The following is a 53,705-nucleotide window of genomic DNA, read 5'->3' as shown; positions in this document are numbered from 1 at the left end:
TCGCCCTGGTCGACCTCACCGCCTTCTACCGCGATGTCCTCGCCCTCCAGATGGGTGCCCCCGTCCCGCTCGCCAACGACGAGGTCCGCGACAGCGTCCAGCGGATCGCCACCGGCTCCACCCCCGAGCGCACCCTGCGCCGGATAGAGGCGGTGATCGCCTGTCGGGAGGCCCTGGAGCGCAACGTCGCCCCGCTGCTCGCGGTCGAGGCCATGACGGCCGCGCTCCGGGCGGGCTGACCACCGGGCGGCTGACCACCGGGCGGTCCGCTCTCGGCGCCGCGATCCCTCCGGCTTCCCGATCGCCGCGCACGGACCGTGCCTTACTGGATACGCTCCGTTCGTAGCCCCGGGTCGGGACGCCGGCACCGGGAGCCTCGATCGCCGAGGAGCCGCCACCAGGAGCCACGCCGGCCACCACCGGGAAGACCGCCGCCCGGGACCGACACCGAGGGACCGCCATGCCGCCCAGCCGCCCGTTCCGCTCGACCACCGCCGCCGCGGCCGCTGCCGCCGCGGCCCTCGCCCTGCTGATCTCCGGCTGCTCGTCGGGGAGTTCGTCCCCCGACGGCGCCCCGTCCCCGGGCCGCTCTACGGAGGCCGGCGCCGAGCGTCCGGCGTCCGACGTCTCCCCCCTCAAGCCGCTGCCCGCCGCCGTCCCGGCCGACCTTCGCCCGTACTACGACCAGAAGCTGAGCTGGCACGACTGCGGTGTGGCCGGCTTCCAGTGCGCGACGATGAAGGCGCCCCTGGACTACGCCAAGCCCAGCCCGGCCACCGACCTGAAGCTGGCGGTGGCCCGCAGGAAGGCCACCGGCCCCGGCCAGCGGATCGGCTCCCTCCTGGTCAACCCGGGCGGCCCCGGCGGCTCGGCGATCGACTACCTCCAGCAGTACGCGCCCCAGCCGGCCGCGGTCCGCGCGCGGTACGACATGGTCGCGATGGACCCGCGCGGGGTCGCCCGCAGCGAACCGGTCGAGTGCCTCACCGACCGTCAGATGGACCGCTTCACCCAGACCGACACCACCCCCGACACCCCCGCCGAGGTCAACCACCTCGTCACCGCCGACCGCGACTTCGCCAAGGGCTGCGAGACCCACTCCGGCAAGCTGCTGTCGCACGTCTCCACCATCGAGGCGGCCCGCGACATGGACGTGCTGCGCGCCATCCTGGGCGACAGGAAGCTGAACTACGTCGGCGCCTCCTACGGCACCTTCCTCGGCGCGACCTACGCCGGCCTCTTCCCGTCCCGCTCGGGCCACCTGGTCCTCGACGGCGCGACCGACCCGACGCTGGACTCCCGCACCGTCAACCTCCAACAGACCGCCGGCTTCAACACCGCCTTCACCGCGTTCGCCAAGGACTGCGTGAAGAAGAAGGACTGCCCGCTGGGCACCAAGAACGCCACGGACGCCGGCCGGCAGCTCTCCGCCCTCTTCAAGAAGCTGGACGCCCACCCCCTCGACACCGGCCAGGACCGCAAGCTCACCGAGTCCCTGGCCACCACGGGCGTGATCGCCGCGATGTACGACCAGGGCGCCTGGCCGCTGCTGCGCCAGGCCATCGCCCAGGCCGAGACCGGCAACGGCAGCGGCCTGCTCGCACTCTCCGACAGCTACTACGAGCGCGACGCCTCGGGCCACTACGCCAACCAGATGTTCGCCAACCCGGCCGTCAACTGCCTCGACCTGCCGCCGGCCTTCACCAGCCCCGAGCAGGTCCGCGCCGCCCTCCCCGCCTTCCGCAAGGCGTCCCCGGTCTTCGGCGACAACTTCGCCTGGTCCGCCCTGAGCTGCGCGTACTGGCCGGTCAAGGCCACCGGCACGGTCCACCGCATCCCGGCCAAGGGCGCCGACCCGATCGTCGTCGTCGGCACCACCCGCGATCCGGCCACCCCGTACTCCTGGGCCAAGGGCCTGGCCGCCCAGCTCTCCAGCGGCACCCTGCTGACCTACGTCGGCGACGGCCACACCGCCTACGGCCGCGGCAGCGACTGCATCGACACCGCCATCAACACCTTCCTCCTCGAAGGCACCCCACCGGCAAAGAACAAGCGCTGCACCTGACCCCACCCCCTCCGCCCGCCCCTCCGGAACCGAGTACAGAGCACCCCCCGCTCCTGTGTAGACTGGGCCGCGCACCACGCCGCCTTAGCTCAGTTGGCCAGAGCAACGCACTCGTAATGCGTAGGTCTCGGGTTCGAATCCCGAAGGCGGCTCCAGGAAAGTCCAGGTCAGATAGCCCCTGACCTGGTCTTTTTCTTATGCCGGGACTCGGCGGGGGCGGAACTCGATGATCTTCGCTCCCTCGTGCGTGCCCGTTGCGTGCCCATCGGTGTTTGCGACTGGCTCGGCTGCTTGCCCGGCCACGTGGGCAAGAGCGAGTTGGACGACCTCTTCGACGGGGCGTTCGCCCTGCTCGGCTGCCGCGGTGATCTGTGCGATAAGTCGGTCGATCGCCGTCTGTTCGCCCCCTCCGGCGGTGGGGGCCGCAGGTACCGGCACGGGCTTGCTGGTTGCGGCGCGCGGCACGATGGCGGCCGTTGCCTCGGCAGCTTCGCGCGCAGCCTTCGGCATGACGGACTGATAGATGTCCCGTGTGATCCGGCTCTCGCTGTGGCCGAGGGTCTCGGAGACGATCTTGATGTCGACGCCGGCGGCGAGCATGAGGGAGGCGGCGACGTGTCGCAGGTCGTGCAGCCGGATCGGCGGCAGACCGGACCGCTCGACGAGCCGCTCGAAATGGTCGGTCAGCCACCCGGGGTGAATGTACGACCCGTCAGGCATGGTGAACATGCGGCCCGAGTCGACCCACGCTTCGCCGCATGAAAGGCGCTCAGCCTCTCGCCGCTGCTCCTGGTCGTCGAGGATCGTGTCGGTGTACTCGTCGAGGTCGATCACGCGCTCGCCGCTGTCGGTCTTCGGCGCGTTCTCGACGACGTCCCAACCGTCCTGCACGAGCTGCGTCGCGACGGTGAGCGTCCTCGCAGAGCGGTTCCGGTCTGTGAGACGAAGTCCGCACGCCTCACCTCGGCGCAGGCCCCGGAAGGTGATCACGTGGTAGAGCCCGTACAGCCGCTCTTGCTCGTCGACGAGGAAGTCGAGGAACTGCCCGGCCTGTTCCGGAGTCCACACCATGACGGGGGAAGGCTTGACGCCGGTCCGCAGCCACTCGGCGACCCGTTCGTCGGTCCACACAAGGGCTTTGGGGCGCCGGTGCTTTTCGAGTTCGACGTGTGCGGCGGCGTTGAAGATGATCAATCCACGCGCGATGGCAGCGTTCAGCGCGGCGCGCAGCGTCGCCTTGATGTGGTGCTGCGTCGCAACGCCTGTGACCCGCCGGAACGGTGGCATCGCGGCAATGGTCTCTTTGATCGCCTTCCGGCGGCGCCGGTTCTCAACTCCCTTCCACGGAATGAGCTTGAGCTCGTCGACTGCGGTGCGGCGCAGAATGTTCGCGTCGCCGATCTCCTCGTTCGTCGCCGCGATGCCCTCGAACATCTCGTCGAGGTGCGCCACGGTGAGGCGGTCGAGGCGTATGTGCCCAATCCGCGGTATGAGGTGTACGCGAATATCGGTGTCGTACCGGTTCTTCCCGCTCGTACGCAGCGACTTCTTACCGGCGAGCCATAGGTCGAGCCACTCGCCGACCGTCATGTGCTGGGTGAGTGACTGCCCTGTCGCGAACTTCCGCTTTGTCTCGTCATAGTTGGGAAGTGGGTCCTTACCCGCCCCGATGGTTTCGAGCATGTCGCCGAGGCGGCGCCGGCCTTCTGTGTCCTCCTTGCCCGCGATGTTGAGCAGGGCGCGGACGGCGTCGAGGTCTGCCTGCGCATCGGTCTTGGATTCGTAGCCGGAGCGGCGGAAGGTGCGCCGGTCGCCGTCCTTGTTCGGCGGCAGTTCCTGTCGCAGGGACCAAACGCCGTGCTTGCGTTGGTTGAACTTCGGGCAGGCGGTGCCCAGCGGCTTGCCTGTCTCCTTGTTGCGGCAGTAGCAGCGTTTTGTCGTGGAGCCGTTCACTGGTTGCCTCTCGGGTTGATGGTGTTGGGGGCGTCGAGGGTGTCGAGCCCCTTCATGTCCTCGATCAAGTCGGCCCGTAGGGCGGGGATCGGGACGCCGGCGCGGCCCATGTCGTTGATGTGTCGGGCGAGTTCTTCAAGGCGGTGCAGGTACTCGGTCTGTGCAGCGGTGCTGCCTCCCTTCGATTTCTCGGCTTCGGCCCGTAGGTGGGCCCTGTGGGTCGCTTCGCGGCGTCGCTCGAACTCGGGGTAGAGGCTGGCGGGATAGGCCGCCTCAGCCCACGCTGCGGACCATTTCGGCCCACCCTCGGTGATGGGGTGGGGGTCGGGGTAGTGGCGTCCGTCCAGGGGGCCGGCGAGCGTGGGGGTCTCCTCGCCGGTCCACCACTTCCACACCGTGTAGGGGTCGCGCGGGTCGGCGGCCGGGGCGGTGGGGACGGTGCCCTCGGTGCCCAGGGGGAGCGCCAGGAGCAGTGGGGGGACGGCGAGGGCGAGCCCCAGCACCGTCAGCTCGTCGACCGTGACGTGCCGACGCCGCTTGCCTTCCTTCGTCTTGCGCCCGTTCTCGATGTCGACCAGCGCCGCGTAGCTCAACTCCGGTGCGCCTAGGGCGGCGCAGCGTTCGGCGAGCTGTTCGCGGTTGAGTCCGAGTCGGGTGCGGTGGCGGCGTACTTGGGCGCCGATGACATCACTTGGCCTGTCACTGTGCATATCGCAAAGCTAGCAAAGCATGTTGCACAAGATCAATCGGGATCGGTACGTTGTCGGCAGAAAACGATCTGTACGCGCCGCTTCCGGCGCAGACCCGACAAGGGGGACGCCATGCCGAATGACGGGCAGACGATGACGCACGAGGAACTCATGGGCCTGCCCGTGGCGGTGCCGCTGGACGTCGCCAATCGCGCGCTGGGCATCGGCAGGACGAACGGCTACGCCTTGGCCAAGCGGGGCGCGTATCCCGTCCGGGTGCTGCGTCACGGAAGGCAGTACAAGGTCACGCGGTACGACCTGCACCGGCATCTCGGCCTCGCGCCGGACGCCGGCGGACAGGCTGTCGCCGACGCGGCGTGAACGGGGCCCGGCCGCTGCACTTCACCGAGTGCGGCGGCCGGGCCTGCGATGTGGCTAACTCACGCTCGGCGGCAGGTGAGTTCGCCAGGCGTCGGGCGCGGGATGAGCAGCGGAGCGTCGTCGGGGCAGGCGTAGACGAACACGGGTGGCCCGCTCACGCGCTCAACGGTGGATACGGGGACAGCGGCGCTCGTTTCCCGTCCGCACACGCAGCACCGCCGCGGGGCTCTGTCGTCGGGCATGGCGGGGCCTCTCATGCAGCCACCGCCCGGTGCGCCCCGGTGATGTTGAGGGTGGGGAAGTCGTAGTCGACTCCGATCTCGCAGAACGCGGCGGCCCACCACCGCTCGCGCTGCTCCGGAGTGAGCGACTGGACCTCGTCGGCGCGGAAAATCTCGCGCACCGCGTCGGCGCTCGGTCCGCGCCATGGTTCGAGCCAGGGGTTCACGGTTATGGCAGCCGGCGCCGGCTCGGGAGCGGGGTGGGAGGCGAAGAAGGCTGCGGAGTGCCGACCGGGCCCGGGTCGGCGGGTCAACGGGAGTAAGGCGAGCACCCAATCGAGGGCGCGGGCGATAGCATCGCGCATGAGTCAGTCAGCTCCCTTGTAGCTGTCTCGGCTAAGCCCCGGATGGACCGCTGGTACCGGCCTTCCGGGGCGCTTTCGTGTTCGACGGTAGAACAGCCTGTATAGGTCCGTCTAGGCATGTTCAACCCTGTCTAGGCTGCAAGCGCGGGATGGCGTGTTGTCTACGCTTCGCGTCATGGCAGCGCGCGAAATCGACCCTCGGGCACCGGAACCCCCATACCGGCAGATCGCCGCCGACCTGGCCGCGGAGATCAAGCGGGGTGAGTTCGTACCTGGGCGTCCGCTTCCGTCCGAGAAGGAACTCGTGGAGCGGTACGGGGTCGCGCGCAATACGGCGCGGTCCGCGCTGGCGGTGTTGCGGGAACAGGGGCTCGTCTACACCGTGCCAGGTCGTGGCACGTACGTTGCAGACCCGAGCGAGGCCGCCGGCGAGAGCGAGTCGGCCGAATAGACGCTCTGGGACGGCTGAGGGCGGCCTCGCGGCGTGTAGGCGACGGGTCGGTAGAGGTTAGTCGCCGATGGCGGCAGTCACGGCCGAGGGCCCCGGGAAGTCCTCGGGAAGCGCATCCATGAGGATTTCGTCGGCAGGCTCGCCGAGCCAGTACCCCGACTTTCGGAAACGCCCTGCCTCTCGGAACCCGGCTTTCTGGTACGCGGCAATCCCAGCATGGTTGGGTGCCAGCACCTTCAGCCACACCGTGCGCAGCGCGCCGAGGTGGAAGGCCCAATCCAGGGTCAGCCGTGTTGCCTCGGCGGCGTACCCCTTCCCCCGCGCCTCGGGGGCGAGCACGATGACGAACTCGGCTGAGCGCGTGAAGGTGTTGATCTGCAACACGGTGATGCCGATCGCGGCCTGTTCGTCGAGCTGCACGACTTCGAACTGTTGGTAGCGGTCGTTCGCGCGCTGGCGTTCGTACCCGGCCGCGCGCACTTCCCAAGCCTGGGGGAACTGGTTGCCGTACCCCAGGATCGTGCGCGCGTCGTTCTCCCACCGGTGGTACTCCGGCAGCAGGTCTTGCCGGGGCATTCCGAGTGCCAGCCTTTCGCCGGTCAACAAGATGTGCGGTTCACTCACGGTTAGCTCCCTGCCGGTCCCGTGCGGCGCCGGGCCCGTCTGGTGTGTGGGTGGAGGTGTAGAGCGCGGTGTCGTCCGGCTCCTCGACGGGGTTGTCGTATGGGTCGACAATCCAGGCGTGCAGGCGTACGGGATCCATAGCCACGCCATGTCGCCATTCCGCCCGGCGTCCTGCGAGAGCCAGCAGCAGCGCCGCTGACGTCGATTCCTCCATGCATGCCCACCGCATCGGCATGAGTTGTGTGACCCACCGTGCGGCGCACACAGCGTAGCGAGCCTGATAGGACGTCGCGGGGCGCAAGTTCCGGCCCAGACAGGCGAGTCGAACGAGTCGTCGAAAGCGGCGCCGGCGACGGCCGAGCGTCAATGCTGCTGCGGTGACCAGTACGGCGGGGACCGCTCCCACGCGCCACCGCACTGGCACGTGTGGCAGGCGTGACAGAGCGGCCCGTTGTTCGACAGTTCCCCACGAGGGGGCGATGTCCCGTAGTGGGACGACGCTTGCGCCCAACGCGGTAGCGCCCTCGGATGCCGGACGTAGTTCAGTGCGGCCGGTGTCGTAGTCGATGAGGACGCAGGCATGCGGCGATGTGGCGGCGACAGTGTTGTGACGACTCACAGCGCACCTGCCCGAGACAGCTTGGCCCACTCAGTTCGTGGGCCGCGGTCGACCGCCTCCAGCCATGCTTCCGCCGCGATTGCGGACAGCAGCGGGGGCCAAACCGTCCGGGCCCCGAGCGCCGCCGCATGCATCGTGGCGCGCAGTGGATCAGGGTTGACCAGGCCTATGGCGGCGAGGCGTCCGTCCGCGAGGGTGAGAAGGCGCCGCAGGTTGACCCGTAGCCCCTGGTGGAAGTCGCCGACGAACACCCCTTTGGAGGCTCGTTGGCGGTGCGCCCGGGGGAGTACGTCAGCGAACGAATCGGCGAGCAGGGGCTTGTAGCGGCGGGCGGAGAAGCGGGCTTCGGCGCCGGCGGACACCACCGCATCCATTACCGCTCCGTCGAAGTAGGGGTTGTGCAGAGCGACGCCCAACGCGTCGGCCAGTTGCACTTCCGATTTCGCGGCACGTGCGACGTTCCGTGTCGAGGCAACGAGCAGAGAGTCCGGGCACGTTGTGGGGTTGCTTGCCGGTTCCGGTATCTCCGACGAGAGCCACGTGGGGCGTGTCCGCTTTGTGCGCCCAATACGGCCGGCGTCTCCGCGGAGTGCTGCTGTGATCAAGGGCCGAGGGTCTTGCCGGCGAAGCCGTGCCCAATCCATCGAATCCCGTACTAACCGCAGCAGTTGGCCCCGGCGGGCAAGGTTCACGAGGTGCGTGGGCGGGACCGTAAACAGGTTGTCCCCGCCGTCCCCCGTCAAGTGGCAACCAGATCCCAAATCGGCCACCGCTCGCAGTTGTTCGGAGAACATCGCCCATACCGCAGTGGACGGCGCCGGCTCATCCGTGGCCGGTAAGGGAACGGATGCTTCCGCGAAAGGGAGATGGCGAGTCGTGAGCGGGAAACGCGTCAACAACACCTCCTCCCTGCCGAGAGATTGGGCGTACTCCAGGTCACCGCCGTCCGTAATACCGGCCGGGTGCAACGTCATGCCCGTCACCTGACCATGCCGAGCAGCAAGTAAGGCCACCGTCGTTGAGTCCATCCCTGCCAAGTCTGAGGTGGTGGGGACCCCTTCAACCCGAACACGGACACCCTCGCTTAGTGCCCACCGCAGCGCGGCCACCACCGCACCCTCCGGCTGCGCCGAGGGGGACCACCACTCTGTGAGCGAGGGGGTGCCGTCCGGGCCCCACGACAGGGCATGCCCCGGCGGAACCGGCCGAACTCCCGCCCACGCACTGCGTGCAGGGGGCGGCGCGTTTCGTTCTCGGAGATACGCCCCCACCCAATCCGTGTCCACCGCTCCCTCGGCCAACGAGGCGAGGGCGAAGGCGCTTGACCCCCACACGTGACCGTCGGGGGTGGCAACCGTGTAGACCGGGCTTGCGCCGGTGGCATCGGTCAACAGCTCGACGGCGCCCGTCGGGCCGACCCTTACGGCCGTGTAGGAACCAGCCCATTCACCTGCGGCCGAGGCGAACGTGGGGCTCGACAGAGCGAGGCTCAGGTCCCGCTCGGTAGCGGAGCACGGGCCGAACACCGCCAATTTCCCGTTCGGTCGTTCAAGCGTGCGCAGATGGCCCGGCACATCGTCGCCGACGGTCCACACAGGTGGATCTCGCCACACCAGGCGGGCCCCGACCGGGGCGACAGGGTGCTTGCCTGGCGCGCAGCCGCCAAACCACCGCATCCGAAGTCCCTTCACGTTGATACCTCACTCCACCGTTGCGCGAACGGCGGCCCCCACAACGGGGGCCGCCGCGCTCGCATCAGTCGTACGGGTTCTGCTTCGACTCCGTGCTGTCTTGGTCACTGCCTCGCGTCAGCACGGCGGCGTCGCCCAGCTCGATCACCATCGGCGGCGTGAACGGGGCCGCTTGCTGCTGAGCGTTGATCTCCTCGGGGTCGGTCATGTCCTCTCCCTCCCTTCTCAACTCGACGTATCCGGGAATCCCTTGACCAGGTCGCCCCAGTGCAAGGGGTAGAACCGCTTCCCTGCCGGGGTGGGTGTGGGAGAGCCCTAATGGGTCGTCCCGGCAGGGGGCGGAGTCTCAGAGGTAGAGCTGTCGGTCGCATTGGCGGCAGTAGGTCTTGCCGCCGCGCTTGACGGTCTTCTGGTGCTCGCACGGCTGCGACTTGGTGAGCACGCCGGGTTGAGTGCAGCGTGCGCTTCGGTGTGCGCCTGCTCCGCATCCATGCGCGGCCGCTACTGCTGTCCATGACCCGTGTGCTGCCACCATGTCAGCCCTTTCGAACGTTCGCGGTTAGCCGTTCGTCCGTGTGCCTTGCCTGGCTACCTGCTCACACCATGGCCGCGAAGTGCGTACGCTCGACAGGGGGTAAGCCTTAACTCCACGACAGTTAAGGCCCGCGATCGAGGGAGAGGTCGTAGACCTGTGGCAATGGAAGACGACAACGGTCAACCATCCGCACCCATAAGCCTGTTGGGGTTCTTCGGTTCGCGAGTGCTCAAGCTGCGAACCGAACGGGGTTGGTCCCAGGCTGAGTTGGCCCATGAGGCTCACACCACAGGGGCGATGATCAGCTACGTGGAAAACGCCAAGCGCGTACCGTCCGCTGACTTGGCCCGCGATCTCGACAAGGCACTCGGCGTGGACTTCTTCGCCGAGTTCTACCCCCTCGTAGTCCGGTACGCCTACCCGTCATGGTTCCTGCCGTTCATCGAGCTAGAGGCAGAGGCCAACCGACACCGTGTCTTCGAGTCTCAGATCATCCCCGGCCTGTTGCAGACTGAGGACTACGCCCGCGCCATGCTCACTTCTGTACGGCCGGACAACCTAGATGACCTCGTCGCAGCCCGCATGACGCGGCAGGCCCTGCTCGAACGGGACCAGCCGCCTTACACCTGGTTCGTTGTGGATGAGCAAGCGTTACGCCGCAACATCGGCGGCCCAGACGTCATGCGGGCTCAGCTTGAACGCCTGCTCACGGCCGGGGAGCACCCACGATGTGTGATTCAGGTGGTGCCGGAAGAGGTGACCGCGCATCCAGGGCTAGCCGGTCCCTTCACCCTCTTGTCTTTCGACGAGGAGGGGCAGGAACCGAAAGCGGGCGAACACCGCCCACCGCATGACGTGCTGTATGTGGACGGGTTTTCACAAGGTCGAACCGCCCTGGACGCCGCAGAAGTCACGGCAGCCACGCACGCCTATGATCTGCTCAAGAGCTACGCACTATCGCCCAACGCGTCAGCGGAACGCATCGGCGGATATCTGGAAGCGGTGAAGAAGTGACGACCAACGCCCATACGTTGCCCGTCCGCTGGCGCAAGTCCAGCTACAGCACCAACGGTGGCAACTGCCTTGAAATCGGGGAGGGAACCACTGGTGTCGTTCCCGTCCGAGACAGCAAGGACCCGCAGGGCCCTCCGCTCGCCTTTGAGCCGTCTGCGTGGTCGTCGTTCGTTGCGGCCGTCAGGCGTGGCGGGTTCGCTTCCTGACCCTCGACGGTTAGCCGAACTGCTCCAGAGAAGACAAAGAGACGCCCCGCCCCGGCGCATTGCCGGTGGCGGGGCGTCCAGGTGATTAATGGGCGGCAGTGGCCTGCCAGGCAGCCACGGCCAGGCCGACGATGCCGACGAGTGCGGCGATGCTGGGCAGGGGCCATCGGCGGCGTTCGACGGCGTCGAGGCGGGTGTCGAGGTCGGCGAGGCGCCGGTCGGTCTGATCGGATCGCTGGCCCACAAGGGCGAGTTGCCCATCGAGGCGAGCGAACCCCGCCTCGACCGCGCCGCGCAGTCGCTCCAGTTCGAGGGCGACGTCGCCGGGGTCGCGGTCGGTCACGCGCTACCGCCTCCAGCATCCTCGGCGCTGCCGGGCGGCTCGGTGCGCAGCCAGCCGGGGAGTAGGGCCTGCACGCCGGGCAGGGCCATGACGCGGGCGAGGCCGCCGGCGACGGCGAGGGAGCCGGCGACCCACGGCAGGGAGGCGGGAATGCCGGCGGCGTCGACGATGGCGGGCAGCAGCACTGCGAGGGCGACAGTGGTCTGCACGACGGTGCGGATGGTGCGCCGAGTGGCGTCGGTCATCGGTGGTTCCTCACTTCACGATCTTGAGGGTCTGGCCGGCGTAGATCCGGTCCGGGTTGGCGATGCGGTTCGCGGCGGCGAGCTTGGCGACGGTCGTCCCGTACCGCGCGGCGATGCCGGAGAGGGTGTCGCCGGAGCGCACGGTGTACGTGGCGGACGGCGGTGGTGTGGGGCGGTTCGGCGGGGCCGCGGTGCCGGTCGCCCATGCCCGCAGCGCGGCCCCGTCCGCGAACTGGCCGACGTTGGTGTCGATGGGCCGGTCGGTGTGCTGGTGGAACAGCCAATTCGCCTTGATCCGGGGGCGACCTGCGGTGACGTAGTCCGCGATCCACAGACCATCGCCGGCGTAGGAGGTGGTGTCGCGGTTGAGCCAGAAGTCGCGGTTCACGTACAAGATCACGCGGTGTGTGGGGCGGAGCCGCTTCACCGCGCGAAGGAACGCATCCTTCTCCGCGCACGACGCGCGGGTGCCGGACCCGGTGGTTTCCCAGTCCACGGCCAGGACGTCACCGGCGACGCTGGCGCACTTCTCGACGAAGTACCGGGCCTGCGCCTCGATGTTGCCTGGCCACAGGAAGTGGTAGAAGCCGACGATCATGCCGTTGCGGCGGGCGTGGGCGGCCTGGGCGGACTGGCGGGGGTTGATGTACGACGTGCCCTCGGTGGCCTTGATGAACGCGAAATCCAGCCCCTTGGTGCTGTACGTCGCGGACTGGTAGGAGGAGACGTCGACGCCTCTCACGGTCATGTGGTGTCTTCCTTGCATGAGAAAACGCCCGGCGCGGTGCGCTCGGGCGTGTGGTCGGTCGGATGATGGTCAGCCGAGGGCGGCCCAATAGCAGGTTGACCCCTCGGTCATGTCGGTCAGCTTCAGCGAGGCGGGCAACGTCGTGAGGGTGGTCGAGCTGGTCTGAAGCCAGCGGTGCACCCCGTTGATATCCGCGGCCCGCGCCCCTGAAATCGTCGTGCTGCCAGTCCAGTTGGTTGCAGCGAGGTAGGGCACGGCCGTGTCGGTGCCCTTGATCAGGATCGCTGCGTAGTAACTCCCGGCCGCCAGGCTGACCGGCGCCGACAAGTTGAACGTGGCGAGTTGCCCGCCCATGTTGTGTGTCTCGGGAAGCGACGACGTCACGTTCGCGGTGTGCGCGACGCGGTCGAGGTTCTTGTCGTAGATGCCGAAGTACGCGGCTGACACAGTGCTTTTGGGCTTGTCGTAGCCCATGACGTGCACGGCAACTGTGTTGATGGTCGCCGCGGCCCGGAGGGGGACGCCGACGAGATACAGGCGGCCGGCCTCGCTGGGCATGTCTCCGGGCGTTCGGGAGCAGGCCCCAAGGTCGTAGGCCCAGGCACGCAGGCCGTAGTCGTCGGGCATCCATGTGCCGGGCAGGGCCGGCGCGTTGGCGGTGGGGAGTTGCGCGGTGGGTACCTTGCCGGCCGCGTCGAGGGCGGCGACGCCGCCGGCGGCTCCCCGGGTGCTGGTGGCCAGCGCGCCGACGTCGCCGGCGTTGAGTTGCACGGTGCCGGTTTGGCCGTTGACTGACGCGACCGCGCCGGCGGTGGGTGGGAGTTGGGCGGTAGGGACTTTGCCGGTGTCGTCGAGCTGGGCGACGCCGCCCGGGGCGCCGGCCGTGGCCGAGGGGATCGCTCCGACGTCGGCCGCGGTGAGCGTGACCTCGGCGGCCGCATGGCCGTTGACCGATTGCACTCGGCCATCGGCCCCCGGAGCGCCCTGCATGCCGCGCTCCCCCTGGGGGCCCGGTTCGCCCTGGGGCCCGGTCGGTCCCCGCTTGCCCTCGGGGCCGCGGGGTCCGACCAGGGAGGCGAGCCAGTCGGCCGGGGTGCCCTCGAACCCTTCGGCGAGGGCTACCTCGTAGGCGCTCTTGCCGCGTACCGCAACGTAGTTAGGCTTGGTGGGGTCGGTCGGTGCGATGTCGGCGAGGTCGACGTGCGGCTGCTCGGTGGGCAGCAGGACTTGATACGAGCGGCCGGCGGGGATGCCCCCGAGCTGCTCGGTGACGGTGTAGGACCAGCCGGCCGGGTCCATGTCGGGTGCGTCGGTGGCGGGCAGGGTTGCGCTGATCTGCCCTTGGGCGTCGAGCTGGGCGACGACGGGCCCGCCGAGGATGACGTCGGCGGCCGGGAACGTGAGCTGCGCCGGGGCGCGGAACGTCACGCTGCCAGAAAGGGGCCTGCCATCGGGGGAAAGGTAGCGGCTGGTGACGGTGACGGTGGGAATGGAGGTAGGGAGCATATTTCTCCGACTTCCAGTTGAATAGGCGAAGTTGAAGGGCCATTCACAGGGCATCTGCGCGTGCCGTCGCGGCCTGTGAGGTCGTTCACGTGGTGCAGGTGTGTGAAAGAGGTCCGCTGCCACTGGCTTGGGCCGACGCAGTCGGCGGCAGCAGGTCTTGTACGGCCCGAGAAGGAGGCCCATGTCATCGCTAGTCCCGCCGGTGGTTCATCCCGGCAGTCTCAGTTCCTCAGCTCAACCGACTCTCGTAGCGGGTGACTTGGTCTTGCGCCCGTGGGAGCTGAAGGATGTTCCCGTCGTCCGTATGGCTTTTGCTGATACGGAAGTTCGGAGGTGGACCCTGCTTTCGGGGAGTTCGGACGATGACGCGCACGCATGGATCAACAGGTGGGCGAAGTCCTGGAAGGACGAAACCGCGATCGGTTGGGCCGTGGTACCACCCAGCGGAGTGCCGGTAGGCCACATTGCCTTGCAGCAGCTCAACCTTCCGCGTGGCATCGGACGTACTACCTGCTGGCTGCTGCGGAGTAGCCGGGGCTACGGCTGGGGTTATCGTGCTCGGCAAACGGCGGCCCGTTGGGCTTTTGATGACGTCGGCCTGCATCGTCTCGCCCTTGCACATTCGACTGCCAACGAGGCGTCTTGTCGGTCTGCGTTGAAGACTGGGTTTGCGGCAGAAGGCGTTCGTCGCAGCGCCGCGCTCCACCTTGATGGCTGGCACGACATGCACGAACACGGGTGTGTTCAGGGCGATCTGCCAAACGCAGACACGCCACCTCGCAGTGACGTACGCCCTGGTGATTAGGTGACTTCTGTGTGGTTTGCGGTATTGGCTCCCCATATGCCTTGGCACCAGGCGGCGGCGGTGCCGGTGCCGGCGGTGCGGCGGGCCTGGATGAGCAGGCCGGCGACGTCGCCGTGCGAGAGGCCGTGAGATCCGGGGGTGATGCGCTGTGCGGTGAAGACTTCTTTGCCGCCGGTGGCGGTGATGGTGTCGCCGATCTGGGAGACGTCGCCGTCGCGTTTGAGGACGAGGCGGGCCTCGGCGGTGGTGCCGGCCGGGGCGTAGAGGGACCACTGCGCGGCGATCACGGCGTGCTGAGTGCGGAGGGTGCCGGCGTGGGTGGTGGTCCAATCGGCGGCGGTCACGTGCGCGCTGGGCGCGAGGGGGATGGGTACCCAGGGGCGGCCGAGGTAGCCGTCGGCGTGCGCGTCGTCCATGACGATCGGCTCGGGGTACCCGGCGCGGGCGAACAACCTGATCATCTGGGACGCGTTGGTGTCGTTGCCGCCGACTTCCAGGGCGGCGCCGGTCCCGTCCTCGCGGGCCATGCTCACGCCGTAGCGGCCGGTGGGGAACTGCCCGACTCCGAGGATCTGCGCGCCGCCAGGCGATCGGACATCGAGGCTGCCGCCCTCACCGATGATCACGGCGCCGTGCGTGATCCGGTTCAGCGCCGGCCGAGTCTGTGTGCGGCCGGCGAGTTCACGCACCTGCCGTTCCAGGGCCCGGATGCGGTCGAGCAGGTCGAGGGGGACAGCAGCCATTAGGGCGCCTCCAGGAAGAGTTTCGCGGTTTCGGGCCGTCCGCGCTCGGGCGGGGTGATGGCCATGCCGACGACGCGGTACCGCTCGTCGAGGTCCTCGGGCCACCACAAATCGCGGATGCGCAGGCGGATGGTGGTGCCGAGCATGGCGGGGGAGAGGGGCGCGCGGCCCATGTGGACGGTGATTTCGGGGATGGTGCGCGGGGAGCGGGCGGTGTCCCAGTCGGCCCGCGCGTGCGCGTCGAGGGTGGGTTTCTCGATCACGGTGGAGTAGTCCGAGGTGTCGTCGAGGCGGGGCCAGCCGGCCGAGAGGGCGCCCTCGTCAACAAGTAGATCAGACAGCAACGGCACTGATTCCGCGGCCTGGTTGGCGTTGTCGCTGGCGCCGCGGGACTGCCAGGCGTTCGCCTGCCCGGTGGCGTCCACGGGCCAGGCGTAGGACATGACCGGGCCCGGATGGTCGAGGACGGTGTCGGCGGTGCCCGTCCGGATCACCGGTGACCCAAGCTGCAAGCGTTTGATGCGCCGGCCGCTTTCGGGGTCCCGGAAGGCGGCGATGCGCCACTCGAACCCCTTCTCGACTCGGGAGAGTTGGTCGATGAGATCGCGCAGCGATGGGACGTCGTACCGGCTGTAGGTGCGGTCACGTGGCATGCCGGAGGTTTCGGTGCCGTACTCGATGCCGATGTCGCCGCCGGCGGCCTGCTGCGCGTAGTCGATCAACTGGCGCACGATGTCGAACTGTTCAACCTGCCGGGCCTCGAAGGTGTCGAAGAGCCGGCGGTGATCGAGGTAACTGTCGAACGTGCCGGCCTGCACCTGCATGGACAGAAAGCCGCGGTCAGTGGACTGCACCGCGGCCGTCCACACGATCCCGCCCCACCAGATTTCCCGCCCCCGCTCGATCCACAGTGCGGTTCGGCCCGGGGTGACGGCGGAGCGCACGCGGGCAGCAACGGCAGCGTTGGGGATGGGGATGGTTCCTTGGGCGGTGCCGGTCTTGCCGAGGTAGTCGTCGAAGCTGACGCCCTGCAACGGCAGCACGTCGAGGAGTTGGTCGGTGCGCAGGTCGCAGATCAGGGCCCTGTAGGGGGCTGACATGGCACCCCCTTCCCGTGTTGGTCAGTCGGTCCACCAGGAGCAGCCGAACGCCAACCATGTGGAGACGGGCCGCTGAAAGGCGGCGGTGATCGTTCCGCGTCCGCTGATCTCGCCGCGGACGACGCCGGCCGGGTAGGTGCTGGAGACGTCGCAGCCGAACAGCACCTCGGCGTACGACGTGGGCGACTGGGACGGTCGATAGGCGGCTGGCAGGGTCAGGCCCGGTAGCGGCTGGCCGTCGGCGGGGATGGGGCCGGCGGTGCGCGTGATCCGCCCGCGCAGATGCACCTGTGCGCCCGCCCGACGGATTTGGAGAGGGTAGGCGTTAGCGGAGAACCGCGCGTATCCGGTGGGCAGGGGGAGATCAATCCAGCCGGTGTCGGCCGGGTAGGGCTGCCACGCACCGACCGAGGCACTCCAACGCTCCAGCCCGGTGCCGGTGTCGCGGTACTGCCCGTCGTAGGCGCCGGGGAAGTTCAGTCCCCAGCCGCGGGGGATGATCCCTCCGTACGCGGCGGTGTACCGGCGCCGGTCGGCCAGCGCAGAGGCCCAGTTGATCCCGCCGGTCCCGGCGGACGCGCCGGCGGGAACGGTCACCTCCCACAGCCGGAGCGCGGCCGGCGGCAGGGCGGGCGCGGCAGGGGTTGCTGAGGGGGTGCCTTGGATGACCTCGACGGCGACGGCGGTCTGCTCGCTGGTGTCGAACAGCGGGTCCAGGACGCGCAGCACGATGGAGTCGACCCGCGGGTACTGCGCATCTCCGTCGGCGACGGTGAGCGTTTCGGGGGCGGTTACGGCGACGGGGTAGGCGCCCTGGGCGTCGGTGCCTTGCACCAGCGCGCGGCCGGTGCCGATCTGCACCTGCATGGACGCGACCGGCGTCGCTGTGAGCGGATCACCCCCGGCGATCACCCCACTGCGGGAGGCGAGTTCAGAGGTGGGGGTCATGGCGCCGAGCGGCGCGAGGCGGGTGTCGGCGCGGGTCTGCCCGTCAGGCAGCAGCCACGCGGCGCGCACGGTCATGGGCGGGTCTCCTTACCAGTAGGCCGAGCGCCACCGCACGGAGCAGGCGGCGCGCGGGTCAGTGGTCCCAGGCGCGGCCCGGAACGCGAAGTGCCTCAAGCCAGGCGGGAGCGTGAACGTTCCCTCTGGGCTTGATCGGTTGGTGGCGGTGTAGAGGCGCGAGGCGGTGCCGTTGAGCGTGACCGTGCCGGCCGCGGTGTCGACGGTGAGTTCGTCGTCGGCGGCGAGGGCGAGGTCGTACTCGATCCGGTCGCCGGTGCCCAGGTTGGTCAACGACGGGAGGGCGACCGGGCCCCGGAAGGTGATCACCGGGTGCGCGGGGGCGTCCCCGTCGTTCACCACGACCAGGGCCCCCGTGGACCCGGGGGCCCCGAAGTCGAGGGGCCAGTCGAGGCGTTCGGGACCGGGGGCGAGGTGCCAGTCGAGGCCGGGCTCGGGCATCGGTAGCCGGGTGGCGACATGCTGCTCGACGACGGCGTACCGGCGCGGGTCGCTCGCCTCGAACTGCAACGCCCCGCCGGTGACAACGCCGATGGCGTACCCGCGGGTGACGGGGACCGCGCGGCGGATGCACCGCGCCCACGACAGCAGCGGCGGGGAGTCGTCCAGGCGCACGACGAGCGGCTGCTCGGCGTCGGTGAGCGTGGTTGCTGCGGCAAGGTGCCGCGCGATGGTGCCGACCGCGCCGGGTTCGGCGCGCAGCACCAGGCCGTCAACGGTGATCGTGCGCGGCTGGGCCAACAGCCGGCCGGGGATGGCGCCGTGCGCGTCGGAGCGTGCCACGCTGCCAGAGTCCAGCCCGGGGGAGTCTTCCCACCCGGTGAGGGACTGCCAGCGGTAGGGGGTGCCGGGGCCGAGCAGCAGCTCGCCGAACTGCACGTGCCCCGGCACGCTGACCATGTCGCCAGCCACAGCTACCCCCTTGCCTTGGCGTGCCAGGCCAGCGCCGCGGCGGTTTGGTCCGCGGTCGCCGCTCCGGCGTGCCAGTTCTCGATATGTACGGTCGCTCCCCAACTGCTGTTCTGTTGGGTGCTGGTGGTGGGAGCGCCGCCAGCCGTGGCGAATTGCGGGGAAGAAGGGACGGACACCAACGACCGCATGGTGCGGTCGACGGCAGGGGCACCCGACTTGATGCCCTCGACGATGCCCGACGGAATGTGCCGGCCGATCTGATCTCGCATGACGCGCGAGGGCGAATGGATCCCCAACGCGCGGGCGATCGGCCCGGGGATCAGATCCTTCGCCCACCCCATCAGGGTGCGGGCCAGCCAAGGACCCATGTTCTGAATCCCGTGCCACAGACCCATGATCAGGTCTTTTCCCTTGCCGTAGAGCATGGATCCGAAGTCGCCGAAATACGACACGATGCGCCCAGGCAGGCCGCGGACCCAGTCGAGCATCTCGCCGGCCTTACGTTTCGTACCGTCCTTGATCTCCGACCAATGCCGGATGATCAGGCCGACGAGCGTCCACTTCAGGAAGAAATCGGCGATGCGCTGCGGCAGCGCCTTGACCCAATCGACGATCGCGGTCCAGACCCGGACAGTGCCGGCCTTGATGTCGTCCCAGTGCTTGATGATCAGCCCGACGAGCGTGAAGTTCAGGAACAGGTCCAGCAGCCACTGCGCCACGCCCTCGATCTTGTTCCAGACCCATTCCCAGGCGGCGGCCGTGGCTGACTTGATCGCGTCCCACTTGGCCACGATGAGCGCGACCAGGCCCACCACGGCGGTGATGATCCAGCCGACGGGGCCCATGGCCATCACCCAGGCCGCAGCCATCCGCGCAGCCTGAATCAGGCTCTGCGCGCCCATGAGGACCCACGCGCCGACCACGCGCGTACCGGTAGCCACGGCGGCGCCGCCCTGCGCGACCCATCCGGCAAGGATCGTGGCGTTCGTGGCCACGAACCGGCCGGCGGCGGTGACACTGGCGGCGGTCTGCGTGGCCCAGCTCATCACCACCGCCGCACCGGTGGTGCCTGCCTGGGCGGCAAGCGTGATCAGGGTGGGGAGCATGAGCGTGGTGATCACGCCGGCCCCGACGCCAAGGGCGGTGGAGTGCTCGGAAATGAAGCTGCTGGCGGTCTTGAACGCGCGGCCGAGGCCACCGTCACCGAGCCAGTTCACGAGCTTCTCAATCGCCGGGACGACGTAGGTGCCGAGTACCTCGACAACTCCCTGCATGAGCTTGCGTTTGAACGCCTCGACTTTGGTTGCGGCGTTGTCACGCATAGCGTTGCCCGCGCCGTCGGCGGCGCCCTTGACGTCCCCCAACGCCTTGACGGCGCTGGAGGGATCCAGGGAGTACAGTGCCTTTCCGAGGTCTTCGGCCTTGGTGCCGAACAGCTCGGTTGCGATGGCGTTCTGCTCGGTGGGGTTTTTGACGGCCCGTAGGGCATCGAGGGTCTTGTCGAGGGCGCCGGTCGCGCTGCTGCCGCCCTTGCCGATGGCGGCGAACATCTTGTCGGCGTTGAGGTGGAGTTTCTCGAATCCGCCCCGGACCTTGTCTGATCCGGCGACGGCCTCGATGGAGAACTCTTTGATGGTGTCGGCGACGACGTCGGCATCGCGGGCGCCGCCCTTGAGGCCCTGCTGAATGAGCCCCATCGCCTGCTGCCCGGACAGGCCCATGTTCCGGAACTGCGTGCTGTACTCAGTGAACGTGTCGAGCAGATCCTCGGCCGCGTTCCCGCCGCGCTGCGTGCCGCGAACGAGTACGTCCATGGCCTCATCGGCGTTCTTGGCCAGGCCCGTTCGCATCATCTGCCCGACGGACCGGGTAACGGCGGATACGTCCTCGCCCATCACCGAGGCGGTGTCGGCAACCCGCTTGCCCATGGTGGTGATCTGCTGCTCGGTCGCCTCCGGCGGCAGCAGTCCAGCCCGCGCAATGCCCTTGATCGCCTCGGCACCGTCTTGGACGCTGTCGACGATCGCCCCGGAATACAGCGCACCCGCAGCCTTGCCGTACTTCGCAGCGGCCGGACCGCTGGCGCCGAGCTGCGCCTGCAACTGGCCTGGGATCTTGGCCTGTTCGAGGGCCTCGCCGATCCCACCCACCAGCGCGGTACCGATGGCCAGGCCGACCGCGGCGGCGGCGAGCTTCTTGAGCCCCTTCTGTATGGCCTCGGCGGCGCGGTTGCCGCCCCGGTCGGCGCCCTGTTCGACGCCGTCGCCGAGTTGGTTACCGGCCTGCCGCCCGGACCGGTCCGCACTTGCGGCCATCCGATCTCCGCCGGCGCGCAGCGCGGCCTCGGCCCGCTGTACGCCCGTGCGGGCGCCGGAGTCGTCGACGCTGATGGTTGCGGAGAGTTCGCCGACGCGCAGAGCCACGGCGCATCACCTCCGGACGGTCGTGCCTCCCGGGGATGCGGAGGCGGCGGGCGGGGGTGTGAGCGCGCGGGCGAGGCGCGACTCGGCGGAGAGAAGGGCGAGGATGCGCACACGCAGCCACCGCCAGGACCGGGCCCGCAGCAGCGCCCGGTCGCCGAGGTCGACGCCGTAGATCTCGTGCAGATCGGCCTCGATCAACGGCCAGTGACCGAGGATCCTGGGCCAGGTCAGCGCGGGCGGTTGCCCTTGCCCCGGGCGCGGGCGGGGGGTGCCTTCGGGCCACTCGTACCACTCGTAGAGCCCCGACTCGGGGTCGACTTCGCCGCGCCCGACCGGGCCCGGCGCGTCTCCCGATTCGGGGCCAGACGAGAAGGGTCGCCGCCCGCATTCCAGAAGCGTTCGGCCGCGGCCTTGTCCTGCGTGATCCACACCATGGCCGTCAGGGCGGCGTGTTTGAGGGCCGGCCAGGGCACAGCGTCGGCGACCATCTGCGCGTACGCGCTGCCGAGCACGTCGGCATACAGGTCCCGCTCGGCGGCGTCCCCGAGCACCTGGTCGTCGACGCGCCCGCCGTCAGCCGCCACCGCCGCGGCGTTGAGCAGCGCCTGCGTGCGCAGGCCCACCTCGGCGGACGGCGCCGGAACGGTGTAGACGGTTCCCCGGATGGGGAGCTGAATGGTTTCGTCGAGCAGCTCGTCGAGCGCTTCGAACCCCACTACGCATCACCCCTCTTGTTCACCGGCGGCGAGTCGGCGACCGGGTTGGGGATCTCCGTAAGCGGTCCACTCCCGGTAAGCGTGACCTTGATCGTGTCGACCTCGTCGGGGCCACCGCCCTCGGGCTCCCAAGTGACCAGGGCGGTACCTTCCTGCGCGTCCGGAGCCCCGTTGCGGTCGTAGTACCGAACCCGGACGTAGGAAGCGGCACCAAACGACATGGACGCCCGCCGCAGCGCCTCCTGAGCGGCGTTGAACACGCCGGTTGTCGGGTGGGCGCGGTGAGCGAGGGTGACCTCGACGGACCACGCGAGCATGGTCACGGCCTGCTCCGACCACCCCTCGGCGTCATACGTCGTGACGTCCTGCTGAGTCGGTTCGATCTTGGGCGTGAACTCGGTAATGCCGGGGACCAGCGTCCACGCGGGGGTGCCATCCTTGCCCATGTCCAGCTCCAGCCGGTAGCGGCGGGCGAGCGCGGTCACGGTCTCGGCCGGCGGCGTCGGGGTGCTCAAAGCAGCCTCCTATTCGAGGTGTTGGGCCGCGCGGTGGGCGCGGGCGTAGTAGTTGCTGCTGCGCTCCATACGGCCGGCGGAGTCGGCACCGATCGGCGCGGCCGAGACGCGGTAGAGAAGCTGCACGCGGACCGCGCCCCAGGCGTGGGGGCCGGAGCCGTGCAGCACGTCGAACACGGCGTCGTCGAGCACGTCGACCTCGCGCGGGTCCGGGCCGGCGCGGGTGCGGACCTGTATGCCGGTGGTGGTGTCGGTGAGCGAGGGGGAGTCGGTCACCGGGTAGGCAGATAGGCAGAGCACGCGATCCGGCGCCGGCGGCATCGCGGCGATAGTGATCGCGGTATCGCTCGGCCCATACACACCGTCGGGCCGGTAAGTGCCGACCCTGGCGGCGTCGAGGAGGCGGGCGAGGCCGTCGAGCAGGTCGGTGGTGTAGCTCATGAGCGCAGCGCCCGCCGAACCTGCGCGGCGATCAACGCCTGCACCGTCGCCGACTCCTGCGGTAGTACCGACTCCAGATACTTCGCCGACCGCCCCGGAGAGTGCCGGGCGTTGAGATCCTCATGCACCCGGCGGGCGTACGGGGTGTCGTAGGAGACAGCAGCGACGATCTGCTGCTCATCAACCGATGCGGCGCCGGAGCGTTCGAGGGTGCCCTCGGCGATCGGCACGCGTTGACGGCTGGCCTGTAGGACGCGCTCGGCTCCGAGCAACGCGCCGCGGGCGGCGGCTTGTTGAATGGCAGCGGTTGCGGCCTGACCGTTCCAGTGCAGGCGTGCGCGTTGTGCAGTCATTCGCAACTCACCTCCATACAGGCAGGAATGGGCAGCCCCGGGGCGGTGTGGTGGGCGACGGTGAGTGCCGTGGTGGTGCGCCCGTCGGGCAGGGTGATCAGACTCCCGGGTGGGCAGTCGAGCGTCGGCCCGGCAATAACGGTTGCGGTCGCGGTGACTTGGCGGCCGTCGGCGGTGCGCACCATGCGCGGGGTTTCGTCCACCAGGGCGCGGACGTTGGGGATGGCATGGCGGTATTGCGCTCCGTAGGCGCCCTCGCCGGCGTACGGCTCGACGGTGACGCGGTGGCGCAGTAGCACCGCCGGTACGCGTGTCACCACGGCCACACCATCCCCGGTTCCAGCCCGGCCCGGCGCAGCGCGCGGCCGGCGCGCGGCGCCAACTCGACTCCCGAGGCGGCCGGCTGTTGCCCGGACCGGCCGGACAGAGACACCGGCCCGATGGACACCGAATCCCAGATGCCGCCGCCGGTGCCGTCGTCGCCGGTGGCGAGCCAGTGCTCGACCTGCGCACACACGGCGTCCGCTAGGGCGGCGCGCACCCGGGCGTCGAGCGGGTCGCCGTCCTCGTCGACCGCGTACACCGCGGTCAGCAAGGCACTGTCGACGTCCTCGCTCGCGCGAGTGAGCAGCCGCTCGGCACCGTCCGGGGCAGGTTCGCCGAGGTAGGCGGCGAGCTGCTCGGGCGTGGCGTACAGGCGGCGCAACATCACTCCTCCGACGTGGTCGGGTTGACCTTGATCCCGCGCCATACAGCCGCGCCCTTGGTCGTCTTCAACGCGACGGCGACCGGGCCGAGTTCGACCTCGCCGCGCTTGACGGCGCCGGCGGTGGAGAAGTCCGGAAGCCACTGCCGGACCAGGCCGCCGCCGATGGTCGAGACACCGTGGAAGGCATCCAGGCCCAGGCGCACGGCGTACAGATCGGTGGTGCCGGTCTTGGCGTCGATACCGATCACCGGATCGGCGTTGCCGGCCTTGGCGCCCAGGTCGATGAACGGAATCCCGTCGTACGACTCGACGGTCTGCCCGAACGCGTTCTCGGTGCGGCTGTAGTAGCCGGCCCGACGCGCCAGCGACCGGATGCGGGCAATGGTCTTCTTGTTGCCGAGCAGCGCCGAGGGGGTGTCGTCGAGCAGGCCGAGGAACTCGTCGAGGGAGTCGAGGGCGTTGTGCGCGGCGGCCTGGTCGGCGGGGGTGGACCAGTCGGCCGCGGCCTTGTACTCCGTGCTGGAGTTGGCCAGCACCTTCGACAGTCCCTCGAACCCGGTCGCGGTGGATGTGTTGCGGGTGCCGTTGATGACCTGGTCGGAGAAGAACGCGCGGGCCGACTTGATCGTCTGGCCCATCTGGAAAGTGACTTCATTGGTGGCGGCCGGGCCCAAGTTGGACAGGACCCGGTCGATCTCGAACGCGCCGCCCAGCACGGAAAGGTCGACGGTCGCGCGCGTGCGCTTGGCCTGCTCAGTGCCGTACTCGGTGTTCAGCGGACGGAAAGCCGCGCCGCGCTCGGACACCAGGCGCGTGTAGCCGTACGTCAACGTCGCCCCGCCACCGGCAGGGTTCACGACATCGTCGAAGGTCATGTTGTCCAGCAGCCAACTCGACTTGCGGAACTCGTCGATCACGCGCAGGTCGATGTCGTCCTGCGTGTTCAACTTGGCGTCGGCGAGGGTGATTGCCATGGGTACTCCCTAGATTCAGGCGCCAAGCCGGGCGGCAATGGCGTCGCGGAGGGTGGCCGGCTTGGTGGGCGCAGCCGGGGCGCCGTTGAACTCCGCACCGCCGCGGCCGGGGACGGCCGGGGCTGCTCGGTACAGATCCGGATCGGCCTCGACCGCGGCCCGGATCGCGGCGACGATCTGCTCGTCGAACTTCCCGTCGGCGGGGTCGAGTTCGGCGACCGTGTCGAGGAACGACCGGCTGTTCAGTAGCCGGTCGGCGCGGGCGCCCTGGTCAGCAGCGGCCTTGTAGGCAGCCAGTTCCACGCGCGCCGTGCGAAGTTCGGCGCCGGTCTGGTCGAGCTGCTTGTCGCGCTCGGCGACCGTGGCAGCCAGAGCGGCCGGGTCCTGCTCGCCCTGGCCACCGTTGGGGTTGAGTGCCTTGGTCACCGCGTCGAGGGCGGTCCGTAGCTCGTCGCGCTCGGCGGCGGCCTGCTCGGCGCGCTCCGTGGCGTCGGCGAGCTGCTGCTCGGCGGCCGGGGGCGGCGTCGACGCCGCAGGGGCGGCCGGCGGCGTCTCTGGGGCCGCGGTGCCGGCGGCCGGCGCGGCCTCGGCGGTAGGTGTGGTGCTGTCGGACATGGGTGTCGGGTCCTCCGTGGTGGTGTGCACGCATGACAAAGGGCCCGCCATGGGCGGGCCCTTCAGGAAGGTTGGAGCAGCAGCGCCTACTCGGCGGCCTGCTCCCGATCGAGCTGCTCGTCGGGCAGCCGCATCGTCTTCGCGTAGCCGCGGACCCACGCGCTACGGCGCAGGTCTCCGGACGGGAAGGGGCAGGCTGTCACCGGGTCGCCGGAACGGCCGGCCGCCGCCCCCGCGTTGATCGCGCGGACCAGATCACCCCTGGTGCCCATACGCCCCTCCTTACAGCCGGTTCTGCCGGTCGTTGCGGGAGTGCCGCGCGGTCTGCGCCGCGGCGTCCCGGACGCCGGTGATCTGCTCGGTGTACTCAGCCAGGGTAGTGCGCGGGTGGGCCTCCCACCAGCGAATCAGGTCCTCCGACGCACGCGCATACGCCACGTGCGCCGGCCCTGTGAACAGCGATCGGGGGTCGATGCCGTCGGCCTCGGCCCGCCGGTTGAGCAGGTGTCCGCGCAGCGCGTCCTCGGCCTCCAACCACTGAGCTGCGATGTGCTCTCGGTACATCTCCCGGATCTGCTCCCGGGAGTAGGCCGAGCGCTGCGCCGCGGCGGCGTCCTCGCGCTCAGCGATCCACCGTTCGGTAGCGGACATGCCCGCGTACCGGTCGTCGTCGAGCGCAAGGTGCGCCCAGTCGTCCGGTTCGGCAGCCGGCGCGATGGCCTCGTCGACGGCGGCCCGGTCGGCGAGCTGCCCCTCGACGGTGTGCGCGCCGGCGGCCTCGGCCGGCGGGGCGGGTGGGTGCCGGCGATCAAGTTCGTCGGCGATCCTCTCGACGTCGCCCTCGCGGCCGTAGCGGATGGCCCAGCCGAGGACTTCGTCGCCCAGGCCGGACAGATCGGCCGCCAGATGCCCGCCGGGGAACACGGTCCGCAGCAGGTCGCGGCGGTCCGCCTCGGCAGCCAGCGCGCCCAGCTCGCCGGCGTCCGCGCCCCGGGCACGGAGGGCGAGCTGCGCATCGGAAAGGCCGATCAAGTCCGTCCGGGCGCCGGGGAGGCCGGCGGCCACGTCGCGGCGGTCCATCTCGGCAGCCACCCGCAGCACGTCGTCGTCGCCCAGGTGCGGCAGCACGCGGGCGAGTTCGGTGTCACCGAACGCGGTCAGATCCTCGGCGAGGCGCCCGTGCGGGCGGACACGGTCGAGCAGCTCGTGCTCGTCGCGCCGGTCAGCCTCGGCCTCAATCCGACGGCGGTCCCGCTCGTCCAGGTGCCCGGAGCCGTGCGCGACGGCGAGCTGCTCGTCGGCCATCTCCGGCAAAGTCCGCTCGTCGCCGGCGCGCACGCGGGCGGCCTCGACGGCGTCCTGCGACGGACGCGGCGCGGTGACGGGAAGGTTCCCGGCACCGGGCTGCTCGCGGTACCGCCTGCGGATCAACTCGGGGTGCGCGGCGAGGTGTTCGCGCTGCTTCTTTTGCCACGCGCGCACCTTGGCCTCGGCCGCCCGCTTGCCCTCGGGCGTAGTCGAGGCAGCGGCGCGGTTCTTCCACTTCCGAATGCCTCGCTCGATCGCGCGCTGCCGCTGGGTGGCCTCGTATCCGTCGGGGTCGGTGGAGTGCTCGACCGGTGGCCGGGTCACCCCAGGCAGGAAGGCACTGGTGGAGTGCCGGCAGTTGGGGTGTTGGAACCCATGGCGGCGCGCTTCGTCGAGGGAGCCGGCCACCTGCACGCAGACCGTGCGGCCGTCCTCGACGGCGTGCTCGACCTCCACAGTGCGGGAGCCGTCCGAGCCGTCCAAGGCCAGCACCTTGCCCTCGTAGGGGCGGCACAGCGGGCACTCGTGCGGCGCGTTGGAGACGATCACCAGGCCGACGCCGGCGGCGCGCAGACGGTCGCCGTGCGCCTCGACTGCGGCGCGCCCGACGCTGGTGCGCACGGCCATTTCGGCGTACGAGGTCATCGACCACGCGCGCCCGCCCTTGTCGACGAACGTCCGCAGGCCCCGGTCGGCAAACCGCTCCATGGCACGTTGCGTGGCCTGCCGGCGGGTGTCGATGCCGAGCAGGGGCGTAGCGGACACCTCGGCAACCACCTGGCGGTAGCCGTCCTCGACGCCGCGGAGAATGCCACGGTGCGTGGCGGTGACGCGGTCGATGGTCTCGTGCGCGAGGCGATCGACGGCGCGTCCGTTCGGAGTGCTTTCGGCGATCCGTCGGGCGTCCTGGTCGTGCAGCGCACCCAGCTCGATCAGACCGGCCCGTGCGCCCGCGTTGTACGCCTCGGCGATCACGTCGAACACGTCCAGGGCCATCGCTTTGCCGAGTTCATCGACGACGCTCTGCGCGGCGCGCCGCAGCGGCTGAATGTCGCGCAGCTTGGCCACCGCCCACCCCGGCGCGTCGTAGCCGTCGGCGAGCTGTCGGGCCACGATGCCCAACAGCCGGGCCTCGGCATCCGCGTACAGGTCGCGGACGCCGGCCGAGAGGTCCTCGACCATTCCGGGGTGGATCGACATCGCACCCCCTTTGACCGGCACGGAGCGTCGGTGACGGTCGGCGTGGGAGGAGACAAACTCCGATGTACCTGGATGAGGGGGTGGCGGCCTTCCGCCTCTCCATATCCTTTAACGAACGCACCTTCTGCCCGCTGACCTGCGCACTTCGGCGCCGGGCCTGGCCTCACTACAAGGGGTGATTGTGCGAATAAGGGACAGATGCCGCCCTGCTTGTGAGGTGAGTCACGCTCGGAGGTGTCCGTGAATCAAGGTGCGCAGGGGTGTTGACCTTGGATTGTGTGGCTCGACCTCCACGTTGCCCCGTGAATAATCGAGTCATTAAAGGAAAGTTCCGGCGATCCTTCGTCAACTTATAAGGGTCGGCCTGCGATTCAAAGGCTCTTGTGGCAGGCTGACGTCCAACGTGTTGCGCACACGCTTCCATCTCGGCAGTCAGCTTTCCAACTCTGCTACGGAGGCGATGACTTGAAGAACAACGGAACCGATGAAACGTTGCGCAGGCGCAGCGATCTCGTCCTGCGCCTCCCCCGCCCGTCGATCCGGTGGAGCGCGATCAGTGGGGGAGGCGTCACGGTGGCCATTGCGTCCGGGCACGTCCAACAGCCTGCAACTGTATGGGCGTTGGCGACCCTCGGCGTCGTCGGCCAGTGCTGCGACGCGGTCCTCGCATGGGCTGACGCGCACCGGACCGCAGGGACGCGAACTGGCGGCGAGTTTCCCTAGGCCAGTGCGCCAACCTGCATGGGGTCCGGCACGGCCTGCCCGGTCTCGGCGAGGATGCGCTCGACCTCGGCCTGCACCGCGTCGTCGTCCCAATCCGGGTGCAGCGCACGGACCTTGGTGTCGGTGCTCACGGCCTGCGCCTGCTGAAGCAGGGACAGGGTTTGCGCGACGCTCTGCGGGTCCTCGCTCACGCCGTCGCCGAAGGTGACGCGTGGTCGGTCGACGGCGAGGTTCGGGGTGAACATCGCCCGGTCGAGCCGGAGCATGACGAGAAGGACGTGCGCGAGGGCCGGCCGCCAGTAACGCGACTTCTTGTCGCGCGTGATCATCGAACGGCGCTCGCGGGCGGTGACCTCGGTTGCCGTGACGGCGGCGCCTTGGTCGCCAAGTCCGAAGCTCTGCGCGGAGTATCCGGCGGAGCGTACGGCCTGCTGCACGATCGCGTCGGCCGTCGTCTGATGTTCGGCGACTCTGATCGCGAACTGCGACAGGGTGATGCCTGCGGACTCGGTGGGCGGGATGGCCAGGGCCTGCCAGATTTCCCGGTCGTCGTCGAAGCTCGCGCCCCGGCCGGGCCCATGGTCACGCAGGTACCCGTCGGGCACGATCAGGCGGGCGCGAGCGAGGCGAATATCGCGCAGCCACGAGGACCAGGTTTCGTCCAATGAGTCCATGAGGTCATGGAGGGGCGCGGCGTAGTCCGAGCGTCCGAACGGGCTGCCGCGGTGTCTGCGGTTCGGCTTGATGTTGGGGACGTAGGCGGCGGTGAGCTCGGGTATGCCGGTCTCGATCGCGTCGCCCTCGGCGCCGAGAGACTCGGCGAGGCCGGCGACCTCCGGGTGCTCGGTGAGCGGCACACGTCGGCCGAGTTGGTCGACGGTCCCCTCGTACAGGCCGTGCAGGATGCGGCCGGGCTCGTGGTGTTCGAGGTGACGCCATACGGTCGAGCCGTCCGATGCCAACTCACGCCAGAACGTGACCTCGGTCAACTCCCCCCAACGGAAGGTGGGTACGGCCGCATCTGCGTGCACGGCGGTGAGTAGTGGACGCGGGGCGAGCGAGGTGTCCCAGGTGATCCGCAGGTACACCCCGCCCAACGCGGCGGCGACCTCGGCCGCTTCGAGCAGAGTGTTCTCGATGCCGCCGGCCTCGACGAGCTCGGCGAGGCGATCCTGCGCGCCGGTGTCCGGCACGGTGAACGTCGGCGGTTCGGAGAACAGCAGATCGGCGCTGGTGGTGGCGATGTCGCCGGCGAGCGGGACGTGCAGGCGGGTGTCGCGCTTCCCGGGCTGCGGGTGGCGGTGGCGGGCCCACAGGCGACGCCGGCCGTCCTCGCGGCGCTGCTGGTGCTGGTAGACGTCGGCGAGCTTCTTTCGATCGCCAGAGTACCAGGCGTCGTCGACGCGCAACTCGCGGTAAAGCGGGGCGAGTTGAGGCGGCGGCCAGGGAGCGTTGGCGTCAGGCAGTGCCATCGTCGCCCCCTTCGCCGGTGTGGGATTCGCATGCCTCGGCGACGTCGTGGAGCATGCGGGCGAGACTGGGGCCGACGGAGTCGCCGGGGCCGATAGTGAGCGTGCCCAGGCGGCCGGTGTGGTCGCCAACGGTCAGCGTGACGGGCATGTGCACCCACATGGCAGTCATGTGTCGGCTCCCTTCGGTGTCAGCAGGTGGCGCCACTCATGCGCGGTGGAGTGGAGCGCGTAGCGCAGCGCGTCGACGCTGTGATCGTCCTTCTTCAGCGGCTTGTCTTCACCCCGGGCGGCGGCCTCTTCGGACCACACGTAGTTGGGGAGTTCGGCGAGCAGCCCGGTGCATGATCGGTGGATGCGCAGTAGCCCGGAGTCGAGGGCGACGGAGACGGACCGGATGCCGTCGAGGACCTCGTTCACCGCGCGGGCGACGCCGGGGTGCCCGTCCGTCCACAACTGTGTGGAAAAGCTCGCGGCGCTCGGGTCGACGAACGTCCACTCGGGTACGACGTCGAGCGAGGTGAGCCAGTCACGGACGGCCCGGCTGTATTGGGCGTCGGTCATCTGCCGGTGCGCGGCGCGGGCATCGTGACGCCACTCGCTCACCACGTACAGGCGGCCGTCGGCGCCGTGGCCGAGCAGGATCGCGGAGAATGGGTTGCTCGTGCCGTAGTCGATACCGACCCAGTACCGGCGCATGGCGGGCAGTTCGTCGACGACGTGCTGCTGCTCGTCGTACGAGTCGTAGATCGCGCCCTCGGCGACAACCCACTCGCCCAGGATCATCCGACGGCGCCACAACCCGGTGAACTCCGCGGCCAGCGCGGCGACATACGCCTCGGAAAGGCTGGGGTTGTCGGCGAGCTGAAAGTGGAACTGCGCGAGGTCGAGCTCGTCGGCGCGGTCGAGGTAGTCGGTCCGCAACCAGTGTCGTGGCGAGTCGGGGTTTGTGGTCCCGATCAGCTTCGCCCCGGGCACGGACAGGCGGGCGAGCAACTGGCGGAAGAACGCGGCGGGCAGCAGCGTGACCTCGTCGGCGTAGGCCAGGGCGGCAGTCATGCCCCGCAGCCGACCCTCGGCCCGCGCATCCGCGGCACCGACCAGATGCACAACCCGCCCCAGGATCACGGCGGTTGTGGCGCCGCGGGTGTGGCGGACCTGGGCGGCCAAGTCGCCGAACAACGCGGGGTCTTGTAGGACGTCGAGACAGTTGCGCTCGATGGTTTGCAGGCTGCGCCCGACGATGACGATCAGGCCCGAGGCGGGCGCCCGGCGGACCATGAGCAGGAAGGCGACCAGGCTCGCGATGGTCTTGCCCGACCGGACGCTGCCATGCCAGACGTTGATCCGGGCCGTGGCGCCGCGGATCGAGGCGAGCTGCTTGCCAGACAGGGGGAGGGGAGCGGTCATCACACCCCCTGTGAGTTGCCTCCCGTGGGCCCGAGTAGGGCGTCGGCGAGGCGGTCGAGCATCGAGCCGGCGCTGCTCCCGGTGCCGGTGGCGCGTGCCAACTCGGCCACGCGGGCGTGTACTTCGGTCAGGGCGCGGGCGGCGGTGGCGTGGTCGCGGGCATCGCGGGCGTTCTCCGCGGTGGTGGTCTTGGTGACCTGTCCGAGGGCGCCGTCGAGGGCCTCGTCGGCGAGCAACTCGCGCCGTGCGGCAGCATCTGCTCGGCGGGCCTCGGTGGCTGCGGCGACGCGGGCGCCACCGGAGAACGTGAGCCCCTCGGCGCGGGCGATCTTGCTTACGGTGGCGGCGCTGCGCCCGATCGTGCGGGCGATCTCGTTGCGCGACTTGCCTTCGGTGTGCAGGCGACGCACGGCCTCACGGTCCCGGTCGGTGATCGGCTCAGCCATCGGCGGCGCTCACCTCCCGGCATGCCGACGGCCCGGCAGAGAGTGCTGCCGGGCCGTCGAGGCGGTGTCACTTCTTGGGGCAGAGGTTCGTCTGCACGGCGGTGAGAATCTGCTCGGCCTGCGTGGCTGTGAACTCCTGTGCTCCGCTGAAGCGTTGGCGGGTGATGTCCACCTGTTTAGCGTGGTCGTTGGGGAAGCTGTGAACGGTGCCGCAGGTGTCCCGACCGCGGCTTACCGCTCGGTCTTCCTTGCCGTTGACGATGGCCGGCGAGATGGCGTTCAGTGCGCGAATGTACTTCGCCTGCGTTGCCGCATCGGGCTTCGGCGGAATCCCACGGTCCCGCTCAGCATCTTGAATCGCCTTGTCCGGAGAGGCCGTTGTCGCAGGGGTGCTCAATACGGGGGGCTTCTCGTTCTCGGCCTTGACGCCGTCCGAGCTGCTGCACGCGGCGAGCGTAGTGGCGAGGGCGAGGGTGGTTAAGGCGATGGCGGTGCGCTTCACGGTCGGCTCCTGAGCAGATGACTACTGACACAGGTGTGACCGTCAAGAGTGCGTAAAGGTTGTGTGCTCACTGTGTGGAGCTGGCGTGCGCGCCGGCGCCCCAGGGGGGCGCGGTGTCACGTTTTCCGGGCACGCCGGAGGCGCCCCCAATATTAGGTCACGGAAAGGTAACGGTGCAAGTCTGTTCCGAGGCGCGGCCGAGATAGCCTGTGGCCAGCCGCGGGCGGGGGTTGCTCCCGCCTACGGGCAGGGCCCTTGTCGTGTGGAGCGGCAGGGGCCCGCTTACTCCCCCGCGGTGGCCCGGTGTTCGCGCAGCACGCGCGAGGCGTACGAGGGCGAGCAGCCGAGCGTGGTTGCGATCTCGGTCGCGCTCTTCCCCTCACGCTCGTGAGCCTCGACGATCAGGCGCGGCGTTGCTTCCTCGACGAGCTTGTACGCGCGGCGGATGCGGCCGGCCTCGGCGAGGGTGATCTCGTCGGCCGTGCGCTCCGGGCCGTACTCAGCAGCGACAGCGTGCAGTAGCGCGGCGCGCTCCTCGGCGGCCTTCTGTTGCACCTCGGACGTCTCGGCCGTGAACGTGTCCACGAGATCGGCGATGCCGGCCAGCAGGCGTCCGCGCGGGGAATCGATGTCGTCCTGATCGAGTGCTGCGCGCTGCTGTTCGTCGGTGCTCATCGTGTCGTGTCTCCGGTTGCGGCGTGGTCCGCCCCGGTTGCCCGGGGCGGACCGATCGTGTCAGACGAACAGCGCACCCTGCTCGACGTCCTCGCCAAGACTGAACAACGTCGGCTCCGGCGCTGCCTTGAGCCACCCATCACGCCACGTGCCGACGGCCTCGACGTCCTCGGCGACGGCCTGCTCGTCGCCGGCGGGCAGCTCGGCGGGCGCGGCGTCCTCGACCGGGCGGTGCGCGAACACACATTGAGAGGAACGCAGCATTCGCTCGACCTCCCACCCGGAGCGCTCCATCGTCCACGCGAGGCAGTCGAGTGCCGGGCCGTGCGGCAGCTCGTCGCGGCGGACGTTCTTCCCTTCCTCCAGCCAGTACAGGGCGACGAGCCCGTGCCCGCGGGGGTCGATGACGTACCCGCGCACGGTGCGCTCGTCGTCGGACGGTTCGCTGTAGTCGTGGTGGTCGGTGAGGGTGGCGGCGGCCAGGCCGACGAGGGCTTCACGGGCGGCTGCGACGTCCGGGTGCGTGGCATCGCTCGGCGCGCATCCCTCGGCCGTGTCTGCGTGTGCAACGACGAGCCCCTCGACGACATGCTGCTCGGTGATGGCGTCAACCTCGGCGCCCCATGCGGCGATCTCGTCGGCGAGCTGGTCAGCCTCGACGGCGGCCTCGCGGGTGTCGGCGAGCAGGGCGTCGGCTTCGGTGTGGAGCTGCGCCACCTCGGCAACGAGACGGTCGAGGGCGGCCTCGCGCTCGCGGTCGGCCTGCTCGACGGTTTCGGCGACCTCGACCGCGGCGGCGGCGAGGGGCGAGGCGTCGGCGAGGTGGCGGGCCTCGGCGCGCTTCTCGGCGGCGCGGTGGCAGGGTGCGCACAGCTCGTATCCCTTGTCGAACAGGGCGACGGCGTCCTCGACGTCCAGGTACGCGGTGATGGCGCGACCACAAAGGCCGTCATCGTTGCTCGGCGAGTAGTGCACGCGCTTGCCCTTGCCGATCACGGCGTACCTGACGCGGGCCTGCTCGGTGAACGTCGGGGCGTCGACGGCGTTCTCGGTAGGAGCGGGGGTGTGCTTGACGGTGGCCTCGGCGAGCAGGGCCTCGAACTTCGCGACGCATCGCTCGCATCGGGCGGTAAGCGGCGACTCTGCGCCCTCGCGGGTGCGGAAGTCATCGTTCATGCGGGCGAACGTGCGCGCGTAGATGCGGCTGTGGCACAGGGCCGGGCCTTCGCCGTCCTCGGTGAAGGCGTGCCACATGAAGCCGGTGTTGGTGGTGGCCCAGATCCGCTCGTTCATCGGGGGTTGCTCCCGTGGGTTGTTGGGTGCCGGGTGGAGGCCGGCGGAACGAGGTACACGCTAGATCAAATGAACTAAGTTCACAAGGTTCGAGCTGAACTTAGTTCATTCGGTCTATGTGGAACTTGCGCCCCGCCAATAGGGCCCGCGGTTAAGCAGCGACCGCTGGGGTGCCCTCATCCAGGGGAGCGGCGGCCAGGGCGGAGGCGAGGGCAAGCAGGTCTGCCCACCCCCACTCGCGCCGGCCGCGGTCGTTGAAGGGCACAGGAGCCGCGCAGCGTGCGCCGGTTGAGCAGGTCACGCTCGGTGGCCCGTCGGGAGCGGTGTGCAGGGTGAGCTCGCCGCCGCACCAGGGGCACGGCCGGTCGGGTATGGGCGTGTGCCGCTGGTCAAGGCCGAGGGCCCGCAGCACCCGGCCCTCGGCGATGCGCGCGGCCCGTCGTGCCTCGTGCAGCAGGTGCGGGGGCAGGGGAGCGAACGGCGGCGCGGCGAGGGTGCCGTCGAGCTGCTGCTCGGGTTCGGTGTCCTCGTCGAGCAGGCGCCCCTCGATCCACACGCACGCGAAGTGCAGCCCGTGCGCCCGCGACCCGGCCGCACCCCGACCATCCGCTGCGCCCGGATTCTGGAAGTCCCACCGGCGGGGATCGCCGGGGGCGGCGTGCTGGACGGCGGCGGCGAGGGTGTCGGCGAGGGCGAACACCTGCCGCTCGATGGCGAGTCCGGTGTCAAGCGCGTCGACGTTGAGCGGGGCGGGATGCTCGCGCAGCACGAGCGGCGCCCGGCCCTCGACGACGAGCGGCTCGTCGACGTCGGCGCGCAGGGTGTGCGCGAGTTGCCGCGGTGGCCAGACGTCCGCGGGCGGTGTCTCGATGGCGAGTAGCAGCTCGGCCCAGTGTTCGCGGATGGAGCGCAGGGCGGCGACGGCCTCGTGAACGGCGGCGGTGTAGGTCATGCGGTGGTGCTCCCGGTCGATGGTGGTCACGTTGAGGCCCGGCTATGCCGCGGGCGCTCGCTGCGCGTTGGTGAGGTGAGCGCGGAGCAGGGCGGCCTCGGCGGGGAGCAGTACGCCGCGCTCGGCCCGGTCGAGCAGCACGTCGAGCCGGAGCAGGACGGCCGCTTGATCGCCCTGTGCGGGTCTCTGAGGGGCGTTCACGTGACGGTGGTGGTGATCGTCGGGGGTGGAGCCTGGGAGGCGCTCAGCGTCCCGCGCGCGAGGCGCGACCGGTCGCGCGGCCTGCGTAATGGTCCATCCCTCGGTGGTCAGGTCGTTGACGATGTCGGCGGCGGTGAGGCGGGCGAGGAACGGGTTCACGTCGAGGTGGTCGGTCAGGCGGGCGGCGATGGTGGCGAGGGCTGCGGGCGGGGTCATCGGTTGTCTCCTCCGGTGGTGTGGTGAGCGCGGTGGTGGCGGGGTGCTGGGGGTTGGCGCATGAGGCGGCCGAGACGTTCGGTGTAGGCGCGTTGCCGTACGTCGTGGGTGTGCTCGCGAAGCTCCGTTCCGCTCGGGCGCCTACAGCGGCTGCGCTCGCGGGCCCGGCAGGTGTGCAGCGGGCACTCGACCTCCAACTCGGGGAAGTTGCGGCGCCGGGCACCGAACCCTTGGTCGGCGAGTTGCTCGGCGACGGCGACGGCGGCGGGGACGTAGGGGCGGGGCTGGTTGTCGTCGATGGCGCGGCCGATGCCGGCGGTGAGGGCGAGGACGTCGAGCGAGGGTGTGGCGCCGATGGCGTGGGTGATGGTGCGGGCGGGCAGGGTGCCGTCGGCCGCGGCGGTGATCTGTGCGCGGCGGCGCTCGGCGAACTCGGCTCCGGTCTCGTCGGGGTTGCCGTCGTAGACGGGGTGGGCGGCGCCGATGCGGTTGTTGCGGATGCGGGTGCGCATTTCCCGTATCTGGGCGGCGGTGATCCACTTGTCGGTGTGGCCGTAGTGCTCGGCGACGGCGGTGCGGGTGTCTTCGTCGAGGGGGACGTCGCGCAGTGCGCGGGCCCAGGCGTGGGCGTCGGCTTCGCCGATGGTGCGGCGGTCGAACGCGGCGCACAGGGAGAGCAGTTCGGCGGCGTCGGCCGGGGTCATGGGGTGGCCTCCTGTTGGCGGAGTCGGGCGGCCAGGTCGAGGCCGTCGCGTACGCGTTGGTCGGTGGTGGAGGGGCTGGCGGCGCGCAGCGGTACGACGTTGGGACCGTGGCCGGGCGCCGGCGCGGTGGCGGTGGGTGTGGTGGGAAGGGAGCGCCAGCCGGGCAGGAAGTAGCGGGCCGAGCGGGGGCGCGTGCGAGCGCCCTGCCAGGCACCACCGGCGTGATCGACGAGAGTCGGCACGCCACACCGTTCGATCAGGGCTTGCAGCAACAGCCATTCGGCCGGGGCGAGTTCCCAGGAGACGGACATGCCGGCGGCGGTCATGGCGTCGACGAGAGGGCGGACGGGTTCGGCGATCTGCGGGCCGTCGGGGCTAGCTTGCTGGTTACTTCCGTAGGAAGTAACGGACTGGCTTGGCTTGGGGCTGGCTTGGGGGGTTGTGACACCCCCGACAGGGTCACGGTGTGACACCCCCGCTTGACCTGCGGTTTCTTCCGAAAAATGGGGTGCGGTTCGTCCCCGATTCGGCGCGGAATTGCCCGCGTTTCGATCGCGATTCGCGGCCGAATCGTCGTCGATTCGCCCTCGATTCGCGCGCGTTCGGCTGCGCGCTTTGCGTTCGGCGGCGCCCTGGCGGGCGGCGTCAACCTGGGCGCGGGTGGCGTTGCGCCCGCCCTCGAAGTAGTCGTGCACGACGTAGTCGCCGGCCGCGGGCTGCGGGCAGCGTGCGCAGTCGTGGCCGTGCTCGTGCCACAGTCCGACCGCGATCAACTTCCGTGCCTGCGGGGCAGTTCCGTACATCTGCGCCACGACGCCGGGCACGGTGCCCTCGGTCAGGTGCTGGGCAGCGTAGGCGCCGCAGCGCAGCCACAGACCGAGCGCGGCATTACCGGCACGGACGAACTTGGGGTGCGAGTGGCTGCTGTCGTCGATCTTGAACCACGGCACGGGCCGGCGCTCCTCTCGGATGACTGAGGGACGGGGTGGACGGGGGTTCGGGGTGCCCTGCGAGGGCGGCCGGGGTGTGGCTGGGGCACCGGTTGCCGGTGACGTAGCGGCGGGCGCCCGGGGCGCCGCAGTACCGGCGCCCCGGCCCGTCCCAGTGCCGACACCGGTAGGCGATCGGCCGGCGGATCACTGCGCGGCAGGCTCGACGACCGGCTGCTCGGCGGCCTCGGGCCAGCCGGCGAACTCCGCCGGTACGTCCTCGACCGCCGCGCCCTCGACGGCGGCCGGGGTGTGGTCGACGACCTCACCCTCGACGTAGTCGGGGACGGCGTCGAGGCCGTCGGGGCTGGCATCGCGCCGCACCGCACCGTCGTGGGCGACCGCGCGGGCAAGTTCGGGGCTCTTGGGAAGCAGCTTGAACAGTCGCCGTACGCAGGTCTTGCGGGCCATGGCGTCGTAGTCCGTCGACCACGGGCCCGAGTCACGCGACCGGCTGCGCTTGCGGATCGCCTCGACGTCGTCGGTCGACAACACCACGAACGCGCTGCCGCCGTTGGTCATCTTCGCAACGGCGTAATAGTCGGTCGGCCGCCCGCGGTTGGACCGGGCCGGCCTGTGCCGCAGCACCGGAGTAAGGCCGTACTCGTAGTCGAACTCGTCGTTCTCGTACACGGTGTGCGTCGACAAACCGGCGGCGAGGGGATGCTGCCAGAACAGGCGCACCATGCCCTGATACCCGATGACGAGCTGCACCTCGTACGCCCGAACTCGCTTGTTCCAAAGGGGGAGCAGGTACGCCTCGCCGAGCGCGCCACCCGGTTCGAGGCCGAGCTGCGCGCACGTCATCAGCGCGCCGCCGAACGACTCTTGCGTGCACTCGGCGAGGTGGTCGACGCGCCGCAGTTCGGTAAGGGCGATCCGGGCTATGCGCTCGGGGGCGATGTGGGCGGGCAGGGCGCGGGTGATCTCCGGCAGCATCTGCTGCACGAACCGCGCGAGGCTGGGCTGCGTGCCAGCGGTGGGACGGTGGGTGGTGGTGCGGGCGGGGGAGTGGCGGCGGGCGGCGACGCGGTCGGCGAGGTTGGTGCTCACGCTGCGGTGTCCTTCGGGGTGTTCACGATCAGGCGACGGGCGCGGAACTGACGGTGTAGGTCGGGGAGTTCGGCGGCGAGACGGTCGGCATCGAGGGCGTCGGCCGGGCGCCGGTACTGGGCGGCGAGGCTCGGGTGCGTGGCGGCGAATCGTTTCGCCGCGAACGGGCCGTTCTGCCGCCAGGTGTAGGCGACTTGGCCCTGCACCTTGACGACCTCGGCCTCGCCGGCCGCAGCCTTCAGGCTGTTGTCGACCTCGCGCAGCTCGGCCTCGGTCCGGGCCGCGCGTTCTTTGAGCTCGCGGCGCCGTTCCAGCAGGGGCAGCACCTCGTCGGGGTCGGCCACGGTCACGGCCTTGGGTCGGACGTCGTAGAGGTGGCCGAGCAGACGCTCGGTTGCCTCGCTGCCGTCGACCGGCGGCGGGACGCGGTCGAGCACGCCCTGCCAGAACTCCCCGACCAGTGCGACCAGATGCTCGATGAGCCCCTCGTCGCGCTCGACGCGGTGAATGATCAGTCGGTTACCGCCGAGCAGCGCGGCGACGTGCGCGTGCGCGTACCCGGTGACGGCGAGGTACCAGTGTGTTTGCAGCGCCGGACCGTCCGGCACACCGGCGAGCCACTCGTCGAGCTGAAAGGCGGACCGGGTCTTGATCTCCAGCAGGCTCGACGGCGTCGACTCACCCTCGGCGAGCACGTACCGGTCGACGTTGGCCAGCATCCACCGACGCTCGACATGCGCGAGCGTCCCGGGGCCCTCGACGACAGCGAGGCCGGTGCGGTCGGCGAACACCGCGGCGACGGTCGGCTCATGGACGTGCCCCCAGAACGCAGCCTCTTCGAGCGCCGGGTCGCGAGGACGGTCGAGGGGAAGCTCACCGACCTTGTCGAGGTAGACCTCGCGCGGGGAAACGTACTGACTCATGCCCAGCACCGCGGCGACCTCCGAGCCACCAATGCCCGCACGGCGCACCCGCAGCCACTCTGCCCGCTCCAGGCCGGGCGGGGCGACGACGACACCGGTCGGGGTGACGGCGGACGTCATGCAGCGACCTCCCCGACGGCGTCCGGGGCGAGGTGACCGGCACGCATGAGGCGCTGCCGGATCAGCTCGACACCCCGCGGAGTGACGCGGAGCGTGTAATGCGCGCACGGCCCCGTCGAGTTGTGACTGATCACGGTCTCGGTGGGCCGGAAGTGGGCCCGGTACTGCGCGTACGCGTCGTAGAAGCGCGTTCCGCACGGCGCATAGCGCGGGAAGATCAGCCCCTCGTCGATCAGGAAGCCACGCAGCCACGACTCCCGAACACCAAGCAGCTTGGCCGTCTCCCGCACAAGGCGATCGGAATCGTGCGCGGACAGGTAGGCATCGTGCGCCGCGGCCTTCGGCTCCAACTCGGCTATGCGCTCGGTCTGCGCCACCAGGGCGCGAGCGGTGTCGACATACTGCTCGGCCAACGCCAATACCCCGGCCGGCGACGACAGATCAGCCACCACCGGCCCGTTCGGGCGCGTCTCAGCCTCCCGTGTCTTGACCGCGAAATACGTCTGCGCCGCCGCGATCTCCGGCTTCCGAGGGTCGCCGTTCATCGCGACGAGATAGGCGGCGTAGCGGGACAGGCGGTAGTCGCGTGCGGGGCGCCCTCCCAGGTCGGAGGGGTTTTTGACGGTGCCGGCAAAATGCTCCGCGGAGTCGTGGCCGCTGTTCGTGCATGCGGCGCGAGCGCGCTCGACCGCTTCCTCGAACCGGCGCCACGAGTCGTAGCCCATGAGCGGCTGCAACTCGCGTCCGTGCCAGAACTCGGCACCGTCGCCACTGATATGCCGGATGGTGTCGAACGGGCCTGCCTCGGTGTGTGCGGGGAGGTTCATGCGGCGGCCTCCACCTGCGCGGTGGCCGGCGTCGGTGCCGCACCGACGGCGGGAACCGCGCGACCGGTTGGTGCGAACAGGATCAGGACGTCGACGCCGATCACGCGGGCGATGGCGTGCGCGGTCGCGGCCGAGACACTGCGCTGCTGCTCGGCGAGCAGGTTTCCGACGGTGCCGCGGCTGCATCCGGCCATGTCGGCGAGACCCCGAACAGTGACAGGTGCGCCGCTCCCGGTGCGACGCATCAGCGTGCGGAGCAGGCCCGGGTCGACCAATTGGTACATGGGCAGGGAAGGAGACACGTTCACCCCTATGAGCAGTGCGTTTAAGTCGATGAACAGTCCGATCATGGCACAGGGTGAACGTTCCGTCTATTTAGATAAACAGTCGTGTATCGCTGGTGGCGATCAAGTGCGAGACGTTAAGGGGTCAATATGAAGTGGAAGATCGATGCCTGTGAATGAAGCTCGCACATCAACTTCGTCTATCATTGTGGACGTACTGTCCATCGTGTGAAACAGCCCACGTGACCGGCTGAGTAGAGGCGATGCGCAGCAATGGCTGCCTCAGCGCGGGCGACGCACCAACCATGGGGGGCGACGGGATGAGTCGTGTCTGAGCAGATACAGCGAACGGACCTATCAGACCTCGTACGAGATCGACGCGCCGAACTCAAAGTCGGACTCCGCACGCTTGCCGACCGATGCGCCGATCCGGAAACCGGTGAACAGCTCAAAGTCGGATGGCTGCACCGCTTGGAGACACGCGAGCCAGTCATCCCGCCCCAACTCCCCGGCCTCCGGGCACTTGCGGCCGGCCTGGAACTGCCACTGCCCATCGTCCAGGAGGCGGCAGGCGCACAGTTTATGGGGATCGTCTCCGAGGTCTGGAGCGAAGACGAGGATGCACGCGCCCTCGTTGCCTACCTGGGCGAGATGAGCGAAGCCGAGCGGCGACAGGTTAAAGCGATGGTCGAGGCGTTCGCGCGCAGCCGGTCGAACGGCTGACGGGTCGCTACCGACTTGGGGTCGTGTAGCGGGCGAGCCTAGCACCCAAACCCGAGTCAGTGTCAGATGCCTCCGATAAGGTGATCTTTGCGTTGTGTGACACCTGTCGCCGATATGCGTACCTGGATCGTTGAGGGGGCCTTTTGACCACTCCTGTCATGAACATCACGTTCGTTGACGAGCTGCCCGGCGGCAGGCAGGTCCTGCCCGTGGAGTGCGAGGGCGAGCTTGTCTGGTTCTTCGCCCGGGGCGCCATGACGGAGGAAGCGCGCGACGAGATGGCGTTGTACTTCCGCCACCTGACGGACGAGGGGCATTGGGTGCAGCAGTGGGACGGCAAGCGTGTGCCGCCCCAGAGGCGCCGCGGCGAATAGGCGGCCGAGCACACGCAACCAGAAGGGCCGCGCGGCATACGTCGCGCGGCCCTTCTGGCGTTCTATGGGCACGCATCACCGGAGAGGGTTCGTATCCTTACGTGCTCTTAAAGGCGCAGGTCATCGGGTTTCGGTGCGTGCCCATTGCGCGCCCGGACGGCCCTGGAGTGGCTGGCACGAGGTGATAGCCGTTGGGCCGCCACAAGGCTCTGACCTGCATAAACTGCCATACGGCGGCACCTGTCAGGACTGCCTGTCATGAACGATCTTGACTCGTAATGCGTAGGTCTCGGGTTCGAATCCCGAAGGCGGCTCTGGGAAAGCCCAGGTCAGACAGTTGATGTCTGGTCTGGGCTTTTTTGTGTTGGGGAGGGGGGTTGGGGGAGGGCGGATTCTATGAGGGTGGTGGCTTGGGGGGTGCCGGGTTCGGTGGAGAGGTGGTTGAGGATGCGGGTGGTGTGGTGGGGGAGGGCTGGGTCGTTGAGGAGGGAGAGGACGGCGTTGCGGAGGGTTTCGGGGGTGGCGGAGGTTTTGGGGACGTGGCGGGCTATGCCGAGGTCGGTGAGGAGGGCGGCGTTGCCGAACTGGTCGGCGGCCTGGGGGACGGTGACCATCGGGACGCCGCGGGCGAGGGCCTCGTGGGCGCTGCTGGCGCCGGCGTGGGTGATGAAGGCGTCGGCCTGGTCGAGGACGGCGCGTTGGGGGACCCAGGGGTGGGCCTCGATGTTGGCGGGGAGGGCGTCGGGGAGGGGTGAGGTGGGGTGGCGGCCGGTTTGGAGGATGACGTGCCAGTCGGGGAGGTTGCCGAAGGCGGCGATGCAGGCGCGGTAGAAGTCGGGGGCGTGGGTGTGGAGGGTGCCGAGGGAGATGAGGAGGAGGCGTTTGCGGTCGGTGCCCGGGGGGCGGGTCCAGGGGGGTTGGGGGTCGGGGGTGTGGGTGTTCCAGCAGGGGCCGGTGAAGGTGTAGATGGTGGGGTCGACGCGGTCGGGGTGGGGTTGGAGGAGGGTGGAGATCAGGGCGAGGCAGCGGTCGGGGCGGCGGGCGGCGCGGCCGGGGCCGAGGCCGGTCTGGGCGAGCCAGGCGTGGGCGGGGGGCGTGGTGTTGCCGGGGGGACGGGCGGCGCGTTCGGCGGCGAGGTCCTCCTCGTAGCCGTCCCAGGGGACGGCGTGCGGGGAGAGTTGGATGGCGGGGATGTGCCAGCGGTCGGCGAGGGCGCGGGCCGCGTAGGCCATCGGGTCGTAGAGGATCAGGTCGGGGCGGTCGTCCCGGTAGGTGGCGAGGAGTTGGGGGAGGGCGCGGCCGGCGTTGGCGAGGAACAGCCGTAGGTGGTCGAGGAGTTGGCCGTCCCAGGCGTCCGGGTCGTCGGGGGTCGGGAGCGTGGTGGTGTACGTCCGGGGTTCGGCGCCGGTGGCGGCGACGGTGTCGGCGAAGGACGGGGGGATGGCGTAGGTGACGCGGTGGCCGCGGGCGACGAGGGCGCGGATGACGGCGAGGCTCGGGTTGATGTGCCCGTGCGCCCCCACGCTGAACATGGCGATATGGGATGGCGACGGGGAGGGGGATTGCGATGGGGATTGGTTCATGGCGGGGTCTGATTCTGGGGTGGGGGTGCTTCAGTTGGTGGGGTAGGTGGGGAGTTGGCCGCGGTGGTGGAGGGTGGAGAGGGAGGGGGCGGCGGCGTCCTTGGGGGAGAGGACGGGGGTGATGTCCGGGGGCCAGGCGATGGCGAGTTCGGGGTCCAGCGGGTGGATGCCGTGTTCGCGTTCGGGGGCGTAGCCCTCGGAGCAGAGGTAGACGACGGTGGCGTCGTCGGTGAGGGCCAGGAAGGCGTGGCCCAGGCCCGCGGAGAGGTAGACGGCGCGGTGGTTGGTGTCGTCGAGGCGGGCCATCTCCCACTGGCGGAAGGTGGGGGAGCCGGTGCGGACGTCGACGATGACGTCCAGGACGGCGCCGCGGACGCAGGTGAGGTACTTGGCCTGGCCCGGGGGGACGTCCGCGAAGTGGATGCCGCGGCAGGCGCCGCGGCGGGATACCGAGAGATTGGCCTGGGCGAGCGGGAGTTGGTCGCCGGTGGCCGCGCGGAAGGCGTCGCTGCGGAACCACTCGTGGAAGCTGCCGCGCGCGTCGGTGAAGACCTCCGGCTCGTGGATCCAGGCGCCTTCTATGGACAGGGGTCGCATGCGGGCTTCTCGGCTTTCTGGCAGGGGAGGGTGGGGAACGCCTCGGTGAGGGCGGTGCGCCAGTGGGGGAGCGGGGACATGCCGGCGGCGTGCCAGCGGTCGTGCGCCAGGGCGCTGTAGGCGGGGCGGGGCGCGGGGCGGGGGAAGCGGTCGCCGGTGGTGGGGCGGACCCGCTCCGGGTCGGCGCCGAGCAGGCGGAAGACCTCCCGGCAGAGGGCGTACCAGGTGGTCGCGCCGGTGCTGGTGCCGTGGTAGACGCCGGCGGGGGCGGTGCCGGCCAGGGCGCCCTCGCCCAACTCGATCAGGTGGGCGGCGAGGTGGGACGACCAAGTGGGTTGGCCCCATTGGTCGTTGACGACGTCGAGGGTGGGGCGGGTGCGTTCGAGTTCGGTGACGGTGCGGACGAAGTTGCGGCCGCCCGCGCCGTAGAGCCAGGCGGTGCGGACGACGTAGCCGGTGTCCGGGAGGAGGGCGCGGACCGCGCGTTCGCCGGCCAGTTTGGTGCGGCCGTAGGCGCTGCGCGGGGCGGTGGGGGCGTCCTCGGGGTACGGGGTCCGGGCGCGGCCGTCGAAGACGTAGTCCGTCGAGACCTGGAGCAGGACGCTGCCCGTGCCGCGGCAGGCGTCGGCCAGCAGGCGGGGGCCGGTGGCGTTGACCGCGCGGGCCTGCGGCTCGTGGTCCTCGGCGGCGTCAACCGCCGTCCAGGCGGCGCAGTTGACCACGACGGCGGGGCGGTGGGCGGTCAGCGTCGCGCGCACCGCCTTGGGGTCGGTGACGTCCAGGTCGGCGCGGGTGGCGGCCACCGCGGGGCGGCCGGCGGCGGCGAGGTGGGAAAGGACGTCCCGGGCGAGCATGCCCGTGGCGCCGGTCACCAGCCAGGGGCGCTCCTGTGGGGCGGTCACAGCGCCGCTCGCGCCTTCAAGGGCTCCCACCAGGCCCGGTTCTCGCGGTACCAGCGCACGGTGTCGGCGAGCCCCTGGGCGAAGGGCACCCGCGGGGCGTAGCCCAACTCCTCGCGGATCTTGGTGCAGTCGACGGAGTAGCGGCGGTCGTGGCCCTTGCGGTCGGCGACCGGCAGCACGCTGGTGTCCCAGTCCGCGCCGAACTCCGCGAGCAGCAGCTCGGTCAGTTCGCGGTTGGACAGCTCGGTGCCGCCGCCGATGTTGTAGACCTCGCCGGCGCGGCCGCGGGTGCGGACCAGCTCGATGCCCTGGACGTGGTCGTCGATGTGGAGCCAGTCGCGGACGTTGCCGCCGTCCCCGTACAGCGGTATCTGCCGGCCGTCCATGAGGTGGGTGATGAACAGCGGGATGGCCTTCTCGGGGAAGTGGTGGTGGCCGTAGTTGTTCGAGCAGCGGGTGACGCGGACGTCCAGGCCGTGGGTGTGGTGGTAGGAGAGGGCCACCAGGTCGCCGGACGCCTTGGCCGACGAGTAGGGGGAGCTGGGGCGCAGCGGGTGGGTCTCGGGCCAGGAGCCCTCGTCGATCGAGCCGTAGACCTCGTCGGTGGAGATCTGCACGAAGGTGTCGATGCCGGCCTGGTGGGCGGCGGCGACGAGGGTGTGGGTGCCCAGGACGTTGGTGTAGACGAAGGTGTCGCCGCCGTCGATGGACCGGTCCACGTGCGACTCCGCGGCGAAGTGCACCACCTGGTCGTGCTCGGCCATGAGGGCGCGCACGGTCGCGGGGTCGCAGATGTCGCCCTGGACGAAGCGGAAGCCCGGGTGGGCGCGGACCGCGTCGAGGTTGGCGGGGTTGCCGGCGTAGGTGAGCTTGTCGAGCACGGTGAGTGCCACGTCGCCGGGGCCGTCCGGGCCGAGCAGCGTGCGGACGTAGTGGGAGCCGATGAAGCCGGCTCCGCCGGTCACGAGAATCCGGGTCGTCATGAGGAGTTGCGCACCTTGTCGTGAGCACCGGAACGGGCCGGTGGGCTTGGGTGGTTGGCGGCGGGGGACGGCGGGCTACGGCGCGGCGGGTGGCACGACGATCGCCGCGAGCAGCAGGCGGGGGGCGGCCAGCCAGGCGCCGTCGAGGACGGCGGGGACCCCGGGCGCGGTGTCGTCCGGCGGGGTGCGGAGCAGTCGCGCGCGGAAGGTGCCGGCCGGGTGGAGGGCGATGGTGGCCTCGTGGAAGCCTAGCCAGGCCCGGGTCAGGGGCGACCACACCTTGTAGACCGCCTCCTTGGCGCAGAACAGCAGCCGGTCCCAGCACACGGCGGCGCCGGTCTCCCGTAGGGCGCGCTGTTCCGCGCGTTCCTCCGGGAGCGCGATGCGGGCCAACATGCCGGGCGGTAGCGGCCGGTGGGGTTCGGCGTCGATGCCGACGGCGCGGGCGTTCGCGCGGAGGGCCAGCGCGGCGGCGCGGTAGCCGCGGCAGTGGGTGAGGCTGCCGACGACCCCGGCCGGCCAGTGCGGCGCGCCGTCGGGGCCGGGGAGCAGGGGGCCGGGGGGAAGGCCGAGGCGCAGGCCCGCGCGGCGGGCGCAGTGCCGGGCGGTGGCGAACTCCCGGCGGCGCTCCGGCCGCATGGCGGCGGCCAGTTGCTGCTCCTCGGGGAAGAGCGCGGCGGCCGGGTCGTCGCCGTAGGACTCCGCCGCCGCGACGTGGTCCGGCAGGAGGGTGGCGAGCACGTCGTCAGTCCCGGTCCGGGGCGAGCGCCTCGACCTGGGCGAGGGGGTCGCCGTCGTCGGTGGGCAGCAGCGCGAGCACGGGGGTGTCCAGGCCGGCGGCGGTGTACTGCCGGATGCGGGCGCGGCAGGCGTCCGGGCTGCCGTGCACGATCAGTGCGTCGACCACCTCGTCCGGGACGGCCAGCAGCGCGCGCCAGCGGTCGCCGGCGTCCCAGGCCCGGTGCATCGCGGCGAGCGGTTCGGTGCGGCCGAGCCAGTCCTGGAAGGCCCGGTAGGCGGGCGCGGTCAGATAGCTGCCGATCATCATCCGGCCCAGTCGGCGGGCCGCCCGGGCGTCTTCGGTGACGCACACGAAGACCGGGGCGATGAGCTCGGGGCCGGGGCCGAGCGCGGCCCGGACCGTCGGCACGTCGGTGGGGGCCAGCCAGTTGGTGATCGCGCCGTCCGCCTCCTCGGCGGCCAGTTGCAGCATCCGGGGGCGCAGCGCGGCCAGCAGGATCGGCGGGGGCTCGGCCGGCGGCCGCTCCAGCCGGAAGCCGCGCACCGTGAACGTGGGGTACTGCTCGGTCACCGGCTTCCCGGCCAGGGCGGTGCGCAGGAAGCGCAGGGTGTCCCGGGTCCGGGCGAACGGGCGGGTGTGCGCGAGGCCGTTCCAGGCCTGGACGACGCCGGGGGAGGAGGCGCCGATGCCGAGGGCGAACCGGCCGGGCGCGCAGTCGGCGACGGCCGCCGCGGACATCGCCAGCAGGGCCGGGCCGCGGGTGAACACCGGGGCGACCGCGGTGCCCAGCCGCAGCCGGGGCGACCACTGGGAGGCCAGCACCAGGGGCGAGAAGGCGTCGGCGCCGGCGGTCTCGGCGGTCCAGACGCCGGTGTAGCCCAGGTCGGGGAGGCGCTCGACGAGTGCGCGGTGGGCCGGCAGGGGCACGCCGGTCAGCGGGAGGGTGATCCCCCAACCAGTCATCGCGGGGTGGTCTCCTTCTCTCGTGGGCGGCGGGGCCGGGGTGGGAGCGGGCGCCCGGCGGGGGACGACGGGCGCCCGCGGTCGGTGGGGTCAGTCGCCGTCGGTCAGCAGGGCCCGGGCGTGGTCCTGGAACAGCGCGGCGGCGGCGCGGACCTCGGCGGCCATCGGGCGGTCGGCCTCCAACGGCGGGGAGATCCGGGCGAGTTCGGCCCAGACGCCGGTGGCGTCCGCCGCGACGTCCTTCATCACGGCCAGTTGGGCGGCGGCCAGCGCGAGCGAGCCGACGGCGAGCCAGCCCAGCTCCAGGGCCTCGGTGACGCCGTTCGCGCCGTTGAGCGCCATCGGGACGTGGTCCTGGTTCCAGCCGTTGGTCGGCAGCGTCGTCAGCGAGGCGGGGGTGACCAGTTGGCGGATGCGGGAGATGAACGAGGTGGCGCTGATCTGCACGCCGGCCAGCCCGCAGCCGCGGCCGGCCCGGGGGGTGAGCATGATCGGGAGGTCGCCGTTGGTGGTGGGGTTGACCACCAGGCCGAGCTGACGCTCCGCCAGGTAGGCGGCCATGTGCATGGCCAGGCCGGTCTGTTCGGAGGCGAAGCCGACCGGCATGGCGTGGAAGTTCCCGGCGTGCAGCACCCGGTCCTCGAAGGTGAGGGGGTTGTCGGTGCAGCCGTTGGCCTCGCGGAGCAGGAACGCGCCGGCGGTGGTGAGTTGGTCCAGGACGGCGCCGAGCACCTGCGGGGCGCAGCGCAGGCTGTAGGGCTCCTGGAGCGGGCGGCGCTCGTCCCGGCGGTGGTCGGCGGGCAGGTCGCGGCGGATCCAGCGTGCCACCTGGAGCTGGCCGAGCTGGTTGCGGGCCTGGCCGACGCCCTCGTCGTAGTGCTCCGCGTTGCCGCCGAGCAGGACCGTCAGCCGGCTGGTGAGGGCGGCGATGGCGCGGACCATGAGGACGGCCGAGCGCTGGTTGCGGAGGGCGACGGCGAGGCCGACGCCGGTGCCGTTGACGAAGGCGAGGGCCTCGCGCACCGGCCAGGTGAGCGGCTCGGCGCCCAGCTCGGCGAGGGCCTCGACGGCCGGCCGCTGGACCCACTGCCCCTGCGCGTCGCGCACCCATGCCTCGCCCTGGCCGGCGCAGGCCAGCGCCACGTGCGCCAGCGGCTGGAGGTCGCCGCTCGCGCTGACCGTGCCGTCCCGCGGGATGACCGGGGTGAAGCCGGCGTTCCACAGGTCGGCCAGCCGCTGCCAGAAGTCGGTGGAGACGGCGGAGAAGCCCTTGCGCATGCTGTTCAGCCGCAGCCAGAACACCAGGCGGGAGGTGTCCGGGTCGAGCGGGCGGCCCTGTGCGGTGCCCAGGTGGGAGATGAGCGAGGCGCCCTGCTCCAGCTCGGAGGTGGCGGAGTAGGTCACCAGCGGCCCGAAGCCCTGGGTCAGCCCGTAGACGGGCTTGCCCTCGGCCAGGTACGCGTCGACGGTGGCGCCGGAGCGGTCCATCCGGGCCACGTCCGCGTCGGTGAGCGGGCCCAGCTTGGCGGTCCAGGCGGCGGCCTCGACGATGCTGTCCAGACTGGGCAGGTCACTGCGGTCGCCGTCGGCCGGTGCCGGGGCCGACGTGGGGGTCAAAGTCACGTTGCTATCCCTGGGTTCGGTGGGTTGAGGAGGTCGTGAGGTGCTGCACCTTGCCCATGGCGGACCGCTTGAGGTCGGGCACCGTGTGCACCTTCCGCGGGCGGGCGCCGAGGACGGCGCGGACCGCGGAGAGATCGGGGGCGTGGGGGCCGGCGTCGGGCCGGGGGACGACGTAGAGGTCGAAGTGCTCGCCGATCATGGGGTCGTTGACCGGGGCGAGCGCCAGGTCCGCGCAGTCGAGCCGGGCGCGCAGGGCGTGCTCGGCCTCGTCGAGGTTGATCCGCTGCCCGTTCACCTTGACCAGGCGGCCGACCCGGCCGAGGAGCCGGAACGTGCGGGCGTCCAACGGCTCGACGAGGTCGCCGGTGCGCCACTGCTGGGGGCGCACTTCGCCGGGGCGGTTGGCCAGCCGGGGGCTGCGGATCACCAGCGGGACGCCGCCCGCGTGAGGCGCGGTTCCGTCGGTCGTGGTGCCGTCCTGGTCGGGGGCGAAGGTGACGTCCGGGAAGAGCGTCCAGGCGGGCGGGTCGCCCTGGCTCCAGCGGCGGGTGGCGATGCCGCCGGTCTCCGTGGAGCCGAGCAGCTCCACGATGGCCGCCCGCTCGGGGCCGGCCTGCGCGAGGAAGGTGCCGGCCTCGGCGGGCAGCATCGCGCTGCTGTAGAGGACGGTGACGTGCTCGAAGGAGCGGACCCAGTCCAGGTGCCGCAGCAGCAGGGAGAAGATCCACGGCGTGGCGACGACGGCGATCCGGCGGCAACCGGGGTCCGGCAGCGCGCCGAGGTAGCCCGGCCGGTACCACGCCGGGACGCCGAGCCTGGCCGGCAGCAGCAGCGTGGCCAGCGCGCCGTAGACGTGCACCGGTGGGGCGAAGGAGACCACCGCGCCCGGCGCATCTGGGCGGAGGAAGTCGGCGAGCGTGCCGGCCTCGGCCCAGGCGTGCGCGCGGGTGCGCTGCCAGCACCGGCTCGGTCCGGTGCTGCCGGAGGTGTGGAAGTCGAGCACCGGCGGCAGCGCGCCGGCGACCAACTCCGCGGCGTTGGGCGCCTCGTCCCACCGCACGTGCCAGGCGCGCTCGGCGACGTCCGGCGCGCCGATCCCCGACGACAGCAGCTGCGCCGGGGTCAGCTTCTGATAGGCCACGCAAACTCCCTGTGATGGCGCCCAGTTGGCGGGCGGCTTCGCAATCAGGCGGCGAACTGGGCGACCTGCATGAGGTATTGGCCGTAGCCCGAGTTGCCCATCCGCTCGCCGAGGCGGTGGCAGTGCTCCGCGTCGATGTAGCCCATGCGCAGCGCGATCTCCTCGATGCAGGCCACCCGGACGCCCTGCCGGCTCTCCATGACGTGCACGTACTGGCTGGCCGCCAGCAGCGAGTCGTGGGTGCCCGCGTCCAGCCAGGTGAAGCCGCGGCCGAGGCGGATCAGCCGGGCCCGGCCCTCCTTGAGGTAGGCCAGGTTGACGTCGGTGATCTCCAGTTCGCCGCGGGCCGAGGGGGTCAGCTCGCGGGCGATCTCCACCGCGTCCGGGGAGTAGAAGTACAGGCCGGTGATCGCGTTGTTGGAGCGTGGGCGAAGCGGCTTCTCCTCCAGGGCGACGAGGTTGCCGTCGGCGTCGGTCTCGCCGATGCCGTAGCGCTCGGGGTCGGAGACCGGGTAGCCGAACAGCGTGCAGCCGTCCAGGTCGCCCCGGGCATTGCGCAGGATCCGGGGGAAACCGGCGCCGTGGAAGATGTTGTCGCCGAGGATCAGCGCGAAGGGGTCGTTGCCGATGTGGTCCGCGCCGATGAGGAGCGCTTCGGCGATGCCCCGCGGCTCGGTCTGTTCGGCGTAGGTGATGGTGAGCCCGAGGTGCGAGCCGTCGCCCAGCAGCGCCCGCAGCGCGGGAACGCTGGTCGGCGTCGAGATCACCAGGATCTCCCGGATTCCGGCCAGCATCAGCACGGAAAGCGGGTGGTAAACCAACGGCTTGTCGTAGACCGCGTGCAGCTGCTTGGACGTCGCCAGGGCCGAGGGGTACAGCCGAGTGCCGCTGCCACCGGCCAGCAGAATTCCCTTCATCGCTCTCCCTGTTGGTCTTGGATATTCCTGCGGTGCGGGGCGGATCGCACCCCTCACACCACGTGCACGGTCGGGACGTAGAGAATCCACTTGCCGCCGGCGTCGCGGAATTCCTTTTCCTTCGCCATGATTTCCTCGGCGTGGTTCCACGCGAAGAGCAGGGCGTAGTCGGGGTATGCGTCGGAGAACGCCTCGGGGGTGCGGACCGGAATGTGGGTGCCCGGGCTGAGCCGGCCCTGCTTGGCGGGCGTGGTGTCGCAGATGAACGGGACGAGGTCCGGGCCGATGCCGCAGAGGTTGGTCACCGTGGCGCTCTTGGCGGTCGCGCCGTAGCCGACCACGGACTTGCCCTCCGCGCGCAGCGTGGTCAGCAGCGCGACGAGGTCCGTGCGGATCTTCTGCACGTTGGCGCCGAACGCCTCCAGGGTGGCGAGGTCGGAGAGCTTGCGGGTCTCCTCCTCGGCGATGAGCGCGGCCACCGCCGGCGACGGGGTGCGCTGGCCGGCGGGCGCGAGGAAGTAGCGGACCTCGCCGCCGTGCACCGTCAGCCGCTCGACGTCCACCAGCTCCAGGCCGTTGAGGCGGGCCATCTCCCGCACCGAGCGGGCGGTGAAGAAGTAGAAGTGCTCGTCGTAGATCTGGTCGAACGAGGTGCGCTCGACGATGTCGCCGAGGTAGGGGTCCTCGAAGACGAAGACGCCGGTGGGCTTCAGCAGCGCCCGCACGCCGGCCAGGATCGAGTCCATGTACGGGATGTGGCACAGGGTGTTGGCGGCGTAGATGACGTCGGCCGGGCCGTCCTCGGCGCGCACCTGCTGCGCCGTGGCCTCCTCGAAGAACGCCTTGCGGACCCGGATGCCCTTGGCCGCGGCGACGTCGGCCACGCTCGCGGACGGCTCGACGCCCAGGTGGCGCACTCCGTGGTCGGCGATGGCCTTGAGCATCACGCCGTCGTTGCAGCCCAGTTCGACGATGAACGGGTCGTCCGCGGTGAGCTCGTCGGCCAACAGCTGCTTGGCCAGGTTCTCGAAGTGCTCCCGCATGAAGGTCGAACCGGAGGAGAAGTACGGGTACTCCTCGTGGAACATCCGGTCCCGCGGGACCTCCTCCATCAGCTGCACCATGGTGCAGGACCCGCAGACGCCGACGGCCAGCCGGTAGAAGAACTCCTCGGTGAGGTCCGCGTCCGGGGCCAAGAAGGCGTCGGACAGGGGCTGGCTGCCGAAGTCAAAGAATTCCTGTACCGGAGCGGCACAGATACGGCAGGGGAACTTGCTCGACATACATGCTCCTGGGTGGCCGACCGGCGGCGGGGGAACGGAAATACCCGAACTTCGGCGGCGGACTGGCGCGTTGGGCCGAAGCGGTTCTCGGTGAGTGTGCCCCAGAAAGCGACCGGGGTGGAAGTGCGTGCATTGTTTGGTGTCCCGCTGGCGGGACAGGAATCCGCCGGCGTGCAGCCGATTCTGACGGTCCGCCGGACGCCCGGGAACGGTTCGGGAATTCCCCTGTGCCGGCCCGCTCGGGGACATTTATCCTGACGCCGTCCCAGTGCGCCCGTGCGATCCGCAAGAGGGGCCCGTGGAAATCGCGGGAACGGCCCGGACAATCCTTTGAACGAGCGGCTGTTGGCCGCCGGCGGGGTGCTCGCACGGCTTCCGTGAGAAGGCATGTGATCCATGATCAAGACCAGCTCTTTCCCCGCCCTGACCGAGGCGGCGGTGCAGCTCACCGACTCCCAGCGCGAGGAGGTCGCGCTGCTGGCCGAGGAGCTCGGCCGGGCCGCGTCCGGGGCGCTGGACAGCCCGGCGTGGCTCGCCGCGGCCCGCGCCGCCGCTGTCCGGATGCCCGATCAACTCCTCACCGCTATACGTGAGTTCAGATATGACGCGGGTCCCGAGGGCGTGCTGTTGGTCCGCAACCTGCCCATCGACGCGGAGCTGTCGGCGACCCCCACCGCGCTCGGGTCGGTGCAGCGGACCGCGACCACGGCCGCCGGCGCGATCGTCATGGTCCTGCTCCAGCTCGGCGAGGTGGTGGCCTACCGCAGCGAGAAGTCCGGCGCGCTGGTGCAGAACGTGGTGCCGGTGGCGGGCCAGGAGCGGCAGCAGAGCAACGCGGGCTCGGTGCGGCTCCAGATGCACACCGAGAACGCCTTCCACCGCAACCGCCCCGACTACCTGGGCCTGTTGTGCCTGCGCACCGACCCGACCGGGGACGCCCGGCTGTGCACCGCGTCGGTCCGCCGGGCGCTGCCGATGCTGTCCGGCGAGGCGCGCCGGACGCTGTTCGAGGAGCGCTTCATGACCGAGGCGCCGCCGTCGTTCGGCGGCTCCGGGAGCGTGCCGCCGCCGGTCCACGCGATCCTGCGTGGCGCGCCCGAAGACCCGGACGTGCTGGTCGACTTCAACGCCACGCACGCCCTCGACGACGGCGCCCGGCGGGCCATGGCGGAGCTGAACGCCGCCTTCGAGCGGGCCACCCACGCCCTCGACCTCACCGCGGGCGACCTGGCCGTGGTCGACAACCGGCTGGTCGTGCACGGCCGGACGTCCTACGCGCCCCGCTACGACGGCACGGACCGGTGGCTGCACCGGGTCTACGCGGTTGCCGACTACCGCCGCTCCCGGGTTGACCGGCAGGACGCGGGCAGCGTTCTGGACTGACCAGCTGCGCTTGGATTTGCTTCCCACGTTGTTGGCTTTCCCGCCGTGCGGGTTGCTGTTGTTTCGCCTTGCGGCGCGGGCGTTGTGTCCGCTGCGCGGGGCTGTTGGGTGCGGTGACGGGCCTCCGGGGGCGGTATGCCAGACTGCTTCGCTTTACGTCTGGCATACCGCCCCCTCCGACCCGTCCCCTCCCGTGGGTGGGTGGAAAAAC

At 70.4% G+C, this 53,705-nt stretch carries 62 protein-coding genes, 1 tRNA gene and 1 pseudogene (1 of these 64 running past the window's edge); 11 read left to right on the top strand and 53 right to left on the bottom strand.

The features are described 5' to 3' along the window. From ACFVFQ_RS24710 to ACFVFQ_RS24700, 3 genes are all read left to right on the top strand, one after another. Positions 1-239, top strand: partial view of a DNA polymerase III subunit delta' gene (locus ACFVFQ_RS24710; protein ID WP_383419667.1) — the end only. The gene continues 1,003 nt to the left of window position 1, outside the view; only the last 239 of its 1,242 coding nucleotides appear in the window; its start codon lies beyond the left edge, outside the window; it ends in the stop codon at positions 237-239. Positions 240-460: 221 nt separating this feature from the next. Then, positions 461-2,065: an alpha/beta hydrolase gene (locus ACFVFQ_RS24705; protein WP_383419665.1), complete on the top strand. Its 1,605-nt coding sequence runs from the start codon at positions 461-463 to the stop codon at positions 2,063-2,065. Between the two features lie 78 nt (positions 2,066-2,143). Next, positions 2,144-2,220: transfer RNA gene (locus ACFVFQ_RS24700), tRNA-Thr, on the top strand. A gap of 40 nt (positions 2,221-2,260) precedes the next feature. Here the strand turns inward: ACFVFQ_RS24700 and ACFVFQ_RS24695 are convergent. Both ACFVFQ_RS24695 and ACFVFQ_RS24690 read right to left on the bottom strand, forming a co-directional pair. Further along, positions 2,261-4,018 carry a tyrosine-type recombinase/integrase gene (locus tag ACFVFQ_RS24695; protein WP_383419663.1) on the bottom strand — a complete coding sequence of 586 codons (1,758 nt, stop codon included), beginning with the start codon at positions 4,016-4,018 and terminating at the stop codon, positions 2,261-2,263. Beyond that, complete coding sequence (locus ACFVFQ_RS24690) at positions 4,015-4,728, bottom strand: helix-turn-helix domain-containing protein (RefSeq protein ID WP_383419661.1); 714 nt, start codon at positions 4,726-4,728, stop codon at positions 4,015-4,017. The genes ACFVFQ_RS24695 and ACFVFQ_RS24690 overlap by 4 nt, the downstream gene beginning before the upstream one ends. Positions 4,729-4,839: 111 nt before the next feature. Here ACFVFQ_RS24690 and ACFVFQ_RS24685 point away from each other — a divergent pair, with 111 nt between their 5' ends. Continuing rightward, positions 4,840-5,088 (top strand): integrase, encoded by a 249-nt coding sequence (locus tag ACFVFQ_RS24685; RefSeq protein WP_383419659.1) that lies wholly within the window; start codon positions 4,840-4,842, stop codon positions 5,086-5,088. 253 nt (positions 5,089-5,341) lie between these two features. Here ACFVFQ_RS24685 and ACFVFQ_RS24680 read toward each other — a convergent pair whose 3' ends face one another. Next, positions 5,342-5,674: a hypothetical protein gene (locus ACFVFQ_RS24680; protein WP_383419657.1), complete on the bottom strand. Its 333-nt coding sequence runs from the start codon at positions 5,672-5,674 to the stop codon at positions 5,342-5,344. Positions 5,675-5,849: 175 nt separating this feature from the next. On the opposite strand from ACFVFQ_RS24680, the gene ACFVFQ_RS24675 reads away from it, so the two are divergent. After that, entirely contained in the window at positions 5,850-6,125 is a 276-nt protein-coding gene (locus ACFVFQ_RS24675) for a GntR family transcriptional regulator (protein WP_383419655.1), read from the top strand. Positions 6,126-6,182: 57 nt separating this feature from the next. On the opposite strand, the gene ACFVFQ_RS24670 is transcribed toward ACFVFQ_RS24675, so the two are convergent. The 4 genes from ACFVFQ_RS24670 to ACFVFQ_RS24655 form a co-directional block, all read right to left on the bottom strand. Next, positions 6,183-6,749: a GNAT family N-acetyltransferase gene (locus ACFVFQ_RS24670; RefSeq protein ID WP_383419653.1), complete on the bottom strand. Its 567-nt coding sequence runs from the start codon at positions 6,747-6,749 to the stop codon at positions 6,183-6,185. Continuing rightward, complete coding sequence (locus ACFVFQ_RS24665) at positions 6,742-7,155, bottom strand: lasso peptide biosynthesis B2 protein (protein ID WP_383419651.1); 414 nt, start codon at positions 7,153-7,155, stop codon at positions 6,742-6,744. The genes ACFVFQ_RS24670 and ACFVFQ_RS24665 overlap by 8 nt, the downstream gene beginning before the upstream one ends. Before the next feature lie 209 nt (positions 7,156-7,364). Further along, positions 7,365-9,044, bottom strand: coding sequence for an albusnodin/ikarugamycin family macrolactam cyclase (locus ACFVFQ_RS24660; RefSeq protein ID WP_383419829.1), 1,680 nt, complete (start codon positions 9,042-9,044; stop codon positions 7,365-7,367). 79 nt (positions 9,045-9,123) lie between these two features. After that, positions 9,124-9,267 carry an albusnodin family lasso peptide gene (locus ACFVFQ_RS24655; protein ID WP_383419649.1) on the bottom strand — a complete coding sequence of 48 codons (144 nt, stop codon included), beginning with the start codon at positions 9,265-9,267 and terminating at the stop codon, positions 9,124-9,126. Between the two features lie 489 nt (positions 9,268-9,756). On the opposite strand from ACFVFQ_RS24655, the gene ACFVFQ_RS24650 reads away from it, so the two are divergent. After that, complete coding sequence (locus ACFVFQ_RS24650) at positions 9,757-10,608, top strand: Scr1 family TA system antitoxin-like transcriptional regulator (RefSeq protein ID WP_383419647.1); 852 nt, start codon at positions 9,757-9,759, stop codon at positions 10,606-10,608. Further along, positions 10,605-10,814, top strand: a complete 210-nt coding sequence (locus ACFVFQ_RS24645; RefSeq protein ID WP_383419644.1) for a DUF397 domain-containing protein — start codon at positions 10,605-10,607, stop codon at positions 10,812-10,814. The genes ACFVFQ_RS24650 and ACFVFQ_RS24645 overlap by 4 nt, the downstream gene beginning before the upstream one ends. A gap of 85 nt (positions 10,815-10,899) precedes the next feature. Here ACFVFQ_RS24645 and ACFVFQ_RS24640 read toward each other — a convergent pair whose 3' ends face one another. From ACFVFQ_RS24640 to ACFVFQ_RS24620, 5 genes and pseudogenes are all read right to left on the bottom strand, one after another. After that, the gene (locus ACFVFQ_RS24640) at positions 10,900-11,157 is read right to left on the bottom strand and encodes a hypothetical protein (protein WP_383419642.1); all 258 of its coding nucleotides are present in this window, start codon (positions 11,155-11,157) and stop codon (positions 10,900-10,902) included. Then, positions 11,154-11,402: a hypothetical protein gene (locus tag ACFVFQ_RS24635; RefSeq protein WP_383419640.1), complete on the bottom strand. Its 249-nt coding sequence runs from the start codon at positions 11,400-11,402 to the stop codon at positions 11,154-11,156. Before ACFVFQ_RS24635 ends, ACFVFQ_RS24640 begins: the two co-directional genes overlap by 4 nt. A gap of 10 nt (positions 11,403-11,412) precedes the next feature. After that, complete coding sequence (locus tag ACFVFQ_RS24630) at positions 11,413-11,544, bottom strand: LysM peptidoglycan-binding domain-containing protein (RefSeq protein WP_383419827.1); 132 nt, start codon at positions 11,542-11,544, stop codon at positions 11,413-11,415. Positions 11,545-11,601: 57 nt separating this feature from the next. Next, positions 11,602-12,150: pseudogene (locus ACFVFQ_RS24625) on the bottom strand (GH25 family lysozyme); the annotation flags it as partial. A 69-nt stretch (positions 12,151-12,219) separates the two neighbouring features. Next, a complete protein-coding gene (locus tag ACFVFQ_RS24620) occupies positions 12,220-13,578 on the bottom strand; it encodes a collagen-like protein (protein WP_383419638.1) in 1,359 nt (452 codons plus the stop codon). Between the two features lie 259 nt (positions 13,579-13,837). Between ACFVFQ_RS24620 and ACFVFQ_RS24615 the strand changes: the two genes are divergently transcribed. Further along, positions 13,838-14,461 (top strand): GNAT family N-acetyltransferase, encoded by a 624-nt coding sequence (locus tag ACFVFQ_RS24615; protein WP_383419636.1) that lies wholly within the window; start codon positions 13,838-13,840, stop codon positions 14,459-14,461. Here the strand turns inward: ACFVFQ_RS24615 and ACFVFQ_RS24610 are convergent. The 31 genes from ACFVFQ_RS24610 to ACFVFQ_RS24460 form a co-directional block, all read right to left on the bottom strand. Next, positions 14,458-15,204: a hypothetical protein gene (locus ACFVFQ_RS24610; RefSeq protein WP_383419634.1), complete on the bottom strand. Its 747-nt coding sequence runs from the start codon at positions 15,202-15,204 to the stop codon at positions 14,458-14,460. The two genes, ACFVFQ_RS24615 and ACFVFQ_RS24610, sit on opposite strands and share 4 nt — an antisense overlap. Next, a complete protein-coding gene (locus ACFVFQ_RS24605) occupies positions 15,204-16,304 on the bottom strand; it encodes a hypothetical protein (protein ID WP_383419632.1) in 1,101 nt (366 codons plus the stop codon). Before ACFVFQ_RS24605 ends, ACFVFQ_RS24610 begins: the two co-directional genes overlap by 1 nt. 21 nt (positions 16,305-16,325) lie before the next feature. Beyond that, positions 16,326-17,327: a hypothetical protein gene (locus ACFVFQ_RS24600; protein ID WP_383419630.1), complete on the bottom strand. Its 1,002-nt coding sequence runs from the start codon at positions 17,325-17,327 to the stop codon at positions 16,326-16,328. Positions 17,328-17,339: 12 nt separating this feature from the next. After that, positions 17,340-18,239 carry a phage distal tail protein gene (locus ACFVFQ_RS24595; RefSeq protein WP_383419627.1) on the bottom strand — a complete coding sequence of 300 codons (900 nt, stop codon included), beginning with the start codon at positions 18,237-18,239 and terminating at the stop codon, positions 17,340-17,342. 2 nt (positions 18,240-18,241) lie between these two features. Next, on the bottom strand, positions 18,242-20,662 hold the full coding sequence (locus ACFVFQ_RS24590) for a phage tail tape measure protein (protein ID WP_383419625.1): 2,421 nt from the start codon (positions 20,660-20,662) through the stop codon (positions 18,242-18,244). A 6-nt stretch (positions 20,663-20,668) separates the two neighbouring features. Next, positions 20,669-20,860 (bottom strand): hypothetical protein, encoded by a 192-nt coding sequence (locus ACFVFQ_RS24585; protein WP_383419623.1) that lies wholly within the window; start codon positions 20,858-20,860, stop codon positions 20,669-20,671. A gap of 29 nt (positions 20,861-20,889) precedes the next feature. Continuing rightward, on the bottom strand, positions 20,890-21,378 hold the full coding sequence (locus tag ACFVFQ_RS24580) for a hypothetical protein (protein WP_383419621.1): 489 nt from the start codon (positions 21,376-21,378) through the stop codon (positions 20,890-20,892). Continuing rightward, entirely contained in the window at positions 21,378-21,893 is a 516-nt protein-coding gene (locus ACFVFQ_RS24575) for a phage tail tube protein (protein WP_383419619.1), read from the bottom strand. The genes ACFVFQ_RS24580 and ACFVFQ_RS24575 overlap by 1 nt, the downstream gene beginning before the upstream one ends. Before the next feature lie 9 nt (positions 21,894-21,902). Continuing rightward, positions 21,903-22,334, bottom strand: a complete 432-nt coding sequence (locus ACFVFQ_RS24570; protein WP_383419617.1) for a minor capsid protein — start codon at positions 22,332-22,334, stop codon at positions 21,903-21,905. After that, entirely contained in the window at positions 22,331-22,687 is a 357-nt protein-coding gene (locus tag ACFVFQ_RS24565; protein ID WP_383419615.1) for a hypothetical protein, read from the bottom strand. Before ACFVFQ_RS24565 ends, ACFVFQ_RS24570 begins: the two co-directional genes overlap by 4 nt. After that, the gene (locus tag ACFVFQ_RS24560) at positions 22,684-23,004 is read right to left on the bottom strand and encodes a hypothetical protein (RefSeq protein WP_383419613.1); all 321 of its coding nucleotides are present in this window, start codon (positions 23,002-23,004) and stop codon (positions 22,684-22,686) included. Before ACFVFQ_RS24560 ends, ACFVFQ_RS24565 begins: the two co-directional genes overlap by 4 nt. Then, positions 23,001-23,396, bottom strand: a complete 396-nt coding sequence (locus tag ACFVFQ_RS24555; protein ID WP_383419611.1) for a hypothetical protein — start codon at positions 23,394-23,396, stop codon at positions 23,001-23,003. Before ACFVFQ_RS24555 ends, ACFVFQ_RS24560 begins: the two co-directional genes overlap by 4 nt. Beyond that, positions 23,396-24,370 (bottom strand): major capsid protein, encoded by a 975-nt coding sequence (locus ACFVFQ_RS24550; RefSeq protein WP_383419609.1) that lies wholly within the window; start codon positions 24,368-24,370, stop codon positions 23,396-23,398. Before ACFVFQ_RS24550 ends, ACFVFQ_RS24555 begins: the two co-directional genes overlap by 1 nt. Positions 24,371-24,385: 15 nt before the next feature. Then, positions 24,386-24,985 (bottom strand): hypothetical protein, encoded by a 600-nt coding sequence (locus ACFVFQ_RS24545; RefSeq protein WP_383419607.1) that lies wholly within the window; start codon positions 24,983-24,985, stop codon positions 24,386-24,388. Positions 24,986-25,071: 86 nt separating this feature from the next. Beyond that, a complete protein-coding gene (locus tag ACFVFQ_RS24540; RefSeq protein WP_383419605.1) occupies positions 25,072-25,257 on the bottom strand; it encodes an Rmf/CrpP fold protein in 186 nt (61 codons plus the stop codon). A 10-nt stretch (positions 25,258-25,267) separates the two neighbouring features. Then, positions 25,268-27,493 (bottom strand): phage minor capsid protein, encoded by a 2,226-nt coding sequence (locus tag ACFVFQ_RS24535; protein WP_383419603.1) that lies wholly within the window; start codon positions 27,491-27,493, stop codon positions 25,268-25,270. 719 nt (positions 27,494-28,212) lie between these two features. Further along, positions 28,213-29,688: a phage portal protein gene (locus tag ACFVFQ_RS24530; RefSeq protein WP_383419601.1), complete on the bottom strand. Its 1,476-nt coding sequence runs from the start codon at positions 29,686-29,688 to the stop codon at positions 28,213-28,215. Then, positions 29,675-29,857, bottom strand: coding sequence for a hypothetical protein (locus ACFVFQ_RS24525; protein ID WP_383419599.1), 183 nt, complete (start codon positions 29,855-29,857; stop codon positions 29,675-29,677). Before ACFVFQ_RS24525 ends, ACFVFQ_RS24530 begins: the two co-directional genes overlap by 14 nt. Continuing rightward, entirely contained in the window at positions 29,854-31,095 is a 1,242-nt protein-coding gene (locus tag ACFVFQ_RS24520; protein WP_383419597.1) for a PBSX family phage terminase large subunit, read from the bottom strand. Before ACFVFQ_RS24520 ends, ACFVFQ_RS24525 begins: the two co-directional genes overlap by 4 nt. Beyond that, positions 31,095-31,541, bottom strand: a complete 447-nt coding sequence (locus ACFVFQ_RS24515) for a helix-turn-helix domain-containing protein (RefSeq protein WP_383419595.1) — start codon at positions 31,539-31,541, stop codon at positions 31,095-31,097. Before ACFVFQ_RS24515 ends, ACFVFQ_RS24520 begins: the two co-directional genes overlap by 1 nt. Before the next feature lie 67 nt (positions 31,542-31,608). Further along, positions 31,609-32,043, bottom strand: coding sequence for a hypothetical protein (locus ACFVFQ_RS24510; protein WP_383419593.1), 435 nt, complete (start codon positions 32,041-32,043; stop codon positions 31,609-31,611). 282 nt (positions 32,044-32,325) lie between these two features. Further along, positions 32,326-32,718, bottom strand: coding sequence for a hypothetical protein (locus tag ACFVFQ_RS24505; RefSeq protein WP_383419591.1), 393 nt, complete (start codon positions 32,716-32,718; stop codon positions 32,326-32,328). 60 nt (positions 32,719-32,778) lie between these two features. Continuing rightward, positions 32,779-34,011: a hypothetical protein gene (locus tag ACFVFQ_RS24500; RefSeq protein WP_383419589.1), complete on the bottom strand. Its 1,233-nt coding sequence runs from the start codon at positions 34,009-34,011 to the stop codon at positions 32,779-32,781. Positions 34,012-34,162: 151 nt separating this feature from the next. Further along, positions 34,163-34,993 carry a hypothetical protein gene (locus tag ACFVFQ_RS24495; RefSeq protein ID WP_383419587.1) on the bottom strand — a complete coding sequence of 277 codons (831 nt, stop codon included), beginning with the start codon at positions 34,991-34,993 and terminating at the stop codon, positions 34,163-34,165. A gap of 12 nt (positions 34,994-35,005) precedes the next feature. Then, the gene (locus ACFVFQ_RS24490; protein ID WP_383419585.1) at positions 35,006-35,380 is read right to left on the bottom strand and encodes a hypothetical protein; all 375 of its coding nucleotides are present in this window, start codon (positions 35,378-35,380) and stop codon (positions 35,006-35,008) included. Beyond that, positions 35,377-36,084 carry a hypothetical protein gene (locus ACFVFQ_RS24485; protein ID WP_383419582.1) on the bottom strand — a complete coding sequence of 236 codons (708 nt, stop codon included), beginning with the start codon at positions 36,082-36,084 and terminating at the stop codon, positions 35,377-35,379. Before ACFVFQ_RS24485 ends, ACFVFQ_RS24490 begins: the two co-directional genes overlap by 4 nt. Beyond that, positions 36,081-37,034, bottom strand: a complete 954-nt coding sequence (locus ACFVFQ_RS24480; protein ID WP_383419580.1) for a mucin-2 — start codon at positions 37,032-37,034, stop codon at positions 36,081-36,083. The genes ACFVFQ_RS24485 and ACFVFQ_RS24480 overlap by 4 nt, the downstream gene beginning before the upstream one ends. A gap of 186 nt (positions 37,035-37,220) precedes the next feature. Further along, on the bottom strand, positions 37,221-38,126 hold the full coding sequence (locus ACFVFQ_RS24475; RefSeq protein ID WP_383419578.1) for a recombinase RecT: 906 nt from the start codon (positions 38,124-38,126) through the stop codon (positions 37,221-37,223). After that, the gene (locus ACFVFQ_RS24470; protein ID WP_383419576.1) at positions 38,123-39,169 is read right to left on the bottom strand and encodes a YqaJ viral recombinase family protein; all 1,047 of its coding nucleotides are present in this window, start codon (positions 39,167-39,169) and stop codon (positions 38,123-38,125) included. Before ACFVFQ_RS24470 ends, ACFVFQ_RS24475 begins: the two co-directional genes overlap by 4 nt. Continuing rightward, positions 39,166-39,996: a phage antirepressor KilAC domain-containing protein gene (locus ACFVFQ_RS24465; protein ID WP_383419574.1), complete on the bottom strand. Its 831-nt coding sequence runs from the start codon at positions 39,994-39,996 to the stop codon at positions 39,166-39,168. The genes ACFVFQ_RS24470 and ACFVFQ_RS24465 overlap by 4 nt, the downstream gene beginning before the upstream one ends. Further along, the gene (locus ACFVFQ_RS24460; protein WP_383419572.1) at positions 39,993-40,346 is read right to left on the bottom strand and encodes a helix-turn-helix domain-containing protein; all 354 of its coding nucleotides are present in this window, start codon (positions 40,344-40,346) and stop codon (positions 39,993-39,995) included. The genes ACFVFQ_RS24465 and ACFVFQ_RS24460 overlap by 4 nt, the downstream gene beginning before the upstream one ends. 261 nt (positions 40,347-40,607) lie before the next feature. On the opposite strand from ACFVFQ_RS24460, the gene ACFVFQ_RS24455 reads away from it, so the two are divergent. Together ACFVFQ_RS24455 and ACFVFQ_RS24450 are read left to right on the top strand one after the other, a co-directional pair. Then, on the top strand, positions 40,608-41,003 hold the full coding sequence (locus ACFVFQ_RS24455; protein ID WP_383419568.1) for an XRE family transcriptional regulator: 396 nt from the start codon (positions 40,608-40,610) through the stop codon (positions 41,001-41,003). 158 nt (positions 41,004-41,161) lie between these two features. Beyond that, positions 41,162-41,377 carry a hypothetical protein gene (locus ACFVFQ_RS24450; protein ID WP_383419566.1) on the top strand — a complete coding sequence of 72 codons (216 nt, stop codon included), beginning with the start codon at positions 41,162-41,164 and terminating at the stop codon, positions 41,375-41,377. A gap of 329 nt (positions 41,378-41,706) precedes the next feature. On the opposite strand, the gene ACFVFQ_RS24445 is transcribed toward ACFVFQ_RS24450, so the two are convergent. The 10 genes from ACFVFQ_RS24445 to ACFVFQ_RS24400 all read right to left on the bottom strand — a co-directional run bounded on the left by ACFVFQ_RS24445 (position 41,707) and on the right by ACFVFQ_RS24400 (position 52,111). After that, positions 41,707-42,909 (bottom strand): macrolide family glycosyltransferase, encoded by a 1,203-nt coding sequence (locus ACFVFQ_RS24445; protein ID WP_383419564.1) that lies wholly within the window; start codon positions 42,907-42,909, stop codon positions 41,707-41,709. 81 nt (positions 42,910-42,990) lie between these two features. After that, positions 42,991-43,557 carry a dTDP-4-dehydrorhamnose 3,5-epimerase family protein gene (locus ACFVFQ_RS24440; RefSeq protein WP_383419562.1) on the bottom strand — a complete coding sequence of 189 codons (567 nt, stop codon included), beginning with the start codon at positions 43,555-43,557 and terminating at the stop codon, positions 42,991-42,993. Continuing rightward, positions 43,539-44,459 (bottom strand): dTDP-4-dehydrorhamnose reductase, encoded by a 921-nt coding sequence (rfbD, locus tag ACFVFQ_RS24435; RefSeq protein ID WP_383419560.1) that lies wholly within the window; start codon positions 44,457-44,459, stop codon positions 43,539-43,541. The genes ACFVFQ_RS24440 and rfbD overlap by 19 nt, the downstream gene beginning before the upstream one ends. Next, on the bottom strand, positions 44,456-45,442 hold the full coding sequence (gene rfbB / locus ACFVFQ_RS24430) for a dTDP-glucose 4,6-dehydratase (protein WP_383419558.1): 987 nt from the start codon (positions 45,440-45,442) through the stop codon (positions 44,456-44,458). Before rfbB ends, rfbD begins: the two co-directional genes overlap by 4 nt. A 75-nt stretch (positions 45,443-45,517) precedes the next feature. Next, positions 45,518-46,183, bottom strand: a complete 666-nt coding sequence (locus ACFVFQ_RS24425) for a 4'-phosphopantetheinyl transferase (protein WP_383419556.1) — start codon at positions 46,181-46,183, stop codon at positions 45,518-45,520. A gap of 4 nt (positions 46,184-46,187) precedes the next feature. Continuing rightward, a complete protein-coding gene (locus tag ACFVFQ_RS24420; RefSeq protein WP_383419554.1) occupies positions 46,188-47,147 on the bottom strand; it encodes an LLM class F420-dependent oxidoreductase in 960 nt (319 codons plus the stop codon). A 90-nt stretch (positions 47,148-47,237) separates the two neighbouring features. Continuing rightward, the gene (locus ACFVFQ_RS24415; protein WP_383419552.1) at positions 47,238-48,770 is read right to left on the bottom strand and encodes an aromatic amino acid ammonia-lyase; all 1,533 of its coding nucleotides are present in this window, start codon (positions 48,768-48,770) and stop codon (positions 47,238-47,240) included. Positions 48,771-48,774: 4 nt separating this feature from the next. Then, complete coding sequence (locus tag ACFVFQ_RS24410) at positions 48,775-49,911, bottom strand: AMP-binding protein (RefSeq protein ID WP_383419550.1); 1,137 nt, start codon at positions 49,909-49,911, stop codon at positions 48,775-48,777. A 44-nt stretch (positions 49,912-49,955) separates the two neighbouring features. Beyond that, positions 49,956-50,828, bottom strand: coding sequence for a glucose-1-phosphate thymidylyltransferase RfbA (gene rfbA / locus ACFVFQ_RS24405; protein WP_383419548.1), 873 nt, complete (start codon positions 50,826-50,828; stop codon positions 49,956-49,958). 53 nt (positions 50,829-50,881) lie between these two features. After that, positions 50,882-52,111: a methyltransferase domain-containing protein gene (locus ACFVFQ_RS24400; RefSeq protein ID WP_383419546.1), complete on the bottom strand. Its 1,230-nt coding sequence runs from the start codon at positions 52,109-52,111 to the stop codon at positions 50,882-50,884. A 396-nt stretch (positions 52,112-52,507) separates the two neighbouring features. Here ACFVFQ_RS24400 and ACFVFQ_RS24395 point away from each other — a divergent pair, with 396 nt between their 5' ends. After that, positions 52,508-53,494, top strand: coding sequence for a TauD/TfdA family dioxygenase (locus tag ACFVFQ_RS24395; protein ID WP_383419544.1), 987 nt, complete (start codon positions 52,508-52,510; stop codon positions 53,492-53,494). The last annotated feature ends 211 nt before the right edge of the window (positions 53,495-53,705 follow it).

Source organism: Streptomyces sp. NPDC057743 (assembly GCF_042798755.1).
GTDB lineage: Bacteria > Actinomycetota > Actinomycetes > Streptomycetales > Streptomycetaceae > Streptomyces.
Note: the sequence above shows the minus strand (reverse complement) of the source record. Positions and strands in the feature narration are given on the sequence as shown.

Excerpts from the sequence above, each read along its gene's own strand:
- ACFVFQ_RS24705 (WP_383419665.1), top strand. The coding sequence starts at position 461 with ATGCCGCCCAGCCGCCCGTTCCGCTCGACCACCGCCGCCGCGGCCGCT.
- ACFVFQ_RS24690 (WP_383419661.1), bottom strand. The coding sequence starts at position 4,728 with ATGCACAGTGACAGGCCAAGTGATGTCATCGGCGCCCAAGTACGCCGC.
- ACFVFQ_RS24685 (WP_383419659.1), top strand. The coding sequence starts at position 4,840 with ATGCCGAATGACGGGCAGACGATGACGCACGAGGAACTCATGGGCCTG.
- ACFVFQ_RS24680 (WP_383419657.1), bottom strand. The coding sequence starts at position 5,674 with ATGCGCGATGCTATCGCCCGCGCCCTCGATTGGGTGCTCGCCTTACTC.
- ACFVFQ_RS24675 (WP_383419655.1), top strand. The coding sequence starts at position 5,850 with ATGGCAGCGCGCGAAATCGACCCTCGGGCACCGGAACCCCCATACCGG.
- ACFVFQ_RS24660 (WP_383419829.1), bottom strand. The coding sequence starts at position 9,044 with ATGCGGTGGTTTGGCGGCTGCGCGCCAGGCAAGCACCCTGTCGCCCCG.
- ACFVFQ_RS24655 (WP_383419649.1), bottom strand. The coding sequence starts at position 9,267 with ATGACCGACCCCGAGGAGATCAACGCTCAGCAGCAAGCGGCCCCGTTC.
- ACFVFQ_RS24650 (WP_383419647.1), top strand. The coding sequence starts at position 9,757 with ATGGAAGACGACAACGGTCAACCATCCGCACCCATAAGCCTGTTGGGG.
- ACFVFQ_RS24635 (WP_383419640.1), bottom strand. The coding sequence starts at position 11,402 with ATGACCGACGCCACTCGGCGCACCATCCGCACCGTCGTGCAGACCACT.
- ACFVFQ_RS24615 (WP_383419636.1), top strand. The coding sequence starts at position 13,838 with ATGTCATCGCTAGTCCCGCCGGTGGTTCATCCCGGCAGTCTCAGTTCC.
- ACFVFQ_RS24610 (WP_383419634.1), bottom strand. The coding sequence starts at position 15,204 with ATGGCTGCTGTCCCCCTCGACCTGCTCGACCGCATCCGGGCCCTGGAA.
- ACFVFQ_RS24605 (WP_383419632.1), bottom strand. The coding sequence starts at position 16,304 with ATGTCAGCCCCCTACAGGGCCCTGATCTGCGACCTGCGCACCGACCAA.
- ACFVFQ_RS24600 (WP_383419630.1), bottom strand. The coding sequence starts at position 17,327 with ATGACCGTGCGCGCCGCGTGGCTGCTGCCTGACGGGCAGACCCGCGCC.
- ACFVFQ_RS24570 (WP_383419617.1), bottom strand. The coding sequence starts at position 22,334 with ATGAGCTACACCACCGACCTGCTCGACGGCCTCGCCCGCCTCCTCGAC.
- ACFVFQ_RS24565 (WP_383419615.1), bottom strand. The coding sequence starts at position 22,687 with ATGACTGCACAACGCGCACGCCTGCACTGGAACGGTCAGGCCGCAACC.
- ACFVFQ_RS24555 (WP_383419611.1), bottom strand. The coding sequence starts at position 23,396 with ATGTTGCGCCGCCTGTACGCCACGCCCGAGCAGCTCGCCGCCTACCTC.
- ACFVFQ_RS24550 (WP_383419609.1), bottom strand. The coding sequence starts at position 24,370 with ATGGCAATCACCCTCGCCGACGCCAAGTTGAACACGCAGGACGACATC.
- ACFVFQ_RS24545 (WP_383419607.1), bottom strand. The coding sequence starts at position 24,985 with ATGTCCGACAGCACCACACCTACCGCCGAGGCCGCGCCGGCCGCCGGC.
- ACFVFQ_RS24540 (WP_383419605.1), bottom strand. The coding sequence starts at position 25,257 with ATGGGCACCAGGGGTGATCTGGTCCGCGCGATCAACGCGGGGGCGGCG.
- ACFVFQ_RS24535 (WP_383419603.1), bottom strand. The coding sequence starts at position 27,493 with ATGTCGATCCACCCCGGAATGGTCGAGGACCTCTCGGCCGGCGTCCGC.
- ACFVFQ_RS24530 (WP_383419601.1), bottom strand. The coding sequence starts at position 29,688 with ATGGCACTGCCTGACGCCAACGCTCCCTGGCCGCCGCCTCAACTCGCC.
- ACFVFQ_RS24525 (WP_383419599.1), bottom strand. The coding sequence starts at position 29,857 with ATGACTGCCATGTGGGTGCACATGCCCGTCACGCTGACCGTTGGCGAC.
- ACFVFQ_RS24520 (WP_383419597.1), bottom strand. The coding sequence starts at position 31,095 with ATGACCGCTCCCCTCCCCCTGTCTGGCAAGCAGCTCGCCTCGATCCGC.
- ACFVFQ_RS24515 (WP_383419595.1), bottom strand. The coding sequence starts at position 31,541 with ATGGCTGAGCCGATCACCGACCGGGACCGTGAGGCCGTGCGTCGCCTG.
- ACFVFQ_RS24505 (WP_383419591.1), bottom strand. The coding sequence starts at position 32,718 with ATGAGCACCGACGAACAGCAGCGCGCAGCACTCGATCAGGACGACATC.
- ACFVFQ_RS24500 (WP_383419589.1), bottom strand. The coding sequence starts at position 34,011 with ATGAACGAGCGGATCTGGGCCACCACCAACACCGGCTTCATGTGGCAC.
- ACFVFQ_RS24490 (WP_383419585.1), bottom strand. The coding sequence starts at position 35,380 with ATGACCCCGCCCGCAGCCCTCGCCACCATCGCCGCCCGCCTGACCGAC.
- ACFVFQ_RS24485 (WP_383419582.1), bottom strand. The coding sequence starts at position 36,084 with ATGACCCCGGCCGACGCCGCCGAACTGCTCTCCCTGTGCGCCGCGTTC.
- ACFVFQ_RS24470 (WP_383419576.1), bottom strand. The coding sequence starts at position 39,169 with ATGACGTCCGCCGTCACCCCGACCGGTGTCGTCGTCGCCCCGCCCGGC.
- ACFVFQ_RS24465 (WP_383419574.1), bottom strand. The coding sequence starts at position 39,996 with ATGAACCTCCCCGCACACACCGAGGCAGGCCCGTTCGACACCATCCGG.
- ACFVFQ_RS24460 (WP_383419572.1), bottom strand. The coding sequence starts at position 40,346 with ATGATCGGACTGTTCATCGACTTAAACGCACTGCTCATAGGGGTGAAC.
- ACFVFQ_RS24450 (WP_383419566.1), top strand. The coding sequence starts at position 41,162 with ATGAACATCACGTTCGTTGACGAGCTGCCCGGCGGCAGGCAGGTCCTG.
- ACFVFQ_RS24445 (WP_383419564.1), bottom strand. The coding sequence starts at position 42,909 with ATGTTCAGCGTGGGGGCGCACGGGCACATCAACCCGAGCCTCGCCGTC.
- ACFVFQ_RS24440 (WP_383419562.1), bottom strand. The coding sequence starts at position 43,557 with ATGCGACCCCTGTCCATAGAAGGCGCCTGGATCCACGAGCCGGAGGTC.
- rfbB (WP_383419558.1), bottom strand. The coding sequence starts at position 45,442 with ATGACGACCCGGATTCTCGTGACCGGCGGAGCCGGCTTCATCGGCTCC.
- ACFVFQ_RS24420 (WP_383419554.1), bottom strand. The coding sequence starts at position 47,147 with ATGACTGGTTGGGGGATCACCCTCCCGCTGACCGGCGTGCCCCTGCCG.
- rfbA (WP_383419548.1), bottom strand. The coding sequence starts at position 50,828 with ATGAAGGGAATTCTGCTGGCCGGTGGCAGCGGCACTCGGCTGTACCCC.
- ACFVFQ_RS24400 (WP_383419546.1), bottom strand. The coding sequence starts at position 52,111 with ATGTCGAGCAAGTTCCCCTGCCGTATCTGTGCCGCTCCGGTACAGGAA.
- ACFVFQ_RS24395 (WP_383419544.1), top strand. The coding sequence starts at position 52,508 with ATGATCAAGACCAGCTCTTTCCCCGCCCTGACCGAGGCGGCGGTGCAG.